The organism is Mesorhizobium sp. M0522, assembly GCF_040321085.1.
In the GTDB taxonomy this organism is placed as follows: domain Bacteria; phylum Pseudomonadota; class Alphaproteobacteria; order Rhizobiales; family Rhizobiaceae; genus Mesorhizobium.
Genome location: NZ_JAMYQW010000023.1, coordinates 1 through 56,187, shown reverse-complemented (window position 1 = coordinate 56,187; position 56,187 = coordinate 1). Strand labels below are relative to the sequence as shown.

The 56,187-nt window shown below is 62.5% G+C and carries 52 protein-coding genes and 1 pseudogene (1 of these 53 only partly in view); 32 read left to right on the top strand and 21 right to left on the bottom strand.

Going from position 1 to position 56,187, the window contains the following annotated elements; translation table 11 throughout:
• A protein-coding gene (gene rfaD / locus NKI58_RS22570; protein WP_352788229.1) for an ADP-glyceromanno-heptose 6-epimerase crosses the window boundary here: on the bottom strand, positions 1–341 show its 5' end (the start). 610 nt of this gene lie to the left of the window's left edge; the window shows 341 of its 951 coding nt (coding positions 1–341); it begins with the start codon at positions 339–341; its stop codon lies off the left edge, out of view.
• Between the two features lie 177 nt (positions 342–518).
• Here rfaD and NKI58_RS22565 point away from each other — a divergent pair, with 177 nt between their 5' ends.
• The 3 genes from NKI58_RS22565 to NKI58_RS22555 all read left to right on the top strand — a co-directional run bounded on the left by NKI58_RS22565 (position 519) and on the right by NKI58_RS22555 (position 3,352).
• Entirely contained in the window at positions 519–1,151 is a 633-nt protein-coding gene (locus NKI58_RS22565; protein ID WP_023678350.1) for a LysE family translocator, read from the top strand.
• A gap of 139 nt (positions 1,152–1,290) precedes the next feature.
• The gene (gene rfaE1, locus NKI58_RS22560; RefSeq protein ID WP_352788233.1) at positions 1,291–2,769 is read left to right on the top strand and encodes a D-glycero-beta-D-manno-heptose-7-phosphate kinase; all 1,479 of its coding nucleotides are present in this window, start codon (positions 1,291–1,293) and stop codon (positions 2,767–2,769) included.
• A 7-nt stretch (positions 2,770–2,776) separates the two neighbouring features.
• Positions 2,777–3,352 carry a D-sedoheptulose-7-phosphate isomerase gene (locus tag NKI58_RS22555; protein WP_352586848.1) on the top strand — a complete coding sequence of 192 codons (576 nt, stop codon included), beginning with the start codon at positions 2,777–2,779 and terminating at the stop codon, positions 3,350–3,352.
• Between the two features lie 283 nt (positions 3,353–3,635).
• Here the strand turns inward: NKI58_RS22555 and NKI58_RS22550 are convergent, their stop codons facing one another.
• The gene (locus tag NKI58_RS22550) at positions 3,636–4,112 is read right to left on the bottom strand and encodes an Lrp/AsnC family transcriptional regulator (protein WP_352788236.1); all 477 of its coding nucleotides are present in this window, start codon (positions 4,110–4,112) and stop codon (positions 3,636–3,638) included.
• Positions 4,113–4,367: 255 nt separating this feature from the next.
• On the opposite strand from NKI58_RS22550, the gene trxB reads away from it, so the two are divergent.
• Together trxB and NKI58_RS22540 are read left to right on the top strand one after the other, a co-directional pair.
• Positions 4,368–5,342: a thioredoxin-disulfide reductase gene (gene trxB / locus NKI58_RS22545; protein WP_352586850.1), complete on the top strand. Its 975-nt coding sequence runs from the start codon at positions 4,368–4,370 to the stop codon at positions 5,340–5,342.
• Positions 5,343–5,439: 97 nt separating this feature from the next.
• Positions 5,440–6,336, top strand: coding sequence for a LysR family transcriptional regulator (locus tag NKI58_RS22540; RefSeq protein WP_023719100.1), 897 nt, complete (start codon positions 5,440–5,442; stop codon positions 6,334–6,336).
• A 104-nt stretch (positions 6,337–6,440) separates the two neighbouring features.
• On the opposite strand, the gene NKI58_RS22535 is transcribed toward NKI58_RS22540, so the two are convergent.
• Positions 6,441–7,085: a TetR/AcrR family transcriptional regulator gene (locus NKI58_RS22535; RefSeq protein ID WP_023678344.1), complete on the bottom strand. Its 645-nt coding sequence runs from the start codon at positions 7,083–7,085 to the stop codon at positions 6,441–6,443.
• Between the two features lie 121 nt (positions 7,086–7,206).
• Here NKI58_RS22535 and NKI58_RS22530 point away from each other — a divergent pair, with 121 nt between their 5' ends.
• Positions 7,207–7,959 carry an SDR family oxidoreductase gene (locus NKI58_RS22530; protein WP_352586852.1) on the top strand — a complete coding sequence of 251 codons (753 nt, stop codon included), beginning with the start codon at positions 7,207–7,209 and terminating at the stop codon, positions 7,957–7,959.
• A 19-nt stretch (positions 7,960–7,978) separates the two neighbouring features.
• Here NKI58_RS22530 and NKI58_RS22525 read toward each other — a convergent pair whose 3' ends face one another.
• The 3 genes from NKI58_RS22525 to NKI58_RS22515 all read right to left on the bottom strand — a co-directional run bounded on the left by NKI58_RS22525 (position 7,979) and on the right by NKI58_RS22515 (position 12,377).
• Positions 7,979–8,476, bottom strand: coding sequence for a methyltransferase family protein (locus NKI58_RS22525; protein ID WP_023678342.1), 498 nt, complete (start codon positions 8,474–8,476; stop codon positions 7,979–7,981).
• Positions 8,477–9,295: 819 nt separating this feature from the next.
• Positions 9,296–11,347, bottom strand: a complete 2,052-nt coding sequence (locus NKI58_RS22520; RefSeq protein WP_023678341.1) for an elongation factor G — start codon at positions 11,345–11,347, stop codon at positions 9,296–9,298.
• Positions 11,348–11,510: 163 nt separating this feature from the next.
• Complete coding sequence (locus tag NKI58_RS22515) at positions 11,511–12,377, bottom strand: alpha/beta fold hydrolase (RefSeq protein ID WP_023678340.1); 867 nt, start codon at positions 12,375–12,377, stop codon at positions 11,511–11,513.
• 147 nt (positions 12,378–12,524) lie between these two features.
• Here NKI58_RS22515 and NKI58_RS22510 point away from each other — a divergent pair, with 147 nt between their 5' ends.
• Together NKI58_RS22510 and NKI58_RS22505 are read left to right on the top strand one after the other, a co-directional pair.
• Entirely contained in the window at positions 12,525–13,121 is a 597-nt protein-coding gene (locus NKI58_RS22510) for a methyltransferase family protein (RefSeq protein WP_352788241.1), read from the top strand.
• Positions 13,122–13,151: 30 nt separating this feature from the next.
• Positions 13,152–13,547, top strand: a complete 396-nt coding sequence (locus NKI58_RS22505; protein WP_023678338.1) for a (R)-mandelonitrile lyase — start codon at positions 13,152–13,154, stop codon at positions 13,545–13,547.
• A gap of 6 nt (positions 13,548–13,553) precedes the next feature.
• On the opposite strand, the gene NKI58_RS22500 is transcribed toward NKI58_RS22505, so the two are convergent.
• Positions 13,554–14,756, bottom strand: a complete 1,203-nt coding sequence (locus tag NKI58_RS22500) for a pyridoxal phosphate-dependent aminotransferase (protein ID WP_352788244.1) — start codon at positions 14,754–14,756, stop codon at positions 13,554–13,556.
• Between the two features lie 202 nt (positions 14,757–14,958).
• Here NKI58_RS22500 and NKI58_RS22495 point away from each other — a divergent pair, with 202 nt between their 5' ends.
• The 3 genes from NKI58_RS22495 (at position 14,959) to NKI58_RS22485 (ending at position 17,429) form a co-directional block, all read left to right on the top strand.
• A complete protein-coding gene (locus NKI58_RS22495; protein ID WP_352788247.1) occupies positions 14,959–15,852 on the top strand; it encodes an EAL domain-containing protein in 894 nt (297 codons plus the stop codon).
• A complete protein-coding gene (locus NKI58_RS22490; RefSeq protein ID WP_352622192.1) occupies positions 15,849–16,703 on the top strand; it encodes an EAL domain-containing protein in 855 nt (284 codons plus the stop codon). The genes NKI58_RS22495 and NKI58_RS22490 overlap by 4 nt, the downstream gene beginning before the upstream one ends.
• Positions 16,704–16,820: 117 nt before the next feature.
• Entirely contained in the window at positions 16,821–17,429 is a 609-nt protein-coding gene (locus NKI58_RS22485; RefSeq protein WP_352788250.1) for a glutathione S-transferase family protein, read from the top strand.
• Positions 17,430–18,085: 656 nt separating this feature from the next.
• Here NKI58_RS22485 and NKI58_RS22475 read toward each other — a convergent pair.
• Entirely contained in the window at positions 18,086–18,298 is a 213-nt protein-coding gene (locus tag NKI58_RS22475; RefSeq protein WP_023678332.1) for a cold-shock protein, read from the bottom strand.
• Positions 18,299–18,597: 299 nt separating this feature from the next.
• Here NKI58_RS22475 and NKI58_RS22470 point away from each other — a divergent pair, with 299 nt between their 5' ends.
• Entirely contained in the window at positions 18,598–18,924 is a 327-nt protein-coding gene (locus NKI58_RS22470; protein WP_023719370.1) for a hypothetical protein, read from the top strand.
• Between the two features lie 52 nt (positions 18,925–18,976).
• Here NKI58_RS22470 and NKI58_RS22465 read toward each other — a convergent pair whose 3' ends face one another.
• Positions 18,977–19,546 (bottom strand): methylated-DNA--[protein]-cysteine S-methyltransferase, encoded by a 570-nt coding sequence (locus NKI58_RS22465; protein ID WP_352788253.1) that lies wholly within the window; start codon positions 19,544–19,546, stop codon positions 18,977–18,979.
• 162 nt (positions 19,547–19,708) lie between these two features.
• Between NKI58_RS22465 and NKI58_RS22460 the strand changes: the two genes are divergently transcribed.
• The 8 genes from NKI58_RS22460 (at position 19,709) to NKI58_RS22425 (ending at position 25,616) form a co-directional block, all read left to right on the top strand.
• Positions 19,709–20,530 (top strand): transglycosylase SLT domain-containing protein, encoded by an 822-nt coding sequence (locus NKI58_RS22460; protein ID WP_352788256.1) that lies wholly within the window; start codon positions 19,709–19,711, stop codon positions 20,528–20,530.
• A complete protein-coding gene (locus NKI58_RS22455; RefSeq protein WP_352788258.1) occupies positions 20,523–21,011 on the top strand; it encodes a GNAT family N-acetyltransferase in 489 nt (162 codons plus the stop codon). Before NKI58_RS22460 ends, NKI58_RS22455 begins: the two co-directional genes overlap by 8 nt.
• Positions 21,012–21,183: 172 nt before the next feature.
• Positions 21,184–21,600 carry a lysozyme inhibitor LprI family protein gene (locus NKI58_RS22450; RefSeq protein ID WP_352788260.1) on the top strand — a complete coding sequence of 139 codons (417 nt, stop codon included), beginning with the start codon at positions 21,184–21,186 and terminating at the stop codon, positions 21,598–21,600.
• A 299-nt stretch (positions 21,601–21,899) separates the two neighbouring features.
• Entirely contained in the window at positions 21,900–22,637 is a 738-nt protein-coding gene (locus tag NKI58_RS22445) for a DUF899 family protein (RefSeq protein WP_352789136.1), read from the top strand.
• Positions 22,638–22,757: 120 nt separating this feature from the next.
• Positions 22,758–23,141 carry a DUF6152 family protein gene (locus NKI58_RS22440; RefSeq protein ID WP_352789138.1) on the top strand — a complete coding sequence of 128 codons (384 nt, stop codon included), beginning with the start codon at positions 22,758–22,760 and terminating at the stop codon, positions 23,139–23,141.
• Positions 23,142–23,606, top strand: a complete 465-nt coding sequence (locus NKI58_RS22435) for a hypothetical protein (protein WP_352789141.1) — start codon at positions 23,142–23,144, stop codon at positions 23,604–23,606.
• 79 nt (positions 23,607–23,685) lie between these two features.
• Entirely contained in the window at positions 23,686–24,021 is a 336-nt protein-coding gene (locus tag NKI58_RS22430; protein ID WP_502897008.1) for a Rid family hydrolase, read from the top strand.
• A gap of 233 nt (positions 24,022–24,254) precedes the next feature.
• On the top strand, positions 24,255–25,616 hold the full coding sequence (locus NKI58_RS22425; RefSeq protein WP_352853761.1) for an NACHT domain-containing protein: 1,362 nt from the start codon (positions 24,255–24,257) through the stop codon (positions 25,614–25,616).
• Positions 25,617–26,243: 627 nt separating this feature from the next.
• Here the strand turns inward: NKI58_RS22425 and carB are convergent.
• Complete coding sequence (gene carB, locus NKI58_RS22420) at positions 26,244–29,747, bottom strand: carbamoyl-phosphate synthase large subunit (protein WP_352789146.1); 3,504 nt, start codon at positions 29,745–29,747, stop codon at positions 26,244–26,246.
• A gap of 256 nt (positions 29,748–30,003) precedes the next feature.
• Positions 30,004–30,885: an SH3 domain-containing protein gene (locus NKI58_RS22415; protein WP_352789149.1), complete on the bottom strand. Its 882-nt coding sequence runs from the start codon at positions 30,883–30,885 to the stop codon at positions 30,004–30,006.
• 263 nt (positions 30,886–31,148) lie between these two features.
• Between NKI58_RS22415 and NKI58_RS22410 the strand changes: the two genes are divergently transcribed.
• A complete protein-coding gene (locus NKI58_RS22410) occupies positions 31,149–33,590 on the top strand; it encodes a DNA/RNA non-specific endonuclease (protein ID WP_352789152.1) in 2,442 nt (813 codons plus the stop codon).
• A gap of 86 nt (positions 33,591–33,676) precedes the next feature.
• Here the strand turns inward: NKI58_RS22410 and NKI58_RS22405 are convergent.
• Positions 33,677–34,418, bottom strand: a pseudogene (locus NKI58_RS22405) (metallophosphoesterase family protein).
• A gap of 94 nt (positions 34,419–34,512) precedes the next feature.
• Positions 34,513–34,866 carry an ArsR/SmtB family transcription factor gene (locus NKI58_RS22400; RefSeq protein ID WP_352457526.1) on the bottom strand — a complete coding sequence of 118 codons (354 nt, stop codon included), beginning with the start codon at positions 34,864–34,866 and terminating at the stop codon, positions 34,513–34,515.
• Positions 34,867–35,059: 193 nt separating this feature from the next.
• Between NKI58_RS22400 and NKI58_RS22395 the strand changes: the two genes are divergently transcribed.
• Entirely contained in the window at positions 35,060–36,238 is a 1,179-nt protein-coding gene (locus NKI58_RS22395; protein WP_352825158.1) for an MFS transporter, read from the top strand.
• A 37-nt stretch (positions 36,239–36,275) separates the two neighbouring features.
• Here NKI58_RS22395 and NKI58_RS22390 read toward each other — a convergent pair whose 3' ends face one another.
• Positions 36,276–36,734 (bottom strand): MarR family winged helix-turn-helix transcriptional regulator, encoded by a 459-nt coding sequence (locus tag NKI58_RS22390; protein WP_023678314.1) that lies wholly within the window; start codon positions 36,732–36,734, stop codon positions 36,276–36,278.
• Positions 36,735–36,931: 197 nt separating this feature from the next.
• Between NKI58_RS22390 and NKI58_RS22385 the strand changes: the two genes are divergently transcribed.
• Positions 36,932–37,723 (top strand): SDR family NAD(P)-dependent oxidoreductase, encoded by a 792-nt coding sequence (locus NKI58_RS22385; protein ID WP_023678313.1) that lies wholly within the window; start codon positions 36,932–36,934, stop codon positions 37,721–37,723.
• An 11-nt stretch (positions 37,724–37,734) separates the two neighbouring features.
• Here NKI58_RS22385 and NKI58_RS22380 read toward each other — a convergent pair whose 3' ends face one another.
• A complete protein-coding gene (locus tag NKI58_RS22380) occupies positions 37,735–38,334 on the bottom strand; it encodes a LysE family translocator (RefSeq protein WP_352789162.1) in 600 nt (199 codons plus the stop codon).
• Between the two features lie 92 nt (positions 38,335–38,426).
• Here NKI58_RS22380 and NKI58_RS22375 point away from each other — a divergent pair, with 92 nt between their 5' ends.
• Positions 38,427–39,296, top strand: a complete 870-nt coding sequence (locus tag NKI58_RS22375; RefSeq protein WP_352638255.1) for a LysR family transcriptional regulator — start codon at positions 38,427–38,429, stop codon at positions 39,294–39,296.
• A 56-nt stretch (positions 39,297–39,352) separates the two neighbouring features.
• Here NKI58_RS22375 and NKI58_RS22370 read toward each other — a convergent pair whose 3' ends face one another.
• Together NKI58_RS22370 and NKI58_RS22365 are read right to left on the bottom strand one after the other, a co-directional pair.
• The gene (locus NKI58_RS22370) at positions 39,353–40,006 is read right to left on the bottom strand and encodes a dihydrofolate reductase family protein (protein WP_023678310.1); all 654 of its coding nucleotides are present in this window, start codon (positions 40,004–40,006) and stop codon (positions 39,353–39,355) included.
• 151 nt (positions 40,007–40,157) lie between these two features.
• The gene (locus NKI58_RS22365) at positions 40,158–41,525 is read right to left on the bottom strand and encodes an Nramp family divalent metal transporter (protein WP_352789166.1); all 1,368 of its coding nucleotides are present in this window, start codon (positions 41,523–41,525) and stop codon (positions 40,158–40,160) included.
• Positions 41,526–41,761: 236 nt separating this feature from the next.
• Between NKI58_RS22365 and mntR the strand changes: the two genes are divergently transcribed.
• The 3 genes from mntR (at position 41,762) to NKI58_RS22350 (ending at position 44,778) form a co-directional block, all read left to right on the top strand.
• Positions 41,762–42,217, top strand: coding sequence for a manganese-binding transcriptional regulator MntR (mntR, locus tag NKI58_RS22360; RefSeq protein WP_023678308.1), 456 nt, complete (start codon positions 41,762–41,764; stop codon positions 42,215–42,217).
• A 223-nt stretch (positions 42,218–42,440) separates the two neighbouring features.
• Positions 42,441–43,358 (top strand): KPN_02809 family neutral zinc metallopeptidase, encoded by a 918-nt coding sequence (gene ypfJ / locus NKI58_RS22355; protein WP_352450712.1) that lies wholly within the window; start codon positions 42,441–42,443, stop codon positions 43,356–43,358.
• 151 nt (positions 43,359–43,509) lie between these two features.
• A complete protein-coding gene (locus NKI58_RS22350; RefSeq protein ID WP_352789172.1) occupies positions 43,510–44,778 on the top strand; it encodes a TCR/Tet family MFS transporter in 1,269 nt (422 codons plus the stop codon).
• Positions 44,779–44,833: 55 nt separating this feature from the next.
• Here the strand turns inward: NKI58_RS22350 and carA are convergent, their stop codons facing one another.
• Positions 44,834–46,051 carry a glutamine-hydrolyzing carbamoyl-phosphate synthase small subunit gene (gene carA, locus NKI58_RS22345; RefSeq protein ID WP_352789175.1) on the bottom strand — a complete coding sequence of 406 codons (1,218 nt, stop codon included), beginning with the start codon at positions 46,049–46,051 and terminating at the stop codon, positions 44,834–44,836.
• Between the two features lie 319 nt (positions 46,052–46,370).
• Between carA and NKI58_RS22340 the strand changes: the two genes are divergently transcribed.
• Entirely contained in the window at positions 46,371–46,820 is a 450-nt protein-coding gene (locus NKI58_RS22340) for a GatB/YqeY domain-containing protein (RefSeq protein WP_352789178.1), read from the top strand.
• A 57-nt stretch (positions 46,821–46,877) separates the two neighbouring features.
• Positions 46,878–47,435 carry a GNAT family N-acetyltransferase gene (locus NKI58_RS22335; RefSeq protein ID WP_352450715.1) on the top strand — a complete coding sequence of 186 codons (558 nt, stop codon included), beginning with the start codon at positions 46,878–46,880 and terminating at the stop codon, positions 47,433–47,435.
• Between the two features lie 2 nt (positions 47,436–47,437).
• Here the strand turns inward: NKI58_RS22335 and NKI58_RS22330 are convergent, their stop codons facing one another.
• The 3 genes from NKI58_RS22330 to NKI58_RS22320 all read right to left on the bottom strand — a co-directional run bounded on the left by NKI58_RS22330 (position 47,438) and on the right by NKI58_RS22320 (position 50,754).
• Positions 47,438–48,619 carry an MFS transporter gene (locus NKI58_RS22330; protein ID WP_352789181.1) on the bottom strand — a complete coding sequence of 394 codons (1,182 nt, stop codon included), beginning with the start codon at positions 48,617–48,619 and terminating at the stop codon, positions 47,438–47,440.
• Between the two features lie 128 nt (positions 48,620–48,747).
• Positions 48,748–48,957, bottom strand: a complete 210-nt coding sequence (locus NKI58_RS22325) for a DUF2061 domain-containing protein (protein WP_023678301.1) — start codon at positions 48,955–48,957, stop codon at positions 48,748–48,750.
• Between the two features lie 132 nt (positions 48,958–49,089).
• Entirely contained in the window at positions 49,090–50,754 is a 1,665-nt protein-coding gene (locus NKI58_RS22320) for a Na/Pi cotransporter family protein (RefSeq protein ID WP_352789184.1), read from the bottom strand.
• Between the two features lie 377 nt (positions 50,755–51,131).
• On the opposite strand from NKI58_RS22320, the gene NKI58_RS22315 reads away from it, so the two are divergent.
• The 3 genes from NKI58_RS22315 (at position 51,132) to rpoD (ending at position 56,017) form a co-directional block, all read left to right on the top strand.
• Positions 51,132–51,503 carry an RcnB family protein gene (locus tag NKI58_RS22315; RefSeq protein WP_352789187.1) on the top strand — a complete coding sequence of 124 codons (372 nt, stop codon included), beginning with the start codon at positions 51,132–51,134 and terminating at the stop codon, positions 51,501–51,503.
• Positions 51,504–51,659: 156 nt separating this feature from the next.
• Complete coding sequence (dnaG, locus tag NKI58_RS22310; protein WP_352789189.1) at positions 51,660–53,621, top strand: DNA primase; 1,962 nt, start codon at positions 51,660–51,662, stop codon at positions 53,619–53,621.
• A 374-nt stretch (positions 53,622–53,995) separates the two neighbouring features.
• On the top strand, positions 53,996–56,017 hold the full coding sequence (gene rpoD / locus NKI58_RS22305) for an RNA polymerase sigma factor RpoD (protein ID WP_023678297.1): 2,022 nt from the start codon (positions 53,996–53,998) through the stop codon (positions 56,015–56,017).
• The last annotated feature ends 170 nt before the right edge of the window (positions 56,018–56,187 follow it).

The following is a 56,187-nucleotide window of genomic DNA, read 5'->3' as shown; positions in this document are numbered from 1 at the left end:
GAGGCATAGAGAAACGGCACGCGCAGGGCCAGGCAGGCGTGCAGCAGGCGCTTCGAATAGGTGTAGTTGACCTCCATCATGAACTTGCCGTTCCATTCGGTGGTGGTCGAGCAGGCACCCTGGTGGAAAACCGCCTCGATGCGGCCGAGGTCGCCGGCCTCCATCCGCGCCAGAAAATCGTCCTTGTCGAGATAATCGGCGATCTCGAGATCGGCGAGGTTGGCGATCTTGTGGCCGTCGGTGAGGTCGTCGACGACGAGGATGTCGCTGAAACCCTCGGCGTTGAGCGCGGCGACGATGTTGGAACCGATCATGCCGGCGCCGCCCGTGACGATGATCATGAAAGCCTCTGGTACCTTGTGCCGGTTGTAGCCCTTGTGGGATTCTGGCCTTATAGGGGAGGCGGGCCGGGCTGTCGACAAAGCAGGTGGCGGGGCGGCCGGATGAGCGCCACAGTGCCGCCGCAAAGCTCTCGCTTCAGTCGGTGACCACCGGCGAAGCGTGACAGGAGCAAGGTAATGCCGTCAACCGAACTGCTTGTCGCCTTTTTCGCCACCACGGCGATCTTCGCCTATATCCCCGGTCCCGCCATGCTCTATGCCGCCGCGCAAACCATGGCGCGCGGCCGCTGGTCCGGGCTGATGGCGGCGCTCGGCATCCATCTCGGCGGCTACGTTCATGTCTTCGCCGCCGCTGTCGGCCTGTCGGTGCTTTTCCATGCCGTGCCGGTGCTTTACATGGCGGTCAAGCTGGTCGGTGCGCTGTATCTGGTCTGGCTCGGTGTTTCTTTGTTTCGCGCCAAGGCGCAAGGCGACGTTGTCTTGCCGGGAATTCAGCCGAAATCCGCCCGCCGCGCGTTTTTGGAGAGCGTTGCCGTCGAGGTGCTCAACCCGAAAACGGCGATTTTCTTCATGGCGTTCCTGCCGCAATTCATCGATGCCTCGGCAGCGTTTCCGGTCTGGCTGCAGTTCGTCGTGCTTGGAACGATCGTCAATTTGATGTTCTCGTCGGCCGACATTGTTTGCGTGATACTGGCCGGCGCGGTGATCGCCAGGCTGCGGCAGTCGAGCCGGGCGCAGCGCCTGATGCGGCGCGCCGGCGGTGCGGTGCTTGTCGGACTGGGCGTGCATGTCGCGTTGCAGAAAAGCTGACGCACTGTCTCGCCGCGGCGATCGGTCGAAGGCCTGCCGTTGCGTCGGCTGAAATTGCGGTATATCGGCATCGCCATGAACGGCCGGCCCTGCCCATCGAATTTCCCGTCACCGAAAATCGGCCCTCCCACGCGTTGACATGATCAAGCTGCCCTCTCCCGAACCCCTTCACCGCGCCATCTCGCGCTTCGGCAGCGCCACTGTGCTGGTGGTCGGCGATTTCATCCTCGACCGTTTCGTCAACGGCGTGATCGAGCGCATTTCGCCGGAAGCGCCGATCCCCGTGCTGCACGGGCGCGGCGAAACGCTGGCGATGGGCGGCGCCGGTAATGTCGTCGCCAACATCGTTTCGCTCGGCGCTGCCGTCATACCGGTCTCGGTGATCGGCGCTGACAAGGCCGGCAAGAACCTCATGCGCATGCTCGGCGAATTTGGCGTCGACACCGGCGGGCTGGCGCAGGATGCCGATCGCATGACGTCGTCCAAAAGCCGATTCAGCGCGCTCAACCAGCAGGTGCTGCGTTTCGACGAAGAGGAAATCAAGCCGCTGGGCGATGCCGAGCGCGCGACATTGGTCGGGCATTTTCGCGAAGCGCTGGCGCGCGCCGACATCGTCATCCTGTCCGACTATGGCAAGGGCGTGCTGCTCGACGGCGCCGCCGGCGAGCTGATCTCGATCTGTCGGGAAGCGGGCAAGCCGGTGCTGGTCGACCCGAAGGGCCGCGACTATGCGCGTTATGCCGGCGCGACGGCAATCACGCCCAACCGCAAGGAACTCGGCGAGGCGGTCGGCCGCGCAGTGTTTGCCGACGACGAAATCGAGGCGGCGGCGCGCCAGCTGATTTCGGCGCACGGTTTCGATTTCGTCGTCGCGACGCGCAGCGAAAAGGGCATGAGCGTCATCGGTGCGGACGACGCCCGCCATATCGCCACGCAGGCGCGCGAAGTGTTCGACGTTTCGGGCGCCGGCGACACGGTGATCGCGACGTTTGCACTGGGACTTGCAGCAGGCGCCGACCGCGTCATGGCCGGATCGATCGCCAACGCCGCCGGCGGCGTTGTCGTCGGCAAGCGCGACACGGCGCGGCTGACGATCGAGGAACTCACCGGTGCGCTGTTTCGCTCGCATGGTCCGGTCGCCCACTTGGATGCGATCCTCGATGCCGCCGCCGCCGCGCGGCTGGTGGCGGGCTGGAAAGACGAGGGCTTGAGCGTCGGCTTCACCAATGGCTGTTTCGATATCCTGCATGCCGGCCATGTCAGCCTGTTGCATGCGGCCCGCAGCCAGTGCGATCGGCTGGTGCTCGGCCTCAACAGCGATGCCTCGGTGCGCCGGCTGAAAGGGCCGGGGCGCCCGGTCAACGACCAGCATGACCGGGCCTGCGTGCTGGCAGCACTTGCCTCGGTCGACGCCGTCGTCATCTTCGAGGAGGATACGCCGCTTTCGCTGATCGAGGCGCTGAGCCCCGACATACTGGTCAAGGGTGCCGACTATACGGTCGATCAGGTGGTTGGCGCCGATGTCGTGCAGAAGGCCGGCGGGCGCGTCGTGCTGGTCGACCTCGTCGCCGGCAAGAGCACGACCGGCACTATCGGCAGGTTGCGCGCCGGGAACTGAGGGTTTCATGTCCGAACTGAACGATTACCTGGCCCGCTCGGCGGCCGCGATTTCGGCGATGGTCGAGCGCGACCTGACCAGCGAGATGGAGCGGGCGGTCAGCGCCGTCGTCGCCGCGCTTTCGCAGGGCAAGGCGCTGCTGATAGCAGGCAATGGCGGTTCGGCCAGCGACGCCATCCATATCGCCGGCGAGCTGGTCGGCCGCTTCCTCAGGGAGCGCAAGGCCTACAACGTCATCGCGCTGCCGGCCAACGCGGCGGTGCTGACCGCCTGGGGCAATGATTACGGCTTCGACACGGTGTTTGCGCGCCAGGTCGAGGCGCATGGTTCGGCGGGCGCCGTGCTGCTCGCCATCTCGACCAGCGGCAATTCGCCAAGCATCCTCGCCGCCGCCCAACAGGCGCGCATGATGGGCATGACGGTGGTCAGCCTGACCGGCGACACCGGCGGCAAGCTGAAGCCGCTCTCCGACATCCTGCTCAACGTACCCTCGACCTCGACGCCGATCATCCAGCAGGGGCATTTGTGCCTCTACCACCATTTGTGCGAAATGGTCGAAACGCGCCTCTGCGACGCAGGGTGATTGCGCCAGGCCGGGTAGAGGCCGTCAATTGTCAACGGGGAGAAGGGACTAGCCGCAACGCTGGCGACCCCTCTCCCCGTCCTTCACGGGGAGAGGGTAAGGTGAGGGGCAGCCCTAGCCTGTAGCGATTATTATTTGACGCATAGCCACATTTTGTTCTTGCTTTGTGCCGGCAGCTATGCTACTAATTTGGGTATGGTGATGATTTCCACCGACGATCCCGCCCGCCGAGGCGGGTTTTTTGTTTCCGGGTTTTTGTTTCGCAGCCGCTTTGCCTGCTCTCTTAAGCCGAAAACGCCACCAGCCCTTCGTCTTTGACCCGGCGGATGGTCAGCGCGGTTCGCACCGTATCGACATTGGGGGCCGAGGCCAGTTCCTCGATGACGAAGGTCTGGAAGGTGCCGAGATCGCTCGCCACGCAATGTAGCAGGAAATCGGACTCGCCCGACACCATCCAGGCGTCGCGCACGATCGGCCAGCCGCGGGTGCGCTCGGCAAAGGTCTTGAGTTCGGCGTCGGCCTGGTGATGCAGGCCGATCAGACAGAAGGCGACGACGTCGAGGCCGAGCGCCGGAGCGTTGAGCAAAGCGCGGTAGCCGCGGATGATGCCGGCCTCTTCCAGCCGCCTGACGCGGCGCAGGCACGGCGGCGCCGAAATGCCGACGCGGCTCGACAGTTCGACATTGGTCATGCGTCCGTCCTGCTGAAGCTCGCGCAGGATCTTCCAGTCGATGACATCGAGATCGGCCTTGATCGGCATGGTGGCTTCCGTGATGACGCGAAAGAATCTTTCGCGACTTTGTAATTAAACGACTTTGCTGTCTATTCCATCCGCTGGATCGAGGATTTTTGCATCATCTTGCTGCGGGTTGCTTGTCGCCGTCGCCGGCGCCGAAGCTTTCCGGGGACGAACGGCAACTTGCCTTGCTCGCGTCGCAGGCAACACTTACATTACGCGCAACAATCGACGAGAGTTCATGCCACAATCCATGGCTGCTCCCCGCAGAGGTTTTTCATGATCACCAAGCATGCGCCTGTTCTCATCATCGGCTCCGGCCCCGCCGGCTATACGGCGGCGATCTATGCCGCCCGCGCCATGCTCAAGCCGATGCTGGTCGCCGGCCTGCAGCAGGGCGGGCAACTGATGATCACCACCGATGTCGAAAACTATCCGGGCTTCGCCGAACCGATCCAGGGTCCATGGCTGATGAGCGAGATGCTCAGGCAGGCCGAGCATGTCGGCACCGACATCGTCAACGACATCATCACCGAAGTCGACCTCAACGTGCGGCCGTTCCGCGCCAAGGGCGATTCCGGCACGATCTATACCGCCGACGCGCTGATCATCGCCACCGGCGCGCAGGCGAAATGGCTGGGCATCCCGAGCGAACGGACCTTCATGGGATTTGGCGTTTCGGCCTGCGCCACCTGCGACGGCTTCTTCTATCGCGGCAAGGATGTCGCGGTGATCGGCGGCGGCAATTCGGCGGTGGAGGAAGCGCTCTATCTCTCCAACCTGGCCAAGAGCGTCACCGTCATCCACAGGCGCAGCGATTTCCGCGCCGAGCGCATCCTGCGCGAGCGGCTGCTGCGGAAAGATAATATCCGCGTCATCTGGGACGCGGTGGTCGACGAGATCACCGGCAGGCCCGGCAAGGCGCCGCTGCCGCCATCGGTCGAAGGGCTGAAGCTGCGCAACGTGGTGACCGGGCAGGAGATGCATCTGGTGGTCGACGGCGTGTTCGTGGCGATCGGCCACGCGCCGGCGGTCGAGCTGTTTGCCGGCAAGCTGAAGCAAAAGCCGAACGGCTATCTGTGGACGGCGCCGGATTCGACCCGCACCGATATGCCGGGCGTGTTCGCCGCCGGCGACGTGACCGACGATATCTACCGCCAGGCGGTGACGGCGGCCGGGCTCGGCTGCATGGCCGCGCTCGAGGCGGAAAAATATCTGGCGGGGATCGAGGTTCACCGCGAAGCGGCGGAGTGAATGTTGAACAAGCGGCTGAGAAAAGCCGCGCAAAAGCCTGATTTTTCATTCAGACGCCAAAACAGGCGGACGCCAGAAAACAGGACGAGGGGAAATCATGGCGTTGGATTGGGACAAGCTACGCGTGTTTCACGCCGCAGCGGAAGCGGGGTCGTTCACCCATGCCGCGGAAACACTGCATTTGTCGCAATCGGCGATCTCGCGGCAGGTCAGCGCGCTCGAGCATGACGTCGGCGTGCCGCTGTTCAATCGCCATGCCCGCGGCCTGGTGCTGACCGAGCAGGGCGAGATGCTGTTCCGCACGGCACACGACGTGCTGATGAAGCTCGAAACCATCAAATCGCGACTGACCGAAACCAAGGACCGGCCCTCCGGCGTGCTCAGGGTGACGACGACGGTCGGCCTCGGCGCAGGCTGGCTGACCGAGCGCGTGCAAGAGTTCATCGAGCTCTATCCCGAGGTCAGCCTGCAGCTCATCCTGGCCAATGAGGAGCTCGACCTCACCATGCGCCAGGCCGACTGCGCCATCCGGCTGCGCCAGCCGCAGCAGCCCGACCTCATCCAGCGCCGCCTGTTCACCGTGCATTTCCATCTCTACGCGGCGCCCTCCTATGTGAACAAATACGGCAAGCCGAATTCGATTGCCGAGCTGAAGGCCCATCGTATCGTCACCTTCGGCGTGCCGGTGCCGGCGCATCTGTCGGAACTGAACTGGCTGGAAACGGTCGGCGATTTCGAAGGCGGGCAAAGGGTGCCGACGCTGCAGATCAACGACATATTGTCGATCAAGCGGGCGGTGCAGGGCGGCGCCGGCATCGCCATGCTGCCGGATTACGTGGTCAGCAAGGATTCCGGGCTAGTGCAGTTGCTGCCCGAGACCGAAGTGCCGTCCTTCGATACCTATTTCGCCTATCCCGACGCGATGAAGAACCAGGCGAAGCTGCATGTCTTCCGCGATTTCATCATCGCCAAGGCGCGCAGCTGGTCGTTCTGATTTAATGCATGTCGCGCAAAAGTGTGCAGCGGTTTTGCGATAACGACATGCATCAAACAAGAACCTAAAGCGCGTCGCATCAGGTCGGTCGAACGCAACGCGCTTTAGGAACGCGTATCCGCCAGCGTGCTGGCGCCGTAGCGCAAACCGTCGACCAGCAGGGCAACCATGCGCCGCGCCTGGGCAGGGCCGCCGCCATGTGCCGGCATGGCAAGGCTGGCGGCCGCCCCCAACAGATCGCCCGGCTCGATATCGGCGCGCACCTCGCCGGCCGCGGCCGCTGCCTCCAGCAATGTTTGGAGCGCGGGCCGGAGCCGTTGGTTGAAATAGGCAGGCAAAGTGTCGAAGGCCGGATTGCCTGAGTACAAGGCTGCCGCGAGGCCGCGTTTTGCCGTGATGAAATCCACATAGCGCTGCATCCACAGGGCCAGCGCTTCACCGGGCTCATGCTTTCCGGCCAGGATCGGCGCGGCGTCCGCACAGGCGTCAACCTCGTTGCGGAAGACGGCCACGATCAAGTCCGAGCGCTGTGGAAAGTGGCGGTAGACGGTGCCGACGCCGACGCCAGCCTTTTCCGCGATCTCTCGCACCGGAGCCTCCACGCCGGAGGTCGCGAACACCGCCATGGCCGCCCGGAGCAACGCGTCGATGTTGCGCCGTGCGTCGGCGCGCACGTGCCGATCCGCGCGGTCGCGGGGTTCCAGACTATCGCCTTGATCCGTTTTGCCGTTCGGCGTTTTTTCGCCCATCAAATTACCTCTTGCAAACGGAACCTTGTTCCGGATATATGTGGAACGTGGTTCCGTTTGACTTGTATCTAGCACGGCAAGGCGGTGTTGGCCACACATCGGTGCACAAAAGGAGATTACCATGCAGGACAAACCCGTCGCCCTGGTCACCGGGGCCAACAAGGGCATCGGTCTTCAGATCGCCAAGGACCTCGCGGCGAACGGCCTTACCGTGCTCGTAGGATCGCGCAGGCTCGAGCATGCCGAGGCAGCCGCAAAGAGCATCGGAGAGGATGCCCACGCCCTGCAGCTCGACGTCACCGACCAGGCCTCGATCGCCGCCGCGGCAGAGCGCATCCGCATCGAAATCGGCCGCCTCGATGTGCTGGTGAACAATGCCGGCATCTCCCACGCGGGAAAGCCCGGCACGTTGTTCGAGGAGATCATCAACTCGGGCCGCCCGAGTGTTGCCTCTCTCGACGACGTACGCGCGGTGTTCGAGACGAACGTGTTTGGCATCGTCGCCGTCACGCAAGCGATGCTGCGGCTCCTTCGTGAGGCGCCGGCGGCGCGTATCGTCAACGTATCGAGCGGCGCCGGCTCGCTGACATTGAACGCGGATCCGGCCTTTCCGTACCGCACTTCGTTTGGCGCCGTTTACAACCCGTCGAAGACGGCCGTCAACGCGATGACGCTCGCCTTCGCCATCGAGCTCGAGGAGACCGGCATCAAGGTCAACGCTGCGTGCCCGGGCTACACCGCGACGGAGCTGAACAACTTCGAAGGTCCGCGCACCGTCGAACAGGCCGCGCGGGAGCCCGTGCGCCTCGCGCTTCTCGACGCGAGCGGTCCGACGGGCACGTTCTCGAACGAGGACGGCCCGCTGCCGTGGTGACGTAGCGTTGGAGCCTGCTTCAGCCGCGCCAAGGTGTCAGGCGGGGCAGCCAGCCTGGTACGGCACGGCGGTAGGCCTCGTATTCGTCGCCGTAGCGGCGGGCAAGCGTCGGTTCCTCATATAGTCTCACGAAGGAGATCATGGCGGCCGCGGCGATGACTAGATAGGCGGCGACCGTCCAGCTCGAAAACAGCAGTGCCTGGCCGAGGACGATCGACAGCACGGCGACGTACATCGGATTGCGCACATGGCGGTAGATGCCGCCGACGACCAGCCTTTCGGTCGGCGCGACCGGGGCGGGGGTACCCAGGCCCTCTAGGGCAAACCGGGCAAAGGCGTGCAGCAGTATGGCTGTGCCGGCGACAACCAGCAGCCAGCCCACAGGAACGAAACCGGGCAGTCTCGACCAGGGCAGGCGATAGCGATCGGTCAGCAGCCAAGGCAACAGCCCGGCGACCACGCCGGGCGCTACAGCAAGGAAGATGACGCTGCCGGCGATCGCCGAAGTGGCTCGCATATAGCTCTCCTTACGGGCGCGGCCTTGAACGGTCTCCTGCAACGCGCTTCAGGTCTTGTCCGGCATGTAACCCAAACCGCTGCACCCTCAGGTCAAGCTCGATGGCGGGCTTTTGGGCGGCATGCACCAGCAAGGTCTGGCTGCCGAAAAAACAAACGCGTGCTGCACGATTCCACGTCATCCTGCGTTTTTCGACTTTCCGAGCAGGAATCGCTGCTGATTCGCGGCCGCGGATCGATTTTTGCCTTGCCGTAGGCTGTATTTCAGCGATTCAACTGGTCCTATTGCGCTTCGGGACGGATTAGACCACAGCCGGCGCCTTTTTGCATGTGAGTGTTGCAAAATAGATGCTTGTTTCTTGGGCATGAAGAGCACATATATAGATCATCTCCTGAGCGCGTTCTCCTCCCATTAGCGCTCTCGAGTGTTCCCCTCTGGAGGTTAGCCTTAACAGGCACTTCCAATCAAACTCAGCCGGGTCTTCATTGATCCGGCTTTTTTGTTGCCCGAAACCAACACATCGCCAGAAAATCGGCCGGAGCGGTCGCGTAACAGTGACATGTAACCTCGGGTAACATGCCGCGGGCGCGCCAAATCGATTAAGCAGAGCACAGGACGCGGTGTGGCTCGTCCGGGGGATGGGGGCATCACTCGGACGACCCGGGCTCAGGCAGCTACCGCGTCCGAACCTTCCTCCGCCGCCAGGCACCGGCGGCAAGCATGCGGCGGACCTGCCGTTTCGCCTCCCACGAAGACGGTCCGCAAGAAACGGCGCCCGGATCATCCGGGCGCCGTTTCCTGTTGGGCCGCAAAGGCAGATCAGGCGGCCTTGCCGTTGGCGTTCAGCGCTTCGTCGGCCAACCGGCCGGTGAGTTCGGCCATGTGGTCGAAGACGGCCCGGTAGCTGGCGACACCCGCCGTGGCCGAGCGCAGCTCGATGATGAGGTCGCCGATCTCGGCTTGCGGCATGGTCGCCTCGACGACGTCCCATCCGGGCCAGTCGGGCCGCGCGTCGTAGCCGAGGATCTGGCCGCGCCGCTGCGGGATCAGAGCGATGATCTTCGACGTCGCATCCGACGGCGTGACGATCTCGACCTTCATCACCGGCTCGAGCAGCACCGGCGAGCACGCGGCCATGCCTTCCTTCATCGCCAGCTTCGCTGCCATCTGGAAGGCCATGTCGGAGGAATCGACCGCATGGTAGGAGCCGTCGGAAAGGTTGACGGCAACATCGACGACCGGGAAGCCGAGCGGGCCGGATTTCAGGTAATCGCGCACGCCGGTCTCGACCGACTGGATGTAGGTCTTCGGCACGACGCCGCCGGTGATCGTATCGGTGAACTGGAAGCCTGACCCGCGCGGCAGCGGTTTGATCTCAATCACGACGTCGCCGAACTGGCCGTGGCCGCCTGATTGTTTCTTGTGGCGGCCGCGCTGCTGCGTCGCTTTGCGGATCGTCTCGCGGTAGGGCACGGCCGGCACATGGCCTTCGACCGGGATCTGGTTCTTGCCTTCCAGCCGCTCGCGCACGACGCGCAGATGCATCTCGCCATGGCCGGACAGCACGGTTTCGGCCGAATCCTGGTTGTGATGCAGGTTGAGCGAGGGATCTTCCTCGGCCAGGCGCTGGATGGCCGCCGACATCTTGACCTCGTCCTTGCGCTCTTTCGGCCGCAGCGCGAAGGCGAAGACCGGTTGCGGCGGCGCCAGCGTGACCAGCGGCTGGATGCCGCCCTTGGTCGAGCTCAGCGTCTGGCCGGTCCTGACGGCGTCCAGCTTGCCGAGCGCGACCGTGTCGCCGGCCTTGGCCGAAGTCAGCTTGACCTGGTCCTTGCCGAGCATCTTGTAGATGCCGGAGACCTTTGCCGTTTCGCCATTGGAAAGGAACAGCTCGGCGGCGTCGGCGACCTGGCCGGACAGGATGCGCGACACAGACAGCTTGCCGCCATGCGCGGTGTGGATGGTCTTCATCACCTGGACCACGGTGGCATTGCCATCGAGAGCGCCGAGGCGCTGGCGCGTCGCCTCGATGTCGGGTGCGTCGTGACGGATCGCCTTCAACAGGCGCAGCACGCCATTGCCCTTCTCGGCGGTGCCGATCAGCACCGGCGTCACCATGCCGTCGCGCAGGTCGGCGGCAAGATCGTCGAAGATCGCATCCTTCGGCGGTTCGATCTCGTCCAGCAATTGCTCCATCAGCCGGTCGTCATGGTCGGCGAGCGTCTCCAGCATGGAAAAGCGCGCCTCGAGCTCGCGCGCCTTGTCGTCGCTCGGGATCTGGGCGACCTCGCTCTCGGCATATTCGCGGTAGATGTAGGCACGCTCCAGAGCGAGGTCGATCGAGCCGATGACGACGCCGTCCTTGCGCAGCGGGATCTGGCGCAGCAGCAATGGCACCGAGCTTGCCGGCTGCAGCATCTTCAGCGTGTCGCGCACACCTGCTATCGCCTTGTCGACCTTGTTCAGGAACAGCATGCGCGGCACGCCGAGATCGTCGAGCTTGCGCATGATCAGCTGCAGGGCAGGGATCTTCTTCTCGTCGGCCTCGGCAACGACCACGGCGACGTCGCAGGCGGCCAGCACCGGCTCGGCTTCGAAGGAGAATTCGATGGAGCCGGGACAATCGACGAAGGTGAACGGCTCGCCCATGAAATCGGTGGTGGCGAAGGTCGCCTCGACGCTCATGCCGTGAGCGCGCGCCTCGGGCGAATGATCGGAAACGGTATTTCCGGACGAAACGGGATTCTGGCGGGGAATGGCGCCTGTACGGGCGAGTATGGCTTCGAGAAGTGTCGTCTTACCGCTTGCGAAGGGACCGACTATGGCAATGCATTTCGGTCCCGTGCGTCGTCCTCCGGCGCGAGTACCCATGGCTGACCTCCACTCAGGCGTTTCCCTGTGAGCGGCGGCCGGCCTGTCGGCCGTCGCGGGCGAGGCTTTTTTCAATTTGCCACCTACCCAAAGGGTATCGTCCCACGGGCAGGCCGGGAGGGCAAGGGATTTGAGGTTGAAGGGATTTGAAGTTGGGGCCGGTTCAGCCGGTGCCGGTTAGGCGCGACGCCAGCGAGGGTGCGTCGACGCGCTGCACCGCCACCGTCTCGGCAAAGCGCGCGAGCAACGGATTGAACAGGTCCGCACGCTCCCAGAAAGGCGCATGCCCGGCGCTAGAGATGATGTGGCAATGCTCCCACAGCGAGCCGTATGCGAGTGTCTCAAAATAGCCGAGCCGGACGAACGGATCGTTCTCGCCATTGACGATAGCGACCGGAAACGCGGCTTGCTCGACCACCTGTCTCTGGTCGGCGCCCTTGCCGGTGAGCATGCCGCGCGTCACCGCGGCGCGCAGCCGGCCGTCGGTGCGCAGGATGGCTTGGCGAAAGGACGGATCGGCGGTGTCGCCGAAGCACAGCGTCTCGAAGCGCTCGGCATCGCGTTCGGAATACGTCTTTTTGGACGCCAGCAGCATGTCCCAATGCGCGTGGAAGCCGCGCAGCATGCCGAAAGGACCCTTCGATACCGGCGGCGCGCCGGTCAGCATCAGCCCGCCGACGGCGCGGTGAAAACTTGCGAGTTCGATTGCCACGTGCCCGCCAAGCGACCAGCCGAAGACGACGGCGCGGCCGATCCCCAAAACATCGAGGAGCTGAGCCGCCGATTGGGCAAGGCCGGCGATGGTGTAGTCCGTCGCCGGATCGCGGGCGTCCGACGATTCGCCATGGCCGGGCAGGTCGAAAGCAATCAACCGATGGGCAGCGGCCAACGGGCTGTCGAACTGACGGGCGAATACGGCGCGCGAACTGCCCGAGCCGTGGATCAGGACAAGCGGGATGCCGGGTCCCGACGACTGGCTGAGGCGCAAATCCGCTTGCGGCGTGCGGATCGTGCGGTGGGAAACGGCCATATCTGGTTTGGACCTTGGGATTGTCTCCAGGTCAACATCGCATGCCGAGGTCACCATGTTGTTTAGAACGGTGGTTAAGAAATGATTTCTCGGCTTGCGCCGGGTATGATGAACGAATCCACCACAGCTAACCCCGGGACCCTGATGATGGAATCCACGCTCGACCTTCTCCTCTCGATCAGCAGCATCGCGACGCTCGGGCAATATGCCTGGTCGATGCGCGCGCATTTCCAGTCGCAGACCATGTCTCAAGGCGCGATGATCATTTCGGCCGTCGTGGTCGGCACGGCGCTGTTCTTTCTTGCGCTGCTGTGGATCGAGCGGCAGCCGGTGGCGGCGAAGATCGGCGGGCTCGCCGTCGAACTGGCAAGCTCGGCGCTGTTCTGGTGGGCGATCTCGGTCTCCCGCAAGGCGCGGCTGCGGTTCGCATTCGATCCTGACAATCCCGACAGCCTGGTGACCGAAGGCCCTTATCTCCATGTCCGGCATCCGTTCTACACGTCCTACATCATTTTCTGGATCGGATCGGGTATCGCGACCTGGTCGGTCTGGGCGGTGGTGCCGGTCGCCGGCATCGTTACGATCTACGTGATCGCAGCCTTGGACGAAGAGCGAAAATTTTCGCGGACAAGGTTGGCCGATGCCTACGACGCTTACCGCACGCGGACCGGTCTGTTCTGGCCGCGTTTTGCCCGCAGCCGGCAGGAGATGCAGCCGGCATCGGACGAAAGTGGTAGGGTCTAAGACACTGGATTGAATCGAGGACTTGCGACGATGAAGATTATTGCCTGCGGCAGCGTGCCGACGATTGTTGCGCCGGAAAAATACTTCACTGGCCGGGTTTTGCAGACGCCGATCATCGAGAAAGAGGCGCCGGCGCGGCTCAGAGCCACGCTGGTCAGCTTCGAGCCCGGCGCTCGCACCCACTGGCACACGCATCCGCTCGGCCAGACGCTCTATGTCACATCCGGTGCCGGTCTCGTGCAAAGCTGGGGCGGGCCGCTGCAGGAGATCAGGGCCGGCGACGTCATCTCCTTTGCGGCCGGCGAAAAGCACTGGCACGGCGCCGCGCCCAAATCGGCGATGACCCACATCGCCATGCAGGAGGCGCTCGAGGGTGTGCATGTCGATTGGCTGGAGAAGGTGAACGACGAGCAGTATGGCGGCTGAAACGTCTCAGACCAGCGCGGCGGTAAAGCGCTGGATGCGCGTGCAGGCCTCTTCGAGCAGAGCCTCCGACGTGGCGTAGGAGATGCGGAAGTTCGGGCCGAGGCCAAAGGCCGAGCCGAAAACAACCGCCACGCCCTCGGCCTCGAGCAGTTCCGAGCAGAAGGTTTCGTCGCTGTCGATCACCTTGCCGCTCTTGGTCTTCCTGCCGATCAGCTGGGCACAGGAGGGATAGACGTAGAACGCACCCTCCGGCGACGGACAGGTGATGCCGCGCGCCTGGTTGAGCATCGAGACGACGAGATCGCGCCGGCCCTGGAAGATCGCCTTGTTCTTCGGGATGAAATCCTGCGGGCCGTTCAGCGCTTCGACCGCCGCCCATTGGGCGATGGTGCAGGCGCCGGAGGTCTGCTGGCCCTGGATCATGTCCATCGCCTTGATCAGCGGCACCGGGCCTGCCGCGTAGCCGATGCGCCAGCCGGTCATGGCATAGGCCTTCGACACGCCGTTCATCGTCAGCGTGCGCTCATAAAGCTTAGGCTCGACCTCGGCGATGGTCTTGAAGACGAAGTCGCCATAAGTCAGGTGCTCGTACATGTCGTCGGTCAGCACCCAGACATGCGGGTGCTTCAACAGCACGTCGGCCAGGCTCTTGAGTTCCGCTTCGGTATAGGCGGCGCCCGAGGGGTTCGACGGCGAGTTCATCAAGAGCCATTTGGTGCGCGGCGTGATCGCCTTTTCCAGCACGGCCGCCGTCAGCTTGAAGCCGTTGTCGATCGAGGTGTCGGCAAAGGCCGAGGTGCCGCCGCAGATCGCCACCATTTCGGGATAGCTCACCCAGTAGGGCCGCGGGATGATCACCTCGTCGCCGGGGTTCAGCGTCGCCATGAAGGCGTTGAACAGGATCTGCTTGCCGCCGGTGCCGACGATGGTCTGCTCCGGCCGGTAGTCGAGATTGTTCTCGCGCTTGAACTTTTTCGCGATCGCCTCGCGCAGCGGCACGATGCCGGAGACCGGCGGATATTTCGTCTCGCCGCGGCGGATGGCCTCGATCGCGGCGTGCTTGATGTTGTCGGGGGTGTCGAAGTCCGGCTCGCCGGCGCCCAGCCCGATCACGTCGCGGCCGGCGTTTTTCAGCTCGCGCGCCTTCTGCGTCACCGCGATGGTCGCGGAAGGCTTTACGCGGGAAAGGACGTCGGCAAGAAAGGCCATGACAGATATCTCCAGAAAAGACCGGCGGGCGAAGGCGCCGCGGCGCCTCTCATGTCGCATCATCTGGTCAAGCGCAAGCCCAGCGCAGGCATTGTCGAATGAGCCAGCGCGCAATGCTGGCAACAATAAATTCACCAACGATCGGTAAAAGCTTGAACGGCAGGACCGTGGCCGGTCCGCCAGTCTCGCATAGCGAGGAACCGTGACGCGCAGCATCGGGCTTGCCCATACCATCCGCCATGATGACGGCACCGCCAGCGGTGTCTGGGGGGTCTATACGCTGCAAAGCGCGTTCCAGCCGATCTTCGCCTTCAACAAGGGCAAGCTTTCCGTCGTCGCGTTCGAGGGGCTGATCCGGCCGTTCCGCGAAGGCGAGCCGCAGCCGCCAATGAGTTTCTTCAACAGCTGTCCGGCGGTCGACCGCCTGCATATCGAGGCGCTGACACGGACGCTGCACCTTCTGAACGCCGGCGCCTGCCTGCCGCGAGACGCCTCCATCTTCATCAATTTCGATCCATCGGTGTTCACCGACCGCAGCATCGCCGACAAGGCGCTGCGCGACATGCGGCTGGTGCTGCACGAGGCCGACATCGATCCGCGCCGCGTCGTCTGCGAGGTCACTGAGCAGAAATCGGCGTCGCAGGAAACGCTCTACAATTTCGTCGAGGCGCTCAGGGGCAATGGTTTGCGCATTGCCGTCGACGATTACGGCGCGGACGAATCCGACATCAATCGCATCAAGGAACTCAGGCCAGACATCGTCAAGTTCGACGCCGACTGGATCATGACGCTGATGGAGTCCGGTGCCGGCTTCGCCTTGCTGACCGCTATGGTGACAAGCTTCGAAGAGCAAGGCATCCGTACGGTATTCGAGGGCATCGAGACGGGCTGGCAGCTCGAGCTTGCCGAAAAGTCGGGCGCCTCGATGGTGCAAGGCTTCGTGCTGGCACGCCCGGAGCTTGCGCCGACCAGCTTTCACGTCTTCGACAAGGCCGGGCAAGCATCAGCGGTGTCGCCCGATAAGGACAAAGTTCCCGCGGCCGTTTCGCCATCGCGGCGGCCGATGCGGGCCTTTGGCCGCAGGGTGGCATCGTGACCGGGCGGGCCGACATGCGGCGCAAGGTCGGCGAAGCGATCTTTGCCGACGAGGTCGGCATTGAATATGGCGTCTACGGCGCATTCCGGCTGAGGAGCGCCTACCAGCCGGTCTTCGCGCCGCGCGGCAGGTTTCTCGCCGCCGTCGCGGTCGAGGGACTGATCGAGCCGCATCGTGCAGGCAGGCCGGTGGCGCCGCAAATCTTCTTCGAAGGTGTGCCGGCAGCGGATCGGCTGTTTGTCGAAACCATGTGCCGGGTGCTGCATTTGCGCAACTTCCGCAACATCGGCGTCGACGGGCTCGACCTCTTCTTCAACTACAATCCGCTGATCAACGATGACCCCGCACGGGCGCTGGCCGAAATCAGGCTGATGACCAGGCATCTGACGGATTTCGGCCTGCATCCTGGCATGCTGGTCTGCGAGATTACCGAGCAGGCGGCCGGCGACAAGGTGCTTGTCAGCCTGGCGCGCGAGATGCGGCGCGACGGCGTCCGCATCGCCATCGACGATTTCGGCACCGGGCATTCGACCGAAGAAAGGGTAGCGCTGGTGCAGCCCGACATCGTCAAGATCGACGGCACCTGGTTCGCAGAATTCTGCCGCCATGCCGCCGCCGAGCGGTTTTTCCGGCCGCTGGTTTCGACGCTGCACGACCGTGGCGCCAAGGTGCTGGTCGAAGGCGTCGAGAACGCCACGCATCTGCGCGTCGCGCTGGATGGCGGCGTCGACCTGCTGCAGGGCTTTTATCTTGCCCGGCCGGCGCTGGCCGGTACGCTGTTCGACGAGGAGCCTCTGTCGATCGACAGGTTGCTTGGCAGGGATAACAACGTCATCCCCTTGTTCGGATGAATGCATCAGCGGCGCTGATGGTTACGCCAAAACAAATCACTGGATGAGGCCGCCGCTGCCGCGATAGAGGCTGGATCAAGCCCTGAGACGGGTGGTTGCGAGCAAGGGGGAGCACCGATGATACTCTATGGAATGATCGACAGCGGCAATTGCTACAAGCCGCGCCTGTTGATGGCCAAGCTCGGCATCGCTTTCACCAATGTCGAGGTCAGCTCGCACACCGGCGACACGCGCAAGCCCGACTATGTCGCGAAAAATCCGAACGCCATGGTGCCGCTGCTCGAACTCGACGACGGCCGCCGGCTGGCCGAATCCAATGCCATCCTGCTCCATCTCGCCGAAGGCACGCGGTTTCTGCCGGCGGACAAATACGAACGCGCGCTGGCCTATCAGTGGCTGTTCTTCGAGCAATACAGCCACGAGCCTTATATCGCCGTGCGCAGGGCGCTGCTGACCTTCCCTGAAAGAGCCAAGGACGCAACGCCGGAGCGGCTGGCGGTGACGCTGGAGCGCGGCAACAAGGCGCTCGGCGTCATGGACAAGCACCTGGCCGGGAGCAGCTTCTTCGCCGGCGATGCGCTGAGCGTCGCCGACATCGCGCTCTACGCGTATACGCACACGGCCGAGACGGGCGGGTTTCAGCTCGACGCCTATCCGGCGGTGGCCGCCTGGCTGAAAAGGGTCGAGGCCGACCCGGGGCATGTGCCGCTGGAGTGGGTGGGGTAGTTCTGTCCTCACGCTGTCGCCGCTTCGCGGCTGCTCCGGACGGGGCGCGCCTACAGGCGCGACGTCCGGTCGGGCTTGCGGCCTTCGGCCGGTGGCGTGAATGCTCGCACGCCTTTGCTCTGATTAACGAGGGCAGTTTTGCGTAGGCCTCCCAAAACGAGGGAGTGGCAAAATGATTCACAGAGGCCGGGTCCGGCCGGCGCGATGATCAGTCAATGCCTGCTCGGCAAGCTTGTCCAGTCTGCCGCCCTTGGCGTCGGCTTCGAACTGACGGTCCCACATGTCGGCCTGCAGCGCCTCGAACCATGCGGCAAAGTGCCTTGAGCTCTTCGGGGCTTAGTTCGGCGACGGATTTCTCAATCTATTCAAGCTTGCTCATGGGTCGATGGTACCATGACCGGGGTAAAAACAACCACGAAGTGGCCCATAGGACCAAGGCGGCGGTTCACTGGAATCCAGACAGCAAAAAGGCGGGACAAAATCCCGCCTTCCCATGCTTGGTAGCCTGATCGGGAGCGTTTTGGCCGGGCCGGCAGCAATCTGCTGCTTCGGCTTGTCGGGGTCTTTCGCTCCGGCGCGCTTCTCGCGCGACCGCCAGTACATCCGTGACTTGCCGCGCGCCCCGGGCTGTCGCCCGGCGCGCGCCATTCGCAAAATCAGGCTGCCTTGCTCAGAGATCCAGCGGACGACTTGCCAGTGCGGCGGTCCTGCTCGATCTCGAAGTTGATCTTCTGGCCTTCAACCAGGGTCGACAGTCCAGCACGCTCGACTGCGGAGATGTGAACGAAAACGTCCGCGCCGCCGCTGTCAGGCTGAATGAAGCCGAAACCCTTGGTGGAATTAAACCACTTGACCGTACCTGTTGCCATTTCGATAGTCCTTTACGTTTGCTTTAGTTTGACTGGACCGAAACCCAGCCGGTTTGTATCGAGATTTTGGAGATAGAACGTCAGCAAACGCGAAGATCGCGAGGCCCGGATCGATCGGCCGAAATATCAATGGACGGCATATAATATGCTTTCGCGCAAAAAACAAGACGGGGCGGAAATGGCGCCGCGGCAACGCTGCCCAATGGCCGCCCCAATCGCGTGAGAGCGTCGTCGCTGCGCGCCTGACCCGGGAGGATCGCGCCGGCTTCGGGCGCGACCGGGTTTTGGGGAGAGGGGCCATGAAAATCGTTCTGCTTGCCGCGTGCCTGACGCTGGTGGCCGCCGAGGCGCAGGCGGTCTCGCGCTACGACCCGACCCGTATGAGCTGCGGTAAGGTGCAGGCGACGATAGCGCGCGAGGGTGCGGTCATCCTGCGCTACAGATCGGCGCGCGTGCCGGGGCTGGCGCTCTACGACCGCTACGTGCGGAGCCAGCAATTCTGCGACATCGGCGAGGTCAGGGCGCGGGCCTCGGTGCCGAGCGCCGATACGAATTCATGCACCGTCTACAAATGCAAGCGGGTGGAGATCGACCGGCGTTTTCGCCGGCGCCTGCTTCCGGATTAGAGTGGGACGAAATGGTGCGCCGGGTGCCGGCCTCGCCTGAATATCAGCACCCCTAAAACCCGAACGACACCTGCGCCGGCGGCGGCGGGCCGACGCGTACGCCTTCCATTGCCAGCATCTTTTCCTTGGTGGCCGAGCCGCCAGGGGCGGAAAAGCCGCCGATCTTGCCGCCGGCGGCAAGGATACGATGACAGGGGATGACCAGCGGCACCGGGTTGGCGCCGAGTGCGGCGCCCGTCTCACGCGCCAGCCCGGCATGGCCGGCCCGTTTGGCCAGCTCGCCATAGGTGGTGGTTTCGCCGAAGGCGAGTTTTCGCGCCGCGTCATAGATCGCCAGGCGGAACTCGTCGACGCCGCTGAGATCGACCGGCACGCCGGAGAAATCGATATCCTCGCCGGCGGCATAGGCCTTGATCGACGCGGTCAGCTCGGCGACCCATTGCGGCTCGGGCCTCGCAGCCTGCTCGGCGGCGGCATGCCGCAGCAACCGGCGTTCGACCGCGTCGCGATTGCGCTGCGGCAGGCAGAGCCGGGTCAGTCCGGCATCGCTCCAGGCGATGCCCATGAAGCCGAGCACGGTTTCGAAGACCGCGTGGCCGGCGGTGGCATGAGAGGCGTCCATGGCGTGCTCCTTTCCGGAATCCTTCGAAGTACAAATCCAGAACAATATCGCATTTCGCGGCCCGGCTCGCCACCCGAAAACCACCGGCTACCGCGGATTGCCCGAGGAAAGATGCTGGTGTAAGGACTTCTTAACACCCGACGAACCGGACCCGAGCGCCGCTTGCCAGCAAAATTCCTCTTTCCCGTCCTTGCGGCGGTGTTGGCCGTGGCCGCTCTCAGCGGTTGCACCTCGACTTCGCCGGTGACCCCGACGCCGGCCTTCACCGAAAATACGGCCAATACCGATGCCGGCCTTACGTTGGCGCTGCCCGATACAGTTTCGGTCCTGCCGGAACCGTCCGGCGTCGCCCAGACGGCGGCGCTGCCGATCGAGCCGGCCGCCGCCTTTGCCGGGCCGACGCCGCTGGCGGCAACTACCCCCGCCGTCATGACCGCCAATGCCCAGCCTGTTACCGCGACGCCAGCCGTCGCCATGCCGGTCACCCAACAGACCGCGGCCATGCCCGGCGTTCAGCCGGTTTCCTACACGGTGCCGCAGAACCCGGCCGTTCTGGCCGCGACCGACCCCACCGAGGGTCAGTCGAACGCCGGCGGCCGCAGCGAGATCGAGCGGCTGATCGAGAAATATTCCGCGCTTTACCAGGTGCCGGTCGATCTGGTGCGCAGCGTCGTCAACCGCGAGAGCACCTTCAACCCGAAAGCCTACAATCACGGCCATTGGGGGTTGATGCAGATCAAGCACGCGACGGCGCGCGGCATGGGCTATGACGGGCCGGCAAGCGGCCTGTTCGATGCCGAGACCAATTTGAAATATGCGGTGAAATATCTGCGCGGCGCCTGGCTGGTCTCAGGCGGCAACCCCAAGCGCGCCGACCGGCTCTACCAGAGCGGCTATTATTACGACGCCAAGCGCAAGGGGATGCTGGGCGAAACCGGCCTCGGCAGCGATAGCCTGCGCCGCCGCATGCAACCCGATGCCTGAGCCGCGCCCGCCGGCGCCAAACGACATCCGCCTGCGCAAGATCCTCGACGACACGCTTCTGGCGCCGCGCTGGCCCGAAGGCTTTTTCATGCGCGGCTTCGAAGCCGCCGATGCACTCGCTTTGCATATGCTGTTGACCGCGGTGTTCGACGACGGCGCCGATGGGCCGTTCGACCAATGGTGGCCGCGCATTTCGGCCGACGCGGAATTCGATCCCGCTTTGTGTTTCCTGGTCATCGACCGCAAGGGCCGGCTGGCGGGCGCGGCGCTCTGCTGGACGCGGGCTTTCGTCAAGGATCTTGCCGTCCACCCGGAGGCACGCGGCAAGGGCATCGCCGAGGTGCTGATGCGCCACGCCTTTGCGGTGTTTCAGGCAAGGGGTGCTGCGCATGTCGATCTCAAGACCAATACGGTGGAGAACGCCGCCGCCGTCAGGCTCTATCAGCGGCTGGGGATGGTCGAGGTGGATTGGGCGGGGTGAAGGCGCGGTCGGCAAGCCGACGAACGCCCGGAGCCATGGTGGAGGGCAGGGACCGAGCGCAGGATCCGGAAGGGAAATGTCCACCAGGCGGCAGGTCGCGTCTTGCCGGTCCGGGCGTCAAGCTGCGATGTTGCAATTCGCGCGGGAGCTTTGACGAAACCGGAGAAACATGATGCGGCTTTTGCTTTCCACCCTCGCCACCTTGATCCTCGCCGTTCCGCTGTTCGCGGGCGTGGCGCGGGCCGACGATTGCGCCAATGCGCAGGACCAGGGGACCTTGAATGAATGTGCAGGGAATGCGTTCGACAAGGCCGACGACAAACTCAATAGCGCCTACAAGCAGATCGAGGGGCGGCTGAAGGACGATGCGGCGACGAAAAAGCTGCTGGTCGATGCGCAGCGCCACTGGGTCGCTTTCCGCGACGCCGAATGCGCTTTCCAGGGCGGCCCGCGCGAGGGCGCCGGCAGCATGTATCCGATGGTCGTCTACGATTGCCAACGGGCGCTCACCAATGATCGGGTGAAGGATTTCGAGAACTATCTCAATTGCCCGGAAGGCGAGGTCAGCTGCCCGGTGCCGGCGCAGTAGCGTCTGCCGATTGGCAATCGCATATGGGGGTCCCCCTCATCCGGCCGCTTCGCGGCCACCTTCTCCCCGCCGGGGAGAAGAGGCTGGCATCAACGCCGACGACCTCCTCTCCCCTCGGGGAGAGGTCGGGTTGCCCCCAAATGCCCGTCGCCAATCGGTTGGGAATCAGGGGGTGGGGGGCTTCGTCCGCCCGCCGCAAAAAAAGTCGGAACCGCCCTTCGCCATGCGTCCTTGAGAGGCAAGGCGCGTTGCCGGAACCTTGGCGCGCGTGGTCAAAATCCTAAGAGATGGAGATGACGATGATCAGCTTTCCCAACGAATCCGCTGAATACCGCACCGCCCGCGACACCCTTTTGCAGAAGGAAGTCGAGCTGCGCCGCGCCATGGAGGATGTAGCCGTCGCCCGCCGCGCGTTGCCCAAGGGCGGGCTGGTGCCGCAGGATTATGTGTTCGACGGGCTTGGCGCCGACGGCAAGCCGGCCAAGGTCAAGCTGTCGGAGCTGTTTGCGCCCGGCAAAGACACGCTGCTCATCTATAACATGATGTTTCCGCGCCATCCGAATGAGACACGCGACGTCGCGACCAGCGGCGGCACGGCGAAGCTTGCGCGGCAGGATCAGCCGTGCCCGTCCTGCACGGCGCTGCTCGATCAGTTCGACGGCGCCATCGGCCATCTCGAAGCCGCCGGATTCAATTTCGCCGTGGTCGGCAAGATGGCGCTGGAAAATCTGCTGACGCTCGGCCGCGACCGTGGCTGGACAAACATGCGGCTGGTCTCCTCGGCCGGCAACAATTTCAAGCGCGATTATCACGCCGAGGACGAAGCCGGCGCTCAACTCCCCGTCCTGTCGGTGTTCCACCGCGATGCCGACGGTATCAGGCATTTCTGGAGCTCCGAGCTGGGTTTCACGCTGCCGGAACCCGGCCAGGACCCGCGCGCCATCGGTACCTGCGAGATCTTGTGGAACCTGATGGATTTCGCGCCGGAGGGCCGGCCGGACTGGGACGAGCAGCTGCAGTATGATTGCTGCCACTGACCTTGGCATTCCCTGTCGGCGTATCGGGAAATCCTGCCGGTGCCGGGCTCTTGTCCCGATGTGATTTGACGCTGCGGCGCGCTGACCTACCCTCTAGTGCCGGAACCGGGGAGACGAGCGATGCAGTCACCTTTCAACCGGAGCGTCACGCTGGCAGCGGCGGTGATCCTTGCCGCCACAACCCCGGCTTATGCCCATCACGGCTGGTCGTGGACGCAGGACGGGTTTTTCGAACTCCGGGGCAAGATAACGGCCATCTATATCGGCAACCCGCACGCCACGCTGGATGTCGACGCAGAGGGAGCGGTCTGGCGGGTGGAGATGGCGCCGCCGTCCCGCACGATCGCCGCCGGCTTCACCGAGGAGGTCGCCAAGGTCGGCGACGTGGTGACCGCGATCGGCAACCGCTCGCGCGACGAGAGCGAAAAGCGCATGAAGGCGGCCCGCATCATCGTCGGCGGCAAGACCTACGACGTCTATCCCGACCGCGTGCCGCCGGCCTGAATGGACGGGTTTTTCACCGGCATCGAGCAACTCGCTTTGGTGCGGGGCCTGAAGGCCTCCTTCGTCGCCTACCCCATCGTCAATGCGCTCCACATCATGTCGATCGGCGCGCTGCTGACCAGCGTCTGGCTCATGGATCTCAGGATCCTGGGCGCCTTCCGCTCGCTGCCGCAGGCGGCGTTCGTCGCGCTGCTGCGCCGCACCGCATTGGCCGCGTTCGGCGGTGCGCTGGTCACGGGGTCGCTGCTGTTTTCGGTGAGGGCGAGCGAGTATGCGGCGATGCCGATCTTCCTCGCCAAGATGACGCTCATCCTGCTTGCCGGCGCCAATTTGCTCGCTTTCATGCGCCGCGCAAGAGGCGGTGAGGAGCCGGCCGGCGGGTCCGGCACCATCCTGGCGGTGCTCTCGCTGGTGCTGTGGACGTCGGTGCTTTTCGCCGGACGGTTTATTGGGTTTCTCAACTGAGGCGAGGGTCGGCAAAAATTAGCCGATTTGGCGATCGATCTCGGGCAGGGCGCAAAGAGAGTTTTCCCATGAAGAAGGCCTGCCGTGTTCAACCGCGGTCAAGGCCAACGGCTTCGTGTTCATCTCGGCGACGCCGCCGGTGGATATGGCGACCGGCGAGATAGTGCGCGGCGACATAGAAACACAGACAGAGGCGTCGCTGAAGGCGCTGAAACACTGCCTGGAAGCGGCTGATACCTCGCTCGACAATGTGGTGATGGTGCGCATCTACGCCGTCAATTCCGGCTTCTACAACGCCATCAACCGGGTTTACGCGAAGTACTTTTCGACCAACCCGCCGGCGCGGAGCTTTTTGCCGGTGGCGTCGTGGCCGATGCAGTTTGATATCGAGATTGAGTGCGTGGCGGTGGCGTGAGGCACTGACCGGGAAAGCATTGCAGAGCGATCGCTGAGCATCTTATGGCTGAGAGCTCGGCGCTTATATTCATAATTTGTAACCTGTTTTTTCAAAAGCCCTCTGAAAAGATGCCGGCAAAACACTTCCGCTTGCATATTTCTACGAGATCAAACAGACTTATGACGGATAGGAGGGGAATCTCGATGAATGACATAAACGTAAATCAAATCGCCGTGACGGCTGGCGCCTGATTGGTAAAAGACTTTTTTAAAGCGCTTTCGGCATCCGTTACAAAGACTGTGGGAAAAAAGTACGCACAGTATTTTGAGAGCTTCTCTAGGTATCTTGAGCGCATGTATACCACATGTAGCCTTGTCAAGACGATAATAAATAAAGAAAGTCCAGTCAAAATTGAAGAGATATATGTGAAGTCTAAGTTCAAGTGCGGTAAAGATGTAATAGACGACGACAATCTGTGTCAACATGTGAGGGATGGTAAAAGACTGATCGTCACCGGATTTGGAGGCATTGGCAAGACTATATTTTGCAAATACCTATTTATCAGCATTTTTCAGAATCCAGGTGGAAAGATACCCGTTTTCTTTGAGCTAAGGCGAATAAATGACATAAGTCAGAAGGATCTTGCGGCCTATCTCCGGGTGTCTGCCTCTGCTGAAGATGAGGTTGTGACCGACGAGATTTTTAAAGCTATGATGGCGGATGGTCGATTTATATTCATCTTAGATGGTTTCGATGAGATTCCTGACGAATATCGCAATGACATTCAGCGCCAGATACTTGAGTTAGCTCATTTATATCCTGACTGCGGTGTCGCTGTATCAAGCCGTTTTGATGATCGATTTGCCTCGTGGCAAGAATTCTATGTCTATCAAGCGCTACCATTTACTAAAGAGCAGACGCGAATGGTAATAGAGAAGGCAAAGTTCGATCCAGACACAAAAAAGGAGTTTATGTCGAACATATTTGAGAAGCGGTATGAAGATTACAAAGGATTCTTTTCAACGCCGCTACTTACACTAATGATGCTTATGACGTACCTTCAGATCAGGCATATACCAGACAACGTTCATATATTTTATCGGTACGCCTTTCAGACACTATTTACATTGCATGATGCTAGTAAGCAAGGATTCCAAAGGAAGCGAAGACTGAAGCTCAGTGAGCAAGAATTCTTGGAGGCGTTCTCTATATTTTGCATTTCTTCTTACGCTGATATGGAGCATACCTTTAACGAATCGGAATGTATTTCGTATATTGAGCGCGCAAAGAAGAGAACAGGAAAGGTGTTCGAATCTGAAGACTTTTTATCCGACGCAGTTGAATCAGTAAACTTATTGTTTAAAGATGGGGATCAGTATTCGTTCATACACCGGTCGTTTCAGGAATATTTCTCGGCGTATGCCATTACTCATTTTTTTGTAAAGCCAATGAGGCAAGTTCTTAAAAAAATTCCGCTGAGAGAATCTGACTCGGTATTCTCCATGGTTTACTCGATGAATCCCGCTTTAATAGAAGAGGTATATGTGATTCCGGAGTTCAATGATGCCTCGACAAAAATGAGAGGAATTATTAAAGAGTCCTTTCTCACTTAACATACTTGGTCTATCGGAGTATAATCTTAGCTTCAGTTTCTTTACGCGCGAAAGAGGTGCTGTCCCATTCGTCTTCAGGTTGTATAGCTCATCTGATTTCGAGAAGTTTGTAAGTTCAATCTATCTGATGTTTAGAGAGACTGCCCCGAAAGACCTTAGTAGGCCGCCGCGCTCTGCGAGCTTGATAAAATCGGCTTCGTTTATTTCTAGGTTCTTAAAAAGTAAATCCTTTATACCAATATCAGATCATACAGTTGTTGATGTTTCGTTTGATTTTCGGCAGGCAATATTACATGTGTCTCATCATCAGGATGATGATCCTTCTAGCACTGAGAACTCGTTTTCTATCCCACTCAGCGATATGAAATGGGAATCAGGGATTCCGATCGTAGGTGAAATTTCCCAGCGCCTTAAAGACAGGTGCGCATTTGTCAAAAGAAGAGTTGATGAAATAAAGAGAAACTTCAAAAGGTCGAGAGAACACATCTGATGATATACTGTCCTTGTGATTTTGAAAGACTATATATAAAGGGATAGCACCTCGGGTGTCGAAGATCGCTTTTGAGACGTGTCTCAGCGCCGTGATTTCAATTCCTGGCGCGATCGTGGGAGCGGCGAAGCCGCCAGCTAAGCAAAATACTCCTGCAGCGGCCTGACCTCGAGGCTCCCCGCCCGCAGCGCTGCGATCGCCTCCGCAACCGCAGCCGCGCCCGATAGCGTGGTGTAATACGGCACCTTCTGCATCAGCGTCGCCCGGCGCAGCGACTTCGAGTCCGATACCGCCTTCTGGCCGTCCGTGGTGTTGAAGACGATCTGCACCTGGCGGTTGCGGATGGCGTCCTCGATGTGCGGGCGGCCTTCCAGCACCTTGTTTATTTTCTCGGCGACGACACCGTTCTCGGCGAGGAAGCGTGCGGTGCCGGAGGTGGCCAGCACTTTGAAACCCTGGCCGGCGAGACGCTTGACCGCCGGCAGAATGCCTTTCTTGTCCTCGTCGCGCACCGAGACGAACAGCGTGCCCGCGCGGGGGAGATCAACACCCGCCCCGAGCTGGCTCTTGGCGAAGGCAAGCGCGAAGTCGCGGTCGAGGCCCATGACCTCGCCGGTCGAGCGCATTTCCGGGCCGAGCAATATGTCGACGCCGGGAAAGCGGGCGAAGGGGAACACCGCTTCCTTGACGGCGATGTGGCCGGGATTGCGCGGGTCGGGCATGGCGCCGTAATGGGCGAAGGCGTCTTCCAGGCTCTCGCCGGCCATGATGCGGGCGGCGATTTTCGCGATCGGCCGGCCGATGGTCTTGGCGACGAAAGGCACGGTGCGCGACGCGCGCGGGTTGACCTCCAGCACATAGACCGTGCCGTCCTTGATCGCATATTGCACGTTCATGAGGCCGCCGACATTGAGCGCGCGGGCAAGGGCTGCCGTCTGGCGCTCGAGCTCGTCGACAAGCTCGGAAGGCAGTGAGTGCACCGGCAGCGAGCAGGCACTGTCGCCGGAATGGATGCCGGCCTCCTCGATATGCTCCAATATGCCGGAGACGTAAGTCGACCTGCCGTCGCAGAGGCAATCGACATCGACTTCGATGGCGCCTGAGAGATAGGTGTCGAACAGAAGCGGGTTCTTGCCGAGCAGCGTGTTGATCTGGCCGGTCTTGTCGTTGGGATATTTCTGCTTGATGTCTTCCGGCACCAGGCCGGGCACGGTGTCGAGCAGATAGGATTGCAGCATGCTCTCATCGTGGATGATCTGCATGGCGCGGCCGCCGAGCACATAGGACGGGCGCACGACCAACGGGAAGCCGAGCTCGCCGGCGACGAGGCGGGCCTGCTCGACCGAATAGGCAATGCCGTTCTTCGGCTGGCTGAGGCCGAGCTTGTGCAGCAGCTTCTGGAAGCGGTCGCGGTCTTCGGCGAGATCGATCATGTCGGGCGAGGTGCCGAGGATCGGGATGCCGGCCTTTTCCAGCGCATCCGCCAGCTTCAGCGGCGTCTGGCCGCCGAACTGGACGATGACGCCGACCAGCTCGCCGGACGCCTGTTCGGCGCGCAATATCTCCAGCACGTCCTCCGGCGTCAGCGGCTCGAAATAGAGCCGGTCGGAAGTGTCGTAGTCGGTCGACACGGTCTCGGGATTGCAGTTGATCATGATCGCCTCGAAGCCGGCGTCGCGCAGCGCGAAGGCGGCGTGGCAGCAGCAATAGTCGAATTCGATGCCCTGGCCGATGCGGTTGGGGCCGCCGCCGAGGATGACGACCTTTTTCCGCGACGAGACCTGCGCCTCGTTGGCGAGTGCGCCGGCAAAGGGGACCTCATAGGTCGAGTACATGTAGGCGGTGGGCGAAGCAAACTCGGCGGCGCAAGTGTCGATGCGCTTGTAAACCGGATGAACGTCGAGTTTTTCGCGAATCTTCTGGATCTCTTCGACATCCTTCCTGACCAGGGACGCTAGGCGGGCATCGGAGAAACCCATCGCCTTCAGCATGCGCAGATTGGCGGCGTCCTCGGGGATGCCGTGCTCGCGGATGCGCGCTTCCATGTCGAGGATGCCGGCGATCTGTTCGAGGAACCACGGGTCGATCTTGCACATTGCATGCACGTCTTCCAGCGAGGTGCCCATGCGGATCGCCTGCGCCACCATACGCAGCCGGTCCGGCGTCGGCGTGCCCAACGCGGCGCGGATGGCGTTGCGGTCATCGACATGGCTGGCAGCCGTCGTCCCGTGGCCGATGCCGGGGATCTCGATTTCGTCCAGACCAGTCAGGCCGGTCTCCAGCCCGCGCAGCGCTTTCTGCAGCGATTCCTGGAAGGTGCGGCCGATGGCCATGACCTCGCCGACCGATTTCATCGATGTGGTCAGCACCGGCTCGGCGCCGGGGAATTTCTCGAAGGCAAAGCGCGGGATTTTGGTCACGACGTAATCGATGCTCGGCTCGAACGAGGCCGGCGTTGCTCCGCCTGTGATGTCGTTCTCCAACTCGTCCAGCGTGTAGCCGACGGCGAGTTTTGCCGCGATCTTGGCGATCGGAAAACCGGTCGCCTTGGAGGCCAGCGCCGACGAGCGCGAGACGCGCGGGTTCATCTCGATGACCACCAGGCGGCCGTCGGCCGGGTTGACGGCGAACTGGACGTTGGAGCCGCCGGTCTCGACGCCGATCTCGCGCAGCACCGCGATCGAGGCGTTGCGCATCATCTGGTATTCCTTGTCGGTCAGCGTGAGCGCAGGGGCGACGGTGATCGAATCGCCGGTATGCACGCCCATCGGGTCGATGTTCTCGATCGAGCAGACGATGATGCAATTATCGGCTTTGTCGCGGACAACCTCCATCTCATATTCCTTCCAGCCGAGCACGCTCTCCTCGATCAGCACTTCGGTGGTCGGCGAGGCATCGAGGCCGGACTGGACGATCTCGAAGAATTCGGCGCGGTTGTAGGCGATGCCGCCGCCGGTGCCGCCCATGGTGAAGGAGGGGCGAATGATTGCGGGAAGGCCGACATGGTCGAGCGCTTGTGCTGCAATCGCCATGGCATGGCTGATATAGCGCTGCTTGCGGTCGCCCTCACCGAGGTTCCAGCGCGTTTCCAGAGCATCGAGCGCGGCGTCGAGATTTTCGGGCTTCTCGGCCTTCAACTCGGCGCGCTCGGCCTCGTGCGTCTTGCGGTCGGCATTCTTGACGTCGGTGGCGTTGGCCAGCATCGACTTCGGCGTTTCCAGGCCGATCTTGTTCATCGCCTCGCGAAACAGCGCGCGGTCTTCGGCCTTGTCGATTGCGGTGGCGTCGGCGCCGATCATCTCGACCTGATAGCGGTCGAGCACGCCCATGCGGCGCAGCGACAAAGCGGTGTTGAGCGCGGTCTGGCCGCCCATGGTCGGCAGCAGCGCGTCCGGCCGCTCCTTGGCGATGATCTTGGCCACCACTTCGGGCGTGATCGGCTCGATGTACGTGGCGTCGGCCAGTTCCGGATCGGTCATGATGGTGGCCGGATTGGAATTGACCAGGATGACGCGAAAACCCTCTTCCTTCAGCGCCTTGCAGGCCTGGGTGCCGGAATAGTCGAATTCGCAGGCCTGACCGATGACGATGGGGCCGGCCCCGATGATCAGGATCGACTTGATGTCGGTGCGTCTTGGCATGTCGAGGGTCCGTTCGGCGGGCGGCTTGCACAAAAAGCCGGACGGGATGACCCGGCCGGTTGTGCGCGCGATTCTGGTATCAGGCTAGGAGGGCCTTATAGGGAAGAGTTTTGCCGGATGTAACCCCCTAAAATGCGGGTAGGGCAGTAGGGCAGTAGGGCAGTAGGGCAGTAGGGCAGTAGGGCAGTAGGGCAGTAGGGCAGTAGGGCAGTAGGGCAGTAGGGCAGAGGTTCGAGCGCCCTTTAAACATATTGCCCTACTGCCCTATTCCCTTACCACTATCCCCCAACGCCAAAGCATCCGTGATCTCGAAGCGTTCCGAAACGCCGACGCGGATCATGTTCAGGCTGCCCTCGCGGGTGAAGCGGAATTCGCCGGGCGCGTCCGCACCGGCCGGCTTGCCGGCCTGGAAGCTGATGATGCGCGTGCCGCCATCGGGCCATCTCACGGTCACGTCGATCTTGTCGCCGGTGCGCACGACGTCTGCCTTGCAGCTAGTCATCGGCTGGCCGAGATAGCGCGCGCAGGGGATGGCGTTGCCGGCACCGGGTACCGGTGTCCCCGGCGGCTGAAGCCGCGCAACGGTCTGTGCGTCGGCCGGGGGCGCCGCGTTGGCCGCGCCGAAATTCCGGACGGGGTCCGCAGCCACGGGCGGCGATCCATCAACCTGTGCAGTCGAGGGGTTTCCAGCGGCCAGGGCCAAGCGGTAAGCGTCCTCGATCGCCACCCTGCCGATTGCGTCAGCGGAGTCCAGCGTCGTTTCGGGACCGGTTGCGCCGAGGCGCGTTGTCAGATCGGGCAGCGGTTGAGAGGCAGGGCTCTCCGTATCGGCCGCCGCCTGGGGTGTCACTTGCCGGGGATTGATAGGGTCTAGGTAGCGCGCCGGAGCCCATCCGCTCAGCGTCGGGTCGTCAATGTCTTGGACTTTGCACCACTTGTAGCCGCTGACGTCGCCGCAGCCGAGATTTTTCACACTCGAACCACTCGGCAGCCGTGCTTCGACCTTGCCCATGGCCGACGCCGTGGCGCGCACGTTCAGGAGATCATCCGGAGCAAGACCCGTCACAATCGAGATAATGGGCTCCGGCTCCTGGCCGTTGGCCGGCAACTCCGCCAGCATCAGCGGAGCGGCAACCATCGCAAGCAGCGTCGTCGGGAGTGTTACTGTGCGCCTAATCATCTGCCATGGGCGGTAGGTTCAATTGCCGAAGGCGCGGCCAGGCACGAAAACGCCATCGCACGCCAGCCGGTTTTTATAGGCGACGAGACGGCGCTGTGTAAGCCCGAAAAGGTGCCGCGTGTTGAATCGCGACCAGGCCACTTCCGTGAAATAACAGCCGGCAAAATATTGCACATTTCATGTAAATATGCACTCTCTCAAGTAAGGTTGAGGAGGGCAATATGGTCGACCTTGAAATATTTGCGCAGGTGGAAAACATAGTTCGCCAGCGTATCAAGAAAACGCGCGCCGAGATTGAGGCTTCACTTGGTCACATCGCCAACGGCAATCCGCTGGCCGCCGAACAGACCCTCTCCAGGCGCCTCGACAGGTTGCAGGTAAAGGCGTCGCTCAGCCGCACCGAAGCGGAGATGATATCGGCAGCGATCGACATGAGGTCTGCCGGGGAAAGAAAGGCCGCCGCCAAGCAGCCAGGGCCGGAGGCAATTCTCGGCCCAACGCTCGATTTCATCGGGGTCGCATTCCTCGAGCGTGGGCGCCGTGCTGCCGATGCGGTTGGCCGCGTTGCCTTTCTCAACGGCAATCCACAAGGATCGGGTTTTCTGGTCGGGCCAAGGCTGTTCCTCACAAACAACCATGTGATTTCGTCGCCGGCGGATTCCCGGCGCTTCCAGGTCCAGTTCGATTATGAGCAGGACGGTGTGAATGCCGTGCGTACGCCGACGACGTTCCTGTTCGATCCTGAATCCTGTTTCGTGACCGATAGCATAGAGGGTCTGGACTATACGCTGATCGGAGTTGGCGAGCGGCGTTCCGGTCCAAAGGAACTGGGGGAGTTCGGTTTTATCTCGCTGTCGGATGCGCGCGACAAGCATATGCTCGGCGAAATCGCCAACATCGTTCAGCATCCCGATGGCCGCTTCAAGGAACTGGTGTTGCGTGAAAACCGGCTGGTGGCCCGCGACGAAACGGTGCAAGTGCTGCACTATGTCGCCGACACCGAACAGGGTTCGTCCGGCTCCCCGGTCTTCAACAATGAATGGGAACCTATCGCCCTGCACCATTGGGCCGGCCCGTTCCACGAGGTGACGGGCATAGGTGGCTATGCGCTTGCGCGTGAGATCAACGAAGGCATACGGATCAGCGCCATCGTTGACGATCTGGGTGCTAGAAAGTCCAAGCTGCCGGGCTCCTCGGCATCGGCGGTTTCGCAAGCTCTGGCGATTTGGGCCGGCATGCCGCGCATGATGGACGAGACAGTTCGGCTGAACGCCGATATTCGCGAAGATGTGCCGGACAAGCCGGTGCAGCGGCCGGAACCGGATCGCAATCCGCCGGCGACGAGACACAATGCCGATGGCTCGGTCACCTGGACTTTTCCCGTCGAGATAAATGTCCGGGCGCCGCTGATCGACCGCGACGGAGGCGATGCGAGACGAAACGACGGCAAAGGCCCGGCAAGCGAACCCGGGAAGGTGGCCATCGCCGAGGCCGCGGGTTGGAAAACAGAGGATTTCGAAGATCGTGGAGGGTATGAGCCCGGCTTCATACCGGGCTTTGTCCTAGCAATGCCGACGGTTGCCAATTCACCCTACCGGTTGGCCAAAAACCTTCTTGCCAAACCGGGAGAGGACCCACACGAATTGCGCTACCATCATTTTTCGATCTTGATGAACGCCGATCGCAGGCTTGCCTTCGTCACCGCCTGCAATATCGATGGATCCCGCACCAAGGCGGTCAATCGTGAGGACAAGACGGTCGTCGACAACCCGTCGCTTGTCGAATTGGGGGTGGAGTCGATTTCCGGTTCGGAAGCCAGCGATGCTTTCCGGCCGGATCGGCGCATCGACCTTGGCGAGCAGATGAACCAGGAATTCTATTCGAGCCAGAATGTGCCTGGATTTCCCGTCGCAAAATCCAAGGAACGAATCGCTCGAATGTTCCAGAAGGGCCATATGACACTTCGCGGCGACCCCGCATGGGGCGTCGATCAGGAGGCGGTCGCGGCAGAACGCGACACGTTCTTTTATACCAATGCTGCGCCGCAAGTCGGCTTCTTCAATCAAGGAAGCTCGCTTGACCATCCCGGCTCCAAAGGGAAGTTGAGATGGCGCGCGGTAGAAACCTATGTGCTGCGCAACGCCTATACGACGCGAGGCCGTGTCACGGTGTTTGCCGGGCCAGTGTTCGGCGAGGACGATCCTCCCTACCGCTTCGACAGCCATGTTCCGCTGAAGTTCTGGAAGATCGCGCTGTGGTCCGATCAAGCTGGCCTGCGCGCCATCGCGCTGCTGGCGGACCAGAAGCCGGTTTTGGAAGTGATGCCCGAAGCGTTCGGCGAGCGTGCCGAGGCATTCGATGACCCGCTTGAAATTGCCAGGGTATCGGAGTTCCTTTCGACGGTGGCCGAGATTGAAGAGCTGACCGGCCTGAACTTTGGCCAGCAGGTGCGCGACGCCGACATTCGGGCCGGTTCCGAATCCGCCCCAGCACAGACTTTCAACCCAACGCAACTAGCGCCCAAGACGTCACGGCCAAAGGCTTCGGGGACCAAGACTTCGACGTCCAAGACTTCGGCGTCCAAGACTTCGGCATCCAAGACTTCGGCGGCCAGCGCCCGACGTCCTGCCAAGCGAACGAAGCGATCGGCGTCCGACGACTGAAGATTGGACCGGTCGCGACTTCTGCCGCTCGAAGGCGGTCATCCGTTCAGCTAGGCATGAGCAAGCTCAGCCTGGGATGAGCAAGCTCAGCCCGACATAAAGCCGGTGCGCAGCGCGTGAGCCCATTCGGGCCGTCCCGCCTGCTCGGCCTGATACGCCGCCGCCTCGTGGTCATAATCGACGGCGATGGCTTCGAAACGGATGCAAGTCGACGATGCCATAGCGGGCGTGCGGCGAGCCCTGCTCGGAGACATGCGCCGGCGGGGTTGAATCGTCATAGGCGGGGCAGCCGATGCTGCCCGGGTTGAAGATGACCGGACCGCCGGGAATGCGGACCAGCTCGCTGCGATGGCTGTGGCCGCAAAGCATGATGCGGCAGGCGGGATCGATCGCGCCGAGGCGCCGCTCGATTGCGACCAGCGGCGCGCGCACCAGCCGGCCGTCGACGATCGCGTCAGTCAGGTATTTTTCGTCGTGGTCGGGCCGGGCGTGGAAGGCGAGTATGCCGGGCGCCACCTCCAGCGTGACGGGCAGCGCAAATAGCGCCTCGCGTTGGCCTGCGGTCAGCCGTTCCTGCGCGTAGCGGTCGGACGGCCACATGGTCTCGTCGGCGGTGTCGCGGGCAACGCGGCGGTCGTGGTTGCCGCGCACCCTCGGCAGTTCGAGCGTCTCGAGCCGCTCCATGGTCTCGCGCGGCCAGAGCGGGCCGGAAACGCAATCGCCGAGATTGACGATGAGGTCGGCGCCGCCGCGCTGCCGCAGATCATTGAGCACGGCGTCGAGCGCCAGGACATTGCCTTGGATGTCGGCGAGGACGGCAATGCGCATGGCAGGCTCCGTTAATTGGAATGGCTGGAGGGCGGGTGAAGCTACTTTGCTCGCCTCGCGAGGCGGGCGAGAGCGGAACCCAGCTTCGGGTCGTTCAGGCGCGGACTTCGATCTCGTGGCCGCCGACCGCCGGCAACGATGCGTCGCCGGCCGCGGCAATAACACTGTCGAGCAGGCCCGGGAAGCGGCGGTCGAGATCGTCACGGCGCAGCGTGATCAGCCGGCTGGTTCCAACCGCCTCGGTGCGGGTGACGCCGGCCTCACGCAGCTTGGCCAAATGGTAGCTCAGATTGGTCTTCGAGCAGAGATCGAGGAACCGGCTGCAATTCAGCGGCACGCCCTCTTTGCTGGCGAGATAGCGCACGATGGCCAGTCGCGTCGGGTCGCCGAGCACGGCAAGCACGTTCGGCAGGCTGATCTGGTCGGCGGTGGGATGGGGCAAGGTCATGCCCAGGAATTAAGCACATTCGGAGCCGATTTCAACGCATCTCCTCTCGTGGCTAATGGACACATAGTTTCGTCCCGTCGCCCCGTCCTGACACCGGGCTGTCAGGATGGTTCGGCTATTTTGCAGCGGGTTTATTGACATCATGCCCTGTTATGTCCAATTGTTCAATAACCTTTGAACTAAGGAAATTGCCATGGATAAGCGCCTCATCTGGCTTGCGCTCGGATCGTTCACGATCTCGACCGAAGGTTTCGTCATCTCCAGCCTTTTGCCCGACATTGCAAAGGATGCCGCCATCTCCGTTCCGCTCGCCGGCACGCTGATCACCGCGTTTGCGCTCGCCTATGCGATCGGCACGCCGATCCTGGCAACGCTGACCGGCGAATGGGACCGGCGCCGCGTCATCCTGTGGACGCTGGTGTTCTTCGTGGTGGGCAACGTCGCCGCGGCGCTAAGCTCCTCCTTCGAATTGCTGTTGATCGCGCGCATCGTCATGGCGCTGTCGTCAGGCTTGTTCGCGGCGACCGCACAGGGAACGGCCGTTGCGCTTGTCGACGATCATCACCGCGCCCGCGCCATTGCCGTGGTCGTCGGCGGCACTACGGTTGCGGTCGCGGTCGGAGCACCGCTCGGCGCGCTCGTTGCGACGGTTGCCGGCTGGCGCGGCACCTTCTTTGCCATTGCCGGCCTTGGTGCGCTCGCCGGCGCGATCCTGTGGTACCGGCTGCCGCGCGGCATCGTCGGCACCAGGCTGCCGCTCCGGATGCGGCTGGCAGCGGCACTTCGCCCCGGCGTCATGCCTATCCTGGTGACGACCATCCTGGCCCTGATCGGCGCCTTCACCGTCTTTGCCTTTGTCGCGCCGCTCGCGATCGAAGGCGGCGGACTGAACCCGATCGCGCTTCCCGGAATGCTGCTCGCTTTCGGCGTTGGCGCGGTCATCGGCAATATCGGCGGCGGTCAGGCCGCCGACCGTTTCGGCGCGACGCGCATCGTCTGCTGGTCACTGGCGCTGAGTGCCGCGATGCTGGTCACGTTTTCGCTGATCCCGATGTTCCTGCCGCGCGAGATCGCCGGGCCGGCATTGATGGCCATGATGGTGCCGTGGGGCATCGTCGGCTGGGCATTCCCGCCGGCGCAGGCCAGCCGCATCATCAAGCTGGCGCCCGATGCCGCGCCAATCGTGCTGTCGCTGAACGCTTCGGCGCTCTATCTCGGCGTGGCACTGGGCGCTGTGGTCGGCGCCGCGGTGCTGCGCTATGGCGCACCGGCCGACCTCGGTGTGGTCGCGGCGGCATTCCCGATCGTCGGTCTGGGCGTCGTGCTGGCGGGCCACCTGGCGGCGCGACCGGTGGCGATGCCGGCCGAATAAGGCTGTCAGTGGAGCTTGGCTGCCGGCCGCCGATAGTTCAAGTCGCGGCCGGCGGTGCGTCAAAATTCAGCGCGGCGATTTCGTCCAGCGCCGCTCGCAGGCTTGCCGCCTGCTCTTTGCCAAACATCTCCTCGAAGCGCTGCTGAGCGACTTGCCACAGCTTCAGGGCTTCTTCGAGCTTGGTCCGGCCCTGCGGTGTCAGCCTGACGCGCCTGATGCGGCGGTCGGCAGGGTCGGCGAAGGTCTCGACATAACCGTCGCGGATCAGCGGCTTCAGCGTATGACCGAGGGCCGACAGGTCCATGACGAGGGCCGCGGCAATGGCACCCATCGTCGGTTCGTTGCCGACGTGGATTTGATAAAGCAGGCCCTGCTGCGTGGCCTTCAGACCCGATGGGGCCAGCACATCGTCATAGAACTGGCCGAGTTTCCGCGTCGCGCGGCGCAGCATGGCGTTATTGCAAAGCGCCAGGCCGGGCAGGGTGGTTTGGGACATTGGCGGATTTCCGATGAGGGACCGGAAGGGACCCCTCGATGCAAACCAGAAATAGTCCTTGCTCCCCGGATTGACAAGATGGTGGCATATGCCTACGTTCAAATAGTGGCATATGCCGATAATTCGTGTGCCAGTCGAAGCAGGGTGTGTTGCCGTGCGGCACTGGCATTTGGAATCGAACCAGAAGGAGCAAGACAATGAGCAATCAGGACAAAGGTACAGCGGTCGTCACCGGCGCCTCGTCCGGCATCGGCGCGGTCTATGCCGACCGGCTCGCCGGCCTAGGTTATGATCTGGTGCTGGTGGCGCGGCGCGCCGATCGGTTGGAGGAATTGGCGGAGAGGCTCCGCTACGCGTATGGCATCAAGGTCGGCGTCATCAGCGCCGACCTGGCCGACGACGGCGATCTGCGACGGGTCGAGCAGGCGATATCAACCGACGACAGCGTGACGCTGCTGGTCAACAATGCCGGCCTTGGCGGCGCGCAGATGGTGGCAACGGCCGACGCTGATGTGGCCGAGCGCATGATCAAGGTCAATGTCGTGGCTTTGACTCGTTTGACCCGCGCGGTCCTGCCGGAGCTGCTGGCGCGCAACCGCGGTGCCATCGTTAACATCGCGTCGGTGCTGGCCTTCGACACCTCGTTCGGCGGCATCTACAGCGGCACAAAGGCTTATGTCGTCAACTTCACCGAGGCCTTGCAGCGGGAAGTCGCCGACAGCAAGGTCGCCATACAGGTCGTGCTGCCGGGGGCTACGCGGACCGAGTTCTGGGAAGTTGCCGGAAGCGATATTGCCGACCTGCCGGCAGAGATCGTTATGACTGCCGACGATCTGGTCGATGCAGCGCTTGTCGGCCTGGCCAAGGGCGAAACCGTCACCGCGCCCGGGCTCTCCGATCCGGCTGGGTTGGAATCCTATCTTGGTGCGCGGCAAGGTTTCTTCGGCAGCCTGCTGGCCGGCAAGCCGGCGGCACGCTACGCTGCCTGAAATAACTGATCTTACGCTGTCCGCCACATAGGAATGATCGAGGCGGCCAGCAGCAGGCCAAGCACGGCGTTGAGCATGCGCCACTGCCGCTCGGTTCGCAGCAACCGGGCGAGCAGCGTGCCCGCCACGCACCACGCCGCCAGCGATAGGGCCGCTGCAAGACCGAAGACCGTGCCGAGCAGCACGGCGAGCTGCAGCGGCCCGTTGGCGAGCGCGGCAAAGGATGCCGCCGCTCCCAGCCCCATGGCCCAGCCCTTTGGGTTCATCCATTGCAGGCCGGCGCCGCCCAAAAAGCTGTTCGGCTTTGCCATGGCCACGTCCAGGTTGGGCGGACCGCTGCGGCCGATCTTGAGGGCAAGCCACGTCAGATAGAGGGTACCGGCCATTTTCATTGCCAGTTGCAGCGAAGGAGCGGCAGCCAGCAGACCGGCGAGCCCGGCAACACCTGCCGCAGCCACCGTAGCCAGGCCGGCCGCACTCCCGGCCATCAGCGGGATAGAGCGGCGAAAGCCGAACTGCGCGCCGGACGCCGTCGACAAGGTCGTGGCCATGCCGGGCGTTGAGGTTGAGACCAGCGCGAACAGGACGAGGGGAAGGCCGGTTTCAAACATGCTGCTTCCTTTGAAGCCTGCACCGTAGGCTGTTCGGCTCATCAGTAAATGCAATGTTTGCTATGACAGGCATTAGCAAATATAATAGCCGGATGCTCCGCAACCTCGATACTGCCCTGGTTCGAACCTTCGTCACCGTTGCCGACAAGGCTAGCATGACGGCGGCGGCCAACGTGCTGCATTTGACGCAAGGTGCCGTCAGCCAGCAGATCAAGCGTTTGGAAGAGGTTCTCGGCTGCAGCCTGTTCGATCGCGATCGGCGCGGATTGCGATTGACCCGCTCCGGCGAGCGATTGTTCGGCAAGGGCAAGCGCCTGCTTTCCCTCAATGACGAGATCCTGGCGGAGATGGTGGGCGATGCGGTTGCCGGTCAGGTGAGGCTCGGGGTGCCGTACGACCTTGTCGGCACCTTGCTTGCGCCGGTGCTGAAGGCCTATGCCGAGGCCTATCCGCAGGTCGAGATCTCGCTTGTCTGTGCTTCGTCGCCAGAGTTGGCCGCAGCCTTGGCGAGCGGCACGATAGAGCTCGCGGTGATCGAGGAGCCGATCGGTCGGTCGGCCGGTGAATGCCTTGTTGTCGACCGGCTGGTCTGGGTCGGCGCCAAAGGCGGCGCCGCCCGCGGCAAGCGGCCCTTGCCGGTTTCGATGGTCGCCGAGACCTGTGCGTTCCGCCCGGTGGTGCTGGAGGCGCTTAACGAGCATGGGCTGGAATGGCGCACCGTATTCGAAAACGGCAGCATCGACGCGACGACGGCGACGGTGCGTTCGGACTTGGCCGTCACCACCTGGTTGGCGTCGACCGTGCCTGTCGACCTCGACATTTTGGCCAACGATCCGGAGCTGCCGTCATTGCCGAATTTTTCGATCAATCTGCATTTGCCGAAGCACGACGTCGCCCCGGCTGCACTGGCATTCGCGGGCCACCTCCGCGATGGGTTGGCAGGGCGACGAGAGGCGGCTTAAAAACAGCAAAAAGGACGGCCAGTGTTCAGCCGTCCTTGATCGCCCCGCGGCGGCATCTACTTCCAGTTCTTTCGCCGCTCGATCTCGGCTTCGGACGGCTGCTCCGTGGCAAATGACCCGGTCTTGATCTCGCCGGAGCGTTCATAGCTCGCCATGAGGACGCCGGTGGTCGATGCCTGCGAACGGGTCAGCTTGAAGGCGGCAGGTATCGTGCCGCTGCCGAACAGTTTTTTGCCCTTGCCCAGCACCAGCGGGAAGATCAGCAAGCTGATCTCGTCGATCAGGTCATTGGCGAGCAAGGTCTGGATCAGCTCGCTCGATCCCTGAATGAGCAGGTCGGGGCCGTCCTCCTGCTTCATCCGGCGCAACGTCGCCACGACATCGCTGCCGAGCGGCTGGCTGTTTTGCCAGGACAGCGAATCCGGCCTGTGCGTCGCCACATATTTGGTGACGGCGTTGAAGCTGTCGGCGATCGGATCATTCTTCTGATAAGGCCAGTGGGCGGCGAAGATGTCGTAAGTCTTGCGGCCGAGAAGCAGCGCGAACGGTTTTGAAAACGTCTCGCCCATCGCGGCGCCCATCACATCGTCCCAGTAGTGAAACGTCCAGCCGCCGAATTTGAAGCCGCCGACAGGGTCCTCTTGCGGGCCGCCAGGCGCCTGCATGACGCCGTCGAGGCTGACGAATGTTGCGGCGATGATCTTCCTCATTGGAGCTCCCTTTCCCTGGTCCGTGCCGTCATGGCCGGAGTTCGAGCCAAGGACGGGCGAACGGACATTTGTCCGACAGCGGCCGGCAAATTTCTAGGACCGGGGGCAGGTGACTGCCGACCTTATCGTCTCAGCTTGGAGCCGAGAACGCTCAGCCCAAGCCAACGACCGTATCGTAGAGCAGCTTGAAGTTGAGCACCAGGATGAGCGCGGCAACCACCCAGGCCAGCACGGCAACAGCGCGGGAAATGGCGAAATTGCCCATCTTGCGCTTGTCCGAGACGAACTGCACCAGCGGTACGACAGCGAAGGGGAGCTGCATCGACAGGATTACCTGGCTGAAGACCAGCAACTGGCCGGTTCCCTTCTCGCCATAGAGCGCGGTGACCACCACCACCGGAATGATGGCGATGCCGCGCGTCAGCAGGCGGCGCGCCCATTGCGGGATGCGCAGCCGCAGGAACCCTTCCATCACGATCTGGCCGGCGAGCGTCGCCGTCACCGTCGAGTTCAGGCCGGAGGCGAGCAGCGCTACGGCAAACAGGATGGAAGCGATGCCGAGGCCAAGCAGCGGCGACAGAAGCTCGAAGGCCTGGCCGATCTCGGCAACGTCATGATGACCGGTGCCGTGGAACGCCACCGCCGACACGATCAGGATGGAAGCATTGACGAACAACGCCAGTATCAGCGCGATGGTCGAGTCGGTCGTCGCCCATTTGATGGCGTCGCGCTTACCGCGATCGGTGCGCTCATAGGCGCGGGTCTGCACGATCGAGGAATGCAGATAGAGATTGTGCGGCATCACCGTGGCGCCGATGATGCCGATGGCGATGTAGAGCATGGCCGGATTGGTGACGATCTCGGACGACGGCACGAACATCGCGTGCAGGATGGAGCCGACCGGCGGGGCGGCGGCAAAGATCTGAATGGCGAAGCAGCCGAAGATGATAATCAAAAGCGCTATGATGAAGGCCTCGAGGAAACGGAAGCCCTTGTTCATCAGCAGCAGCAGCAGGAAGGCATCGAGCGCGGTGATAATGGCGCCGCCGATCAGCGGAATCCCGAACAGCAGTTGCAAGGCGATCGCCGTGCCAATGACCTCGGCCAGGTCGCAGGCAATGATGGCCAATTCGCAAGCGACCCAAAGCATGAAATTGACCGGTCGCGGATAATAGGCGCGGCACGCCTGCGCAAGGTCGCGGCCGGTGGCGATGCCGAGCCGGGCGGCGAGTGCCTGCAGCAGGATCGCCATCAGGTTCGACAACATGATGATGAAAAGCAGCGTGTAGCCGAATTGGGCCCCGCCGGCGAGGTCGGTCGCCCAATTGCCCGGATCCATATAGCCGACCGAAACCATGTAGCCCGGCCCCATGAAGGCGAACAGCCGGCGAAGCCAGATCCCCGAGTGCGGCACCGAGATCGTTGCGTTGACTTCGCGAAGGCTGGGCTGCTCGTCGTCACCCGGGCGGGCAAATCGCCACATGGACCGGGGGGCTGAGGTGGCTTCGGCTTCCGACATGAAATGGCTTTCCACTGGAACGATCGATGTTGTCTCCTTATCTATGCCACGGCTGAACATTATGCAATATGCTATATTTCATTGTCTGAGCTTTTTCCTGTGGCCGCTTGGCCGTGCGGCCGGAACGGCAGTGAACGCCGGTTGCGCCGGCCACCGAATGGAAATAAACGGCCAGAACCAATAGGGTTCCGTGTTATGACCGCAATGTCGATTCAAACTGCCGGGAGGAGCGCGTATTGGCGCTGAAGAAAAGACCGGTTCCTCGCGAAAAGCCGCTGCCTGACGCAGAAATCCACTCGGAAGGCTTCAGGCAGACGCGTGAAGCGCGCCGCAGCGCGCTGGTCGAGGATTATGTCGAGCTCATCGCCGACCTGATCGAGGATGGCAACGAGGCGCGCCAGGTCGATATCGCGGCACGGCTCGGCGTCGCTCAGCCGACGGTGGCGAAAATGCTGACGCGGCTGTGCGCCGACGGGCTGGTCTCCCGGAAGCCTTATCGCGGCGTGTTCCTGACCGATGCCGGCCGCAAGGTTGCGGAAGAGAGCCGCATTCGCCACCAGACGGTCGAGGCCTTCCTGCGCTCGCTCGGGGTCAGCGCCGAGACGGCGCGCATCGACGCCGAGGGCATCGAGCATCATGTCAGCGCCGAGACGCTCGAAGCCTTTCGCAAGGCAATAATCGCCGCCCGCTGAAAAGCACGGCCAGCGTATCTCTTCGCGCGACTCGTTTCCCACGAGCAGGGTGAACGGCACAGACCTTGCGATGTCTCGGCCAGAGCAGGCAAGCGTCAGCAAGCATTGCTTGTTCGCACGAAAAATACTGTGACTTGGCGTAACCATTGAGATAATTGTTGTCGTGTCCGATCGAACCGGGACACGGCCCGATCGGCCGGAAAATTGCATCACGGGGGTTGCCATGCTCTGGAAGGGCCGTCGTCAGAGTGACAATGTCGAGGACGAGCGCGGCCAGAGCGGCGGGCTTGGCGGCGGGCCGGGGCAGTTTCGCATCCCGATCGGCGGTCGTGCCGGCGGCGGCGGCATGTCGGGCATTATCATCGTAGGGTTGATTTTTCTGGCAGGGTGGTATTTCGGCTTCGACCCGAGTCAGATCCTCGATAACAGCGGCTTGCAGCCCGGCGGCGGCCAGATCACCGACAATAGCGGCGAGCAAGGCGGCGGCACCGGTGCGCCGGCATCCGACGAGATGAAGCAGTTCGTGTCGACCGTGCTGGCCGAGACCGAGGATACCTGGACCGGTATTTTCCAGTCCGAGGGCCTGACCTATCAAGATCCAAAACTGGTCCTGTTCAGCGGCCAGATTCGCTCCGCCTGCGGTTCTGCCTCGTCAGCGGCCGGACCATTCTACTGTCCCAACGATCGCAAGGTCTATCTCGACACCACCTTCTTCCAGCAGCTCGATCAGCAGTTCGGTGCCTCGGGCGATTTCGCACAGGCCTATGTGATCGCGCATGAGGTCGGCCATCACGTGCAGAACCTCGTCGGCATCCTGCCCAAATTCAACCAGATGCGGCAGAGCATGGGCGAAGCGGACGCCAACCACATGTCGGTGCAGGTCGAGCTCCAGGCCGACTGCTTTGCCGGCATTTGGGCACATTTCACCGGCCAGAAGGGCATTTTGGAGCAGGGCGACATGGCGGAGGCACTGAACGCCGCCAAGCAGATCGGCGACGACACGCTGCAGAAGAAGATGCAGGGCTACGTCGTGCCGGAAAGCTTCAACCACGGAACGTCGCAGCAGCGGCAGACCTGGCTGGCGCGCGGCTTCCAGAACGGCAAGCTTTCGGACTGCGACACGTTCAACAACCCGATCTGAACCGCCGGTTTTCTCGCTAATCCGAGAGACTGGATCGCAGTCAGGGGATGTCAGGATGAAAGCACTCGGCCCGTTCCCTCATTGTTCCCAGCGATGTGCTCGCCTATAAGGTGTGTTCCCGTTCGCTCGGGCGGCCCGAGGAGATACCATCATGATAGACCCCAAAACCGCCAGGCGGGGCCTTGCGCTTGTTTTCACCACCCTGCTGCTCGACATCATCGGCTTCGGCATCATTATGCCGGTGCTGCCGGCCTATCTCAGGGAATTGACCGGCGTCGGCATCAGTGAGGCGGCTATCGAGGGCGGCTGGCTGTTCTTCGTCTATGCGGCGATGCAGTTCGTTTTCGCACCAGTGATGGGTGGGTTGAGCGACCGGTTCGGACGGCGGCCTATCCTGCTTGCCTCGGTGCTGACGTTCGCTATCGACAATCTGGTCTGCGCTATCGCCTGGTCCTATCCGATGCTGTTCATCGGCCGCGTGCTGGCCGGCATTTCCGGCGCCAGTTATTCCACGACATCGGCATTCATTGCCGATATCTCGACCGACGAAAATCGTGCGAAGAATTTCGGGCTGCTCGGCATTGCCTTCGGCGTCGGCTTCGTCATCGGGCCGGTTCTGGGCGGGTTGCTCGGCACGTTCGGGCCGCGTGTGCCGTTCTATTTCGCTGCCGGGCTTGCTTTCGCAAACTTTCTGATCGCGCTGTTTCTGTTGCCGGAAACACTTGATGACAAGCACCGTCGCCGCTTCGAGTGGAAACGCGCGAACCCGGTCGGCACGCTCGTCCAGATGCGCAACTACGAAGGTATCGGCTGGATCGGACTTGTCTTCTTTCTGATGACGCTGGGGCACATGATGTATCCTGCGGTCTGGTCGTTCGTCTCCAGTTATCGCTATGGCTGGAGCGAACAACAGATCGGCTTCTCGCTAGGCGCCTTCGGCCTGTGCGGGGCGATCGTCATGGCGACAGTCCTGCCGCGCGTGATCCCTAAGCTTGGCGAGTGGAAGACGGCGGTAATCGGTCTGGCATTTACCGCACTCAGCGCCTTCGGCTACGCCTTCGCGTCACAAGGCTGGATGATCTATGCAGTGATCGTCGTTGGATGTCTCGAGGCGTTGGCCGACCCGCCGCTCAGAAGCCTGGCGGCCGCCAAGGTGCCACCTTCCGCCCAGGGCGAACTCCAGGGCGCGATGACCTCGATCTTCTCGATCACCTCGATCATCACACCGCTGCTTTATACGACGATCTTTTCCTGGTTCACGGGGCCGAACGCGCCCGTGGTTTTCGGCGGTGCCCCGTATCTGCTCGGCACGATTTTCCTCACGCTGGCGCTCGTCGTCTTCGTCACCAGGGTGGCCAAGCCGACGCCGAAGGAAGTCAAACGCATGCACGCGCAGGAAGCGGTGACAGACCGGGCTTGATCGGCGCCGGGAGCTCGGCCGGCGCCGTCAATCAAATCCGTTTTTACGCAATGCGCTAAACACGCTCGGCCAGTGCCGGCTCGCCGCGCTTTTCGCGGATGAGATTGACGAAGCGGCGAAACAGATAGTGCGAATCCTGCGGGCCGGGCGAGGCTTCGGGATGATGCTGGACCGAGAAGACCGGCCTGCCGGTGAGCGCAATGCCGCAATTCGAACCGTCGAACAGCGAGACATGCGTTTCCTCGACGCCGCTCGGCAATGAGTCGGCGTCGACGGCAAAGCCATGGTTCATCGAGACGATCTCGACCTTGCCGGTGGTGTGGTCCTTGACGGGATGATTGGCGCCGTGGTGGCCCTGATGCATTTTTGCGGTCTTGCCGCCCAGCGCCAGCGCCAGCATCTGGTGGCCGAGGCAGATGCCGAAAAGCGGGATTTCGGTCTTCAACAGATCCTGGATGACCGGAACGGCGTAGTCGCCGGTGGCTTCCGGATCGCCAGGGCCGTTGGATAGAAAAATGCCGTCGGGCCGCATCGCCAGGATCTCCTCGGCGCCGGTTTTTGCCGGCACCACAGTGACCTTGGCGCCGAGGCCGGCCAGCAGGCGCAATATGTTGCGCTTGACGCCGTAGTCGACGGCAACGACGTGCATCGACGGATCAGCCTGTTCGCCAAAGCCCTCGTTCCAGACCCAGGGCGTCTCGCGCCAGACCGAGGACTGGCCGGAGGTCACCTCCTTGGCGAGATCAAGCCCGATAAGCCCTGACCATGCGGCGGCGCGGCGCTTGAGGTCATCGACGTCGAAGATACCGTCGGGCGCGTGCGCGATGACGGCATTGGGCATGCCCTTTTCGCGGATCAGCGCGGTCAGCGCCCGCGTGTCGATGCCTGAAAGTGCGACGATGCCGCGCTTCTTCAGCCACTGGTCGAGACCGGTTCCGGCGCGGTAATTCGACGGGTTGGTGACATCGGCCTTGAACACGGCGCCGACGGCGCCGGCGCGGGCCAGCGGGTTGAGGTCCTCGATGTCTTCGTCATTGGTGCCGATATTGCCGATATGCGGAAAGGTGAAAGTGACGATCTGGCCGGCATAGGATGGGTCGGTGAGTATCTCCTGGTAGCCGGTCAGCGCGGTGTTGAAGCAGACCTCGGCGACGGCGGAGCCGGTGGCGCCCAGACCGCGGCCCTCTATGACAGTGCCGTCGGCCAGCACCAGCAGGGCTGTCGGCCTCTCGGTGGCCCAAGGGGGGGTCGACGCGGCTGTCATCGTTGCCATGGCGGCACTCCTAAAGGTTGCGCCCTCAGTCGGCGCAACAAAAGGCGCGAAGCGGCGATCTCACAGCCTCGGCGCGCTAAGTTTTCACTTGTGCCTGTCGTTGCCCAAAATCGCTACGCATTTTTGGGCGACGTGCACTAGAATTCAATTCATGCAAGGCCCAGTACATAGGGGAAGGCGCCAAGGCGGTCAATGATGCCGCGCCGTGCGTGCCTGGATTTATATCGTCGAACAATATCAGCGGTTTGCCGGACGCTATCGAATTTGCCTTGAGCTATCGGCACGACTATTGTCCGCGGCATTCGAAGGAGAAAGCACCATGCGAGGCAAAATCGCCGAATCCCTGAAGAGTGCGATGAAGGCGCAGGACAAGCGCCGGCTGCCGACATTGCGGCTGATCCAGGCGGCCATTCATGATCGCGACATCGCCAATCGCGGCACCGGCAAGGAGCCGGCCAGCGACGACGAAATCCTGCAGATCCTGGCCAAGATGGTGAAGCAGCGCGAAGAATCGGCCAAGGCGTTCGATGACGGCAAGCGGCCGGAGCTTGCAGCGCAGGAGCGCGACGAGATGGCCATCATCCGCGACTTCCTGCCGACGCAACTGGGTCAGGCCGAGACGGAAAGCGCCGTCCGTTCCGCCATCGCCGAGACCGGCGCTAGCGGCGTCAAGGATATGGGCAAGGTGATGGCGGCGCTCAAGGAGAAATACGCCGGTCAGATGGATTTTTCCAAGGCGAGCGGCATCGTCAAGAGCCTGCTTCAGTAAGCTGCCGAAGGCCCTTGCCGTCGCGTCCGCAATCCGGCAGCCAAAAAGCTCGCGCCCGTGATCGAACTCGTCAAACCGGCGCTTGAACACCTGCCGTCCTACAAGGCGGCCCTCGAGCGCGGCTGGTCGCCGGACAATGTGCGGCTGCTCGACGCGACGCGCGAGCAGCTTGCGGCTATCGAAAAGGATCCGGCGACTTTCCTTGGCGATCTCGACGATTCCGATGGCAAGGGACCGCCGATCACCTTGCCCGACGGTTCGACGGTGCCGCGGCTGCCCGGATTCCGGCGCTGGATCTGGGACGGGGAAGTCGCAGGCTCAATCGGCCTGCGCTGGCAGCACGGCACCGCGGCGCTGCCGTCGCATGTGCTCGGCCACATCGGCTATGCGGTGGTGCCGTGGAAACGGGGACGCGGCTATGCGACCGAGGCGCTGCGGCTGATGCTGGTGGAGGCGAGGGCGGTTGGCCTGCCCTTCGTCGAAATCACCTGCAAGCCTCACAATGTGCCCTCGCAGATGGTCGTTCTGGCCAATGGCGGCCGGCTCGTCGGGCGTTTCTTCGAGGACGCCGCCTATGGCGGCGCGGAAAGCCTGCGCTACCGGATCGATCTGTAGCCCTATTCGGCGGCAGCCGGCAGCGGCGGCGCAGCCCGGCTTCGCCATTCCCAGACATGCGAGGCAAGCGCAACCGCGACCGCGACCAGCATGGCGATCGCGCCAACCACCGGCAGGCTGCGATAGCCATAGCCGGCATTGAGCATCGCCGCGCCGAGCGATGCGGCGAGCGCGATGCCGACATTGAAGCCCGACGGGATGAGCGACGAGGCAAGGTTGGAGGCGTCCGCGGTCCAGGTCAGGATGCGGGTCTGGATCGGCGTGCCGATGGCAAAGTTGAGGCCGCCCCAGACGAAGATCGCTATCACCATCGGCAGCGGGTAAGGGCTGACAGCGTAGATCAAGGCGAGCATTGCCGCCTGTAGGAAAAGCATGGCGATGAGCGACGGCATCAGCTTCCAGTCGGCGAGCCGCCCGCCGGCGAAGACGCCGATCGTTGCGCCGACCCCATTGAGCAAGAGCACCCAAGGTATCCATTTCTCGTCGAGGCCTGTGACCTCAAGCAGCGTCGGCGTGATGTAGGTGAACAGGCCGAACTGGCCGATCATCAGCATCAGCATAATAATGAGTGAGGTCCAGACCTGCTGGCGTGCGAGCACGCGGACCTCGCTTCCAAGGCTCGCCGACGGGCTCGACGATCCCGTCTTGCGAGGCAGCAGGGCGCCGATTGCCGTGAAGGCCACCACACCGAGCGCGCACATCACCCAGAATGTCGCACGCCATCCCCAGATGTTGCCGATTGCCGTGCCGGCCGGAACGCCGATTACGTTCGATACGGTGAGGCCGGACAGGATCAGCGCCACCGCCATGCCGCGCTGGTCTTCGCGCACGAGGCCGACGGCCACAACCATGGCAACGCCGAAATAGGCGCCATGCGCCACGGCCACCGCTATCCGCAACAGCAGCATCGAGGCGAAGTCGGGCGCCAGCGCGCAGGCGGCCTGGCCGATGGTGAAGGCTGCAGTCAGTCCAAGCAGCAGGGCCTTGCGGGAGAACCTTTTGGTGGCGAGCGCCAGCAGCGGGCCGCCGACTGCAATGCCGCCGGCATAGCCGGAAACGAGATAGCCGGCGGTCGGGATCGCGACGCCAAGGCCCTCCGCCACCTGCGGCAGCACGCCGGCGATGACGAATTCGGTGGTGCCGAAGGCGAAGGCGGCAATGAACAGGGCAATGAGGGGGAGCATGGCGGAAAGACGATCCTCGGATAAGGTCGCCTCAAACCACGGATGAGGGCAGCGGGCAATCCAGAAATTGTCGACGCCGCTTTAGCTTTTCTTGATCGCCGGTCAGGCGCCCGCCGCGGAGGCAAGAGCTAGGCGGCTGCCTTCCTTCCATAAGGAATTTTCAGCCACGCTCGCTCGTGAAGATAGTAGAGCAGCGACTTGGTGACGACCTCGGTCAGGCCGATGGCCGCGGCGAGCTTGATGCTTCCGGTCACGACGAGCGAAATGATCATCGTGTCGATGGTGCCGGTGACGCGCCAGGAAAGCGCTTTGGCGAAGCTGCGGGAATGGGTGTCCATCGACTTTCCTTCCGGTAGATGCGGCGATCTTTAGCCGACAGACAGGAGGTGGCGCAAAGATAATTTTTGCGCATTGGCCCACAGCAATTTTCATAGGCGATGTTCTGAAGCTTCCCGGCCTGTGGATGCAATCTATCCAGCCTTCAGCCGCGAACCGGTGAGCAGGCCGCGCTCCTCAAGCACGGGATAGGCCATCGAGGCGAGCAGCGAGTTGATCTGCTTGAGGTCGCGAATGGTGTCGAGATGGATCGAACTGGTCTCGACGCTCTTGGGGGTGCCGTCGCGCAGCCGCACGAAATGGCTCTGGCTGGTTTCCTTCTCGCGGTCGCGCAGCCGGTCCTTTTCCAGTACCAACTGGCGAGCGGTCTCCGGATCGCGGGACACCAGCACGTTGAAGGCAAGCCTGGCATTGGCAAGCACCAAGGCATGGAAGGCGCAAAGCTCGCGCCAGCCTTCCGGCGTGAACTCCAATCCGCGCTCGAATTTCTTCTTCACGTGGACCAACATGTTGCGCACGATGATGTCACCGACCTGCTCCAGCTTGACGCAGGCGCCGATCAGTTCCTGGCAACGCAGGGCCTCGTCCTCGCTCAGCGGGTTCTTGGTGACCCTGGCCAGATAGAGCTTGATCGCCGCGTGCTTTCTGTCGACACGGTCGTCGAGTGCGGCCAGCGCGCCAATCTTTTCGGCATCGGCGCTCTCATAGAGCTCGATGATCCGTTTCAGCATGATCTCGACCGTTTCGCAGACCCGCACCACCTCGCGGGTGGCGTTGGCTAATGCCTGGCTCGGCACGTCGAGAGCACTTTCGTTGAGCGCCGAAAGCTCGACGACGTCGAGCGCGTTGGCGGCCTGGGGCTTGGTGCCCAACGCCACGATCCTTTCCGAGGCGCGATAGACCAGGCTCGCCAGCGGTAGGCCGGCGATCAGGATCAGGATGTTGAAGACAATGTGGGCATTGACGATCTGCTCGGGCACCGTGCTGCCCAAGAAGGCGACCGGCGGCTTGAACGTCAGGAACAGGATCAGCATGATCAGCGAACCCATGCCGCGCATCAGGAGATTGCCGATCGGCACGATACGAACGCCGGGTTCTGCGTTGCGGGTTAGAAGCGGCGCGATGATCGAAGAGCCGAGATTGACACCGAGCACCAGCACGATGCCGAGTTCGGGCGGGATGAAGCCGCGGCCGGCCAGCGTCAGCATCAGCAGCACCGCGGCGATCGAGGAATGGAACAGCCAGGTGACCAACGCCGCCAGAAGATAGGCGGTGACCGGATCGCCGGAGAAGTAATCGACGATGAGCGGCATCAGCGTGCTCTGGCGCAGTGGCTCCGACGCCTGGCCGATCATCTCCAGCGACAGAAGCAGCAGGCCGATGCCGACCAGGATGCGGCCGAACTGGCGCCAGTCGCGCCGCTCGGTGGCCATGAACATGACGGTGCCGGCGACCAGGCAGATGGGCACCAGCAGCGACAGATCGAAGGTGAGCAGCTTGACCACCAGTGCCGAGCCGATCTCGGCGCCGCGCACCGCAAGCTGGCCCGACATGCCGCTGACAATACCGGAGCCGGCGAATGAGCCGACCAGCAAGGTGACGGCGGTCGAGCTTTGCAGCGCGACAGCCAGGCCGCAGCCGGCCAGAACCGCCATGAACGGATTGCGCATTGTGGCGCGCAGTTTGTGGCGCAGCACATCGCCATAGGCGCGCTCGACGCCGGTCTTCACCAAACGGGTGGCAAACAGCATCAATGCGACCGCACCGGCAAGGTGCAGCAAAACGACAGAGCCACTCATGCCCGACCCCGCAACCCAACAGATGCCAGCGACGCGGGCGCCGTGACGTCAAGGGTGCAAAAGTGGGCGCGAATCGTGGACATTGCAGAGGTTGATATTACTCCGATTTATTTTAGCCGAATAATAAATTTTCCCGGTTTCGACGCCTGTTGGCACGCGACGGAGCGTGTCGGAAATGGATGGTTGACAAAATGGTTGCATAGACTGCGGAGTTGCGGCGGGTCATGCGTCCATTCTCGGACGCCCGCTTTAAAGATAGCGCTGAATTAGTCGTTCTAAATGTAGGAAATCATTACGAAAACGTAATCTCGGTGTTCAGTTTCGGTTCATCCTCCCGGCTCTATTCCGTAGGCATCGACAACCAAGGAGTACCCGCCATGAAACGTATCGTTCTTTCCGCCATTGCCTTCTCGATGCTGGCTGCAACCACCTGGCAGGGCCAGGCTGCACCTCTGAACACACCAAACGCGCCGCAGTCGAACTACAGCCAGGTCGACTGGCAAAGGCCCGGCAGGCATGTCGACGTGAACAAGCGCGTCGTGGTGAAGAAAAAGATCGTCGTGAAGCGCAGCCATTGGCGCAACGGCCAGAGATATTCCAGCTGGAAGCGTCACCAGCCGATCCGCGACTACCGCCACTATGGCCTGCGCCGTCCGGGTCCCGGGCAGGAATGGATCCGGGTCGGCAACGACTATCTGCTGGTCAGCGTTCTCTCCGGCCTGATCTTCGGCGCCATCGCCGCGCAGTGAGCCCGGAATGGCTGACCGCGCTGCGTCGGTTTAGATCGAGAAGGCGGCCCGCGGGCCGCCTTCTCTTTTTGGCCTGTGAAAACCGGGTATGATCGCCATTAGGAGTCGTCGGGCTTCGCTCGTGTGATTATATGGAGGCCAAACGAGCTGTCCCCCATGCGCTTTCCGCCTGCTTTCCTCGACGAGATCCGCGACCGCGTGCCGATTTCTTCGGTGATCGGCCAGCGCGTCGCGTGGGACAGGAAGAAGACTAACGCGCCGCGCGGCGACTATTGGGCGTGCTGTCCCTTCCATGGCGAGAAGAGCCCGTCCTTCCACTGCGAGGACAAGAAGGGCCGCTACCATTGCTTCGGCTGCTCGGTTTCGGGCGACCATTTCAAGTTCCTGACCGAACTTGACGGGATGAGCTTTCCTGAAGCGGTCGAGAAGATCGCCGACATGGCCGGCGTGCCGATGCCGGTTCGCGATGCCCAGGAGGAGCGGCGCGAAAAGGAACGCGCCAGCCTGACTGACGTCATGGAGATGGCGACGGCGTTCTTCCAGGAACGGCTGCAGGGACCGGAAGGGGCAAAGGCCCGCGCCTATCTGCGCGACCGGGGGCTGACACCGGCGACGCAGCAGTCTTTCCGCCTCGGCTATGCCCCCGACAGCCGCAATGCGCTGAAGGAGCATCTTGCCGCCAAGGGTGTCCTCAAGGCCGACATCGAGGCGTGCGGGCTGGTGCGCCATGGCGACGACGTCCCGGTTTCCTACGATTGGTTCCGCGACCGCATCATGTTCCCGATCCCGGATTCCAGGGGCAAGATCATCGCCTTCGGAGGGCGGGCACTGGCGCCGGATGCGCTGGCCAAATATATGAACTCGCCCGATACGGAGCTCTTCCACAAGGGCAACGTGCTCTACAATTTCGCCCGTGCGCGCCAAGTGCTGGGAAAGGGGGCGCTGGCCAAGGGCGGCACCGTCATTGCCGTCGAAGGCTACATGGATGTGATCGCGCTGGCGCAGGCCGGCTTCGAAAACGTGGTGGCGCCGCTCGGCACCGCGTTGACTGAAAACCAGCTCGAACTTCTATGGCGCATGGCTGGCGAGCCGGTGCTGTGCTTCGACGGCGACCAGGCCGGGTTGAAGGCAGCGTGGCGCGCCGCCGACATGGCGCTGCCGGCGGTCCAGGCAGGCCGCTCCGTGCGCTTCGCCCTGCTGCCGGAGGGCAAGGATCCCGACGATCTGGTCAAGGGTGACGGGCCGGATGCGTTCCGCGCCGTGCTTTCCGAGGCACGGCCGCTGGCCGACCTCTTGTGGATGCGCGAGACCGCCGGCGGCATCTTCGACACGCCGGAACGGCGGGCGGAGCTCGAAAAGACTCTACGCGAACTGACCAGCCGCATCCGCGACGAGAGCCTTCGCTATCACTACCAACAGGAAATGCGCGAGCGCGTGCAGAGCTTCTTCGGTGCCCAGCGCGGACGCCAGGGACGTCAGGACGGACGGCCCGGTGAGCGCTTCCCGGGCAGGGTCTCAGCACCCGGCGGACAGTTTGCACGTGGCGGAAATGCCGGTGGGCGCACCGCGATCACCGAAAGCCTCGGCCGCTCGGCGCTGGTCAAACGCGGTGGCGAGGGCATGTCGGTGCGCGAGGCGACGATCATTGCGGCCCTCGTCAACCATCCCGTGCTGATCGACGAGAATTTCGCCCATGTCGAGTTCCTCGATCTCGCCAATTCCGATCTGAAGCGGCTGCATGCGGCCATCCTCGACGCCATGGCGCACGATATGGCCAACAACCGCGAGGCTGTAATCGCGACGATCGAGCGGGCCGGCTGCGGTGAGATCTGGCAGCGCGCAGTGGCGCTGATCAAACGTGCGCGGCAATGGCCGGCGCTGGAAACGGCAGCACTCGACGATGCTCGCGATGCGTTCAGCCAAGCTCTCCACTTGCAGCGCAGCGCGCGCACCTTACATAAGGAGCTGAAGCAGGCGGAAGCAGCGCTCGCCAGCGATCCCACGGACGAAAATTACCGGCACCTGGTCGAAATCCAGGCGCAATTTCGTGATGTGCAGGCAACGGAAGCGCTGATCGAAGGGTTTGGCGTATCGTCGGGCAGAGCTGGGCGCGTTTAGATCGAAGCCTCCAGAAGACTGAAATGTAAGGACGTGCTTGCGCGTTGAATCAAGCGTGCGGTGCTCTAAGTCGGGTAATTGATTCGCTTTTTTCATGCGAATCATGCGAGAGGCGCTTGACCTTCCGGCAGAATGGCGGAATCAGGTCGATTCGAAACGTTAGCCCGCCCCGGCATCGACGGGAATGCAGCGATGTAAGGTACTGATCACTGGACAGGCAGTCAGCTTGCCACAGATATCAGGGTTAATCTGGACTTAACGAGAGATGCAGTTACTGGCCCGGTAAAGCGCGTTCTGGAAGGAGCGCATCCAATTTGACCGGACCGGCAGCTTACGCGGCTTTGATACTCAGCCGCTTGGAGAAAATAAAGACTATGGCGACAAAAGAAAAGGAAGAAGTCGAGACCGAACGCGAGGCCGCGACCGATGGCCCTCTGCTCGACCTTTCCGACGATGCTGTCAAGAAGATGATCAAGGCCGCCAAGAAGCGCGGTTATGTCACCATGGACGAGCTGAATTCGGTGCTGCCCTCGGAGGAAGTGACCTCCGAGCAGATCGAGGACACGATGGCCATGCTTTCCGACATGGGCATCAACGTGGTCGAGGACGACGAGCAGGGCGAGGAGCCCGAAGCCGCCGATACCGCCGCTGACGCCGAGGAAGACGCCAACGAGCTGGCCGAGCAGACCGGCACCGCCGTCGCCGCCACCACGACCAAGAAAGAGCCGACCGACCGCACCGACGATCCGGTCCGCATGTATCTGCGCGAGATGGGCTCAGTCGAGCTTCTGTCGCGCGAGGGCGAAATCGCGATCGCCAAGCGCATCGAGGCCGGCCGCGAGACGATGATCGCGGGCCTGTGCGAAAGCCCGCTGACTTTCCAGGCCATCATCATCTGGCGTGACGAGCTCAACGAATCGAAGATCCTGCTGCGCGAGATCATCGACCTCGAGGCGACCTATGCCGGGCCGGAGGCCAAGCAGGCGCCGGTTGTCGAGCGTATCGAGGAGGCCAAGACCGAGGAAAAGTCGCGCCGTTCGCGCGAGGACGAGGACGACATCACCAATGTCGGCGGCGACACCCGTGGCCTGGTGGACGATGACGAGGAAGACGATGACGAGGCGAGCCTGTCGCTGGCGGCGATGGAAGCGGAACTGCGCCCGCAGGTGATGGAGACGCTCGACGTCATTGCCGACACCTACAAGAAACTGCGCAAGCTGCAGGACCAGCAGGTCGAGAACCGGCTGGCCGCCGCCGGCACGCTGTCGCCCAGCCAGGACCGCCGGCTGAAGGAATTGAAGGACCAGCTGATCAAGGCGGTGAAGTCGCTGTCCTTGAACACGGCGCGCATCGAGGCGCTGGTCGAGCAGCTCTACGACATCAACAAGCGCCTGGTGCAGAACGAAGGCAAGCTGTTGCGGCTGGCCGAAAGCTATGGTGTGCGCCGGGAGGAATTCCTCAAGGAATATCAGGGCTCGGAGCTCGATCCGAACTGGACCCGCTCGATCGGCAATTTGACTTCGCGCGGCTGGAAGGAATTCACCAAGAACGAGAAGGACGCCATCCGCGACCTGCGCGCCGAGATCCAGAACCTCGCCACCGAGACGGCGATTTCGATCCAGGAATTCCGCAAGATCGTCAACCAGGTGCAGAAGGGCGAGCGCGAAGCCGCGATCGCCAAGAAGGAAATGGTCGAGGCCAATCTGCGCCTCGTCATCTCCATCGCCAAGAAATACACCAATCGCGGCCTGCAGTTCCTCGACCTGATCCAGGAAGGCAATATCGGCCTGATGAAGGCGGTCGACAAATTCGAATACCGCCGCGGCTACAAGTTCTCGACCTACGCGACGTGGTGGATCCGGCAGGCGATCACCCGTTCGATCGCCGACCAGGCGCGCACCATCCGCATTCCGGTGCACATGATCGAAACGATCAACAAGATCGTGCGCACCTCGCGCCAGATGCTGCATGAGATCGGCCGTGAGCCGACGCCGGAAGAACTGGCGGAAAAGCTCGCCATGCCGCTGGAAAAAGTGCGCAAGGTGCTGAAGATCGCCAAGGAGCCGATCTCGCTCGAAACGCCGGTCGGCGACGAGGAGGATTCGCATCTTGGCGACTTCATCGAGGACAAGATGGCGATCCTGCCGATCGACGCAGCGATCCAGGCCAATTTGCGCGAGACGACGACGCGCGTATTGGCCTCGCTGACGCCGCGCGAAGAGCGCGTGCTCAGAATGCGCTTCGGCATCGGTATGAACACCGACCACACGCTTGAAGAGGTCGGCCAGCAATTCTCGGTCACCCGCGAGCGTATCCGCCAGATCGAAGCCAAGGCGCTGCGCAAGCTCAAGCACCCGAGCCGGTCGCGCAAGCTCAGAAGCTTCCTCGACAGCTGAGGCCAACAAGGGTTAGGGATTCAAAGGGCGCCGTCGGCGCCCTTTTTCGTTTGTGCATAGGCGATCGGCTATTCGACGCTATCGCTCTGTCGGTAGCTTTTCAAGTTGTCCGGTTTTTGTAGCACATCAGATGTCCGCTTCTGTTTGTTGCAGGAGGTGCGTCGAAGCGG

What these genes read in the sequence shown, in the direction of transcription:
- NKI58_RS22565 (WP_023678350.1), top strand. Translation starts at nt 519, where the DNA reads ATGCCGTCAACCGAACTGCTTGTCGCCTTTTTCGCCACCACGGCGATC.
- rfaE1 (WP_352788233.1), top strand. Translation starts at nt 1,291, where the DNA reads ATGATCAAGCTGCCCTCTCCCGAACCCCTTCACCGCGCCATCTCGCGC.
- NKI58_RS22555 (WP_352586848.1), top strand. Translation starts at nt 2,777, where the DNA reads ATGTCCGAACTGAACGATTACCTGGCCCGCTCGGCGGCCGCGATTTCG.
- NKI58_RS22550 (WP_352788236.1), bottom strand. Translation starts at nt 4,112, where the DNA reads ATGCCGATCAAGGCCGATCTCGATGTCATCGACTGGAAGATCCTGCGC.
- trxB (WP_352586850.1), top strand. Translation starts at nt 4,368, where the DNA reads ATGATCACCAAGCATGCGCCTGTTCTCATCATCGGCTCCGGCCCCGCC.
- NKI58_RS22540 (WP_023719100.1), top strand. Translation starts at nt 5,440, where the DNA reads ATGGCGTTGGATTGGGACAAGCTACGCGTGTTTCACGCCGCAGCGGAA.
- NKI58_RS22535 (WP_023678344.1), bottom strand. Translation starts at nt 7,085, where the DNA reads ATGGGCGAAAAAACGCCGAACGGCAAAACGGATCAAGGCGATAGTCTG.
- NKI58_RS22530 (WP_352586852.1), top strand. Translation starts at nt 7,207, where the DNA reads ATGCAGGACAAACCCGTCGCCCTGGTCACCGGGGCCAACAAGGGCATC.
- NKI58_RS22525 (WP_023678342.1), bottom strand. Translation starts at nt 8,476, where the DNA reads ATGCGAGCCACTTCGGCGATCGCCGGCAGCGTCATCTTCCTTGCTGTA.
- NKI58_RS22520 (WP_023678341.1), bottom strand. Translation starts at nt 11,347, where the DNA reads ATGGGTACTCGCGCCGGAGGACGACGCACGGGACCGAAATGCATTGCC.
- NKI58_RS22515 (WP_023678340.1), bottom strand. Translation starts at nt 12,377, where the DNA reads ATGGCCGTTTCCCACCGCACGATCCGCACGCCGCAAGCGGATTTGCGC.
- NKI58_RS22510 (WP_352788241.1), top strand. Translation starts at nt 12,525, where the DNA reads ATGGAATCCACGCTCGACCTTCTCCTCTCGATCAGCAGCATCGCGACG.
- NKI58_RS22505 (WP_023678338.1), top strand. Translation starts at nt 13,152, where the DNA reads ATGAAGATTATTGCCTGCGGCAGCGTGCCGACGATTGTTGCGCCGGAA.
- NKI58_RS22500 (WP_352788244.1), bottom strand. Translation starts at nt 14,756, where the DNA reads ATGGCCTTTCTTGCCGACGTCCTTTCCCGCGTAAAGCCTTCCGCGACC.
- NKI58_RS22485 (WP_352788250.1), top strand. Translation starts at nt 16,821, where the DNA reads ATGATACTCTATGGAATGATCGACAGCGGCAATTGCTACAAGCCGCGC.
- NKI58_RS22475 (WP_023678332.1), bottom strand. Translation starts at nt 18,298, where the DNA reads ATGGCAACAGGTACGGTCAAGTGGTTTAATTCCACCAAGGGTTTCGGC.
- NKI58_RS22470 (WP_023719370.1), top strand. Translation starts at nt 18,598, where the DNA reads ATGAAAATCGTTCTGCTTGCCGCGTGCCTGACGCTGGTGGCCGCCGAG.
- NKI58_RS22465 (WP_352788253.1), bottom strand. Translation starts at nt 19,546, where the DNA reads ATGGACGCCTCTCATGCCACCGCCGGCCACGCGGTCTTCGAAACCGTG.
- NKI58_RS22455 (WP_352788258.1), top strand. Translation starts at nt 20,523, where the DNA reads ATGCCTGAGCCGCGCCCGCCGGCGCCAAACGACATCCGCCTGCGCAAG.
- NKI58_RS22450 (WP_352788260.1), top strand. Translation starts at nt 21,184, where the DNA reads ATGCGGCTTTTGCTTTCCACCCTCGCCACCTTGATCCTCGCCGTTCCG.
- NKI58_RS22445 (WP_352789136.1), top strand. Translation starts at nt 21,900, where the DNA reads ATGATCAGCTTTCCCAACGAATCCGCTGAATACCGCACCGCCCGCGAC.
- NKI58_RS22440 (WP_352789138.1), top strand. Translation starts at nt 22,758, where the DNA reads ATGCAGTCACCTTTCAACCGGAGCGTCACGCTGGCAGCGGCGGTGATC.
- NKI58_RS22435 (WP_352789141.1), top strand. Translation starts at nt 23,142, where the DNA reads ATGGACGGGTTTTTCACCGGCATCGAGCAACTCGCTTTGGTGCGGGGC.
- carB (WP_352789146.1), bottom strand. Translation starts at nt 29,747, where the DNA reads ATGCCAAGACGCACCGACATCAAGTCGATCCTGATCATCGGGGCCGGC.
- NKI58_RS22415 (WP_352789149.1), bottom strand. Translation starts at nt 30,885, where the DNA reads ATGGTTGCCGCTCCGCTGATGCTGGCGGAGTTGCCGGCCAACGGCCAG.
- NKI58_RS22410 (WP_352789152.1), top strand. Translation starts at nt 31,149, where the DNA reads ATGGTCGACCTTGAAATATTTGCGCAGGTGGAAAACATAGTTCGCCAG.
- NKI58_RS22400 (WP_352457526.1), bottom strand. Translation starts at nt 34,866, where the DNA reads ATGACCTTGCCCCATCCCACCGCCGACCAGATCAGCCTGCCGAACGTG.
- NKI58_RS22395 (WP_352825158.1), top strand. Translation starts at nt 35,060, where the DNA reads ATGGATAAGCGCCTCATCTGGCTTGCGCTCGGATCGTTCACGATCTCG.
- NKI58_RS22390 (WP_023678314.1), bottom strand. Translation starts at nt 36,734, where the DNA reads ATGTCCCAAACCACCCTGCCCGGCCTGGCGCTTTGCAATAACGCCATG.
- NKI58_RS22385 (WP_023678313.1), top strand. Translation starts at nt 36,932, where the DNA reads ATGAGCAATCAGGACAAAGGTACAGCGGTCGTCACCGGCGCCTCGTCC.
- NKI58_RS22380 (WP_352789162.1), bottom strand. Translation starts at nt 38,334, where the DNA reads ATGTTTGAAACCGGCCTTCCCCTCGTCCTGTTCGCGCTGGTCTCAACC.
- NKI58_RS22375 (WP_352638255.1), top strand. Translation starts at nt 38,427, where the DNA reads ATGCTCCGCAACCTCGATACTGCCCTGGTTCGAACCTTCGTCACCGTT.
- NKI58_RS22370 (WP_023678310.1), bottom strand. Translation starts at nt 40,006, where the DNA reads ATGAGGAAGATCATCGCCGCAACATTCGTCAGCCTCGACGGCGTCATG.
- NKI58_RS22365 (WP_352789166.1), bottom strand. Translation starts at nt 41,525, where the DNA reads ATGTCGGAAGCCGAAGCCACCTCAGCCCCCCGGTCCATGTGGCGATTT.
- ypfJ (WP_352450712.1), top strand. Translation starts at nt 42,441, where the DNA reads ATGCTCTGGAAGGGCCGTCGTCAGAGTGACAATGTCGAGGACGAGCGC.
- NKI58_RS22350 (WP_352789172.1), top strand. Translation starts at nt 43,510, where the DNA reads ATGATAGACCCCAAAACCGCCAGGCGGGGCCTTGCGCTTGTTTTCACC.
- carA (WP_352789175.1), bottom strand. Translation starts at nt 46,051, where the DNA reads ATGGCAACGATGACAGCCGCGTCGACCCCCCCTTGGGCCACCGAGAGG.
- NKI58_RS22340 (WP_352789178.1), top strand. Translation starts at nt 46,371, where the DNA reads ATGCGAGGCAAAATCGCCGAATCCCTGAAGAGTGCGATGAAGGCGCAG.
- NKI58_RS22330 (WP_352789181.1), bottom strand. Translation starts at nt 48,619, where the DNA reads ATGCTCCCCCTCATTGCCCTGTTCATTGCCGCCTTCGCCTTCGGCACC.
- NKI58_RS22325 (WP_023678301.1), bottom strand. Translation starts at nt 48,957, where the DNA reads ATGGACACCCATTCCCGCAGCTTCGCCAAAGCGCTTTCCTGGCGCGTC.
- NKI58_RS22320 (WP_352789184.1), bottom strand. Translation starts at nt 50,754, where the DNA reads ATGAGTGGCTCTGTCGTTTTGCTGCACCTTGCCGGTGCGGTCGCATTG.
- NKI58_RS22315 (WP_352789187.1), top strand. Translation starts at nt 51,132, where the DNA reads ATGAAACGTATCGTTCTTTCCGCCATTGCCTTCTCGATGCTGGCTGCA.
- dnaG (WP_352789189.1), top strand. Translation starts at nt 51,660, where the DNA reads ATGCGCTTTCCGCCTGCTTTCCTCGACGAGATCCGCGACCGCGTGCCG.
- rpoD (WP_023678297.1), top strand. Translation starts at nt 53,996, where the DNA reads ATGGCGACAAAAGAAAAGGAAGAAGTCGAGACCGAACGCGAGGCCGCG.